Origin of the sequence: Nocardioides sp. NPDC058538 (genome assembly GCF_042719275.1) — a bacterium.
Lineage (GTDB): Bacteria > Actinomycetota > Actinomycetes > Propionibacteriales > Nocardioidaceae > Nocardioides.
This window is the reverse complement of record NZ_JBHXNY010000038.1, coordinates 1-49,891: the sequence shown is the minus strand read 5'-3', so window position 1 is coordinate 49,891 and position 49,891 is coordinate 1. Positions and strand designations below refer to the sequence as shown.

51 protein-coding genes and 3 tRNA genes are annotated in these 49,891 nt (G+C 69.5%); 21 read left to right on the top strand and 33 right to left on the bottom strand.

What is annotated here, in order from left to right; translation table 11 throughout:
* Positions 1-492 precede the first annotated feature (492 nt).
* On the bottom strand, positions 493-879 hold the full coding sequence (gene rplL / locus ACFWQC_RS24340) for a 50S ribosomal protein L7/L12 (protein WP_179660967.1): 387 nt from the start codon (positions 877-879) through the stop codon (positions 493-495).
* 92 nt (positions 880-971) lie between these two features.
* Entirely contained in the window at positions 972-1,553 is a 582-nt protein-coding gene (rplJ, locus tag ACFWQC_RS24335; protein ID WP_350663335.1) for a 50S ribosomal protein L10, read from the bottom strand.
* A gap of 242 nt (positions 1,554-1,795) precedes the next feature.
* On the opposite strand from rplJ, the gene ACFWQC_RS24330 reads away from it, so the two are divergent.
* Together ACFWQC_RS24330 and ACFWQC_RS24325 are read left to right on the top strand one after the other, a co-directional pair.
* On the top strand, positions 1,796-2,785 hold the full coding sequence (locus tag ACFWQC_RS24330; RefSeq protein ID WP_378684057.1) for an aldo/keto reductase: 990 nt from the start codon (positions 1,796-1,798) through the stop codon (positions 2,783-2,785).
* Between the two features lie 171 nt (positions 2,786-2,956).
* Positions 2,957-4,171: an MFS transporter gene (locus ACFWQC_RS24325; protein ID WP_378684054.1), complete on the top strand. Its 1,215-nt coding sequence runs from the start codon at positions 2,957-2,959 to the stop codon at positions 4,169-4,171.
* On the opposite strand, the gene ACFWQC_RS24320 is transcribed toward ACFWQC_RS24325, so the two are convergent.
* Positions 4,151-4,861: a maleylpyruvate isomerase family mycothiol-dependent enzyme gene (locus ACFWQC_RS24320; RefSeq protein WP_378684051.1), complete on the bottom strand. Its 711-nt coding sequence runs from the start codon at positions 4,859-4,861 to the stop codon at positions 4,151-4,153. The two genes, ACFWQC_RS24325 and ACFWQC_RS24320, sit on opposite strands and share 21 nt — an antisense overlap.
* A gap of 135 nt (positions 4,862-4,996) precedes the next feature.
* Positions 4,997-5,545, bottom strand: a complete 549-nt coding sequence (locus ACFWQC_RS24315) for a CGNR zinc finger domain-containing protein (RefSeq protein ID WP_378684049.1) — start codon at positions 5,543-5,545, stop codon at positions 4,997-4,999.
* 55 nt (positions 5,546-5,600) lie between these two features.
* Between ACFWQC_RS24315 and ACFWQC_RS24310 the strand changes: the two genes are divergently transcribed.
* Complete coding sequence (locus ACFWQC_RS24310) at positions 5,601-6,782, top strand: MFS transporter (RefSeq protein WP_378684046.1); 1,182 nt, start codon at positions 5,601-5,603, stop codon at positions 6,780-6,782.
* Positions 6,783-6,793: 11 nt separating this feature from the next.
* Here ACFWQC_RS24310 and ACFWQC_RS24305 read toward each other — a convergent pair whose 3' ends face one another.
* The 6 genes from ACFWQC_RS24305 to rplK all read right to left on the bottom strand — a co-directional run bounded on the left by ACFWQC_RS24305 (position 6,794) and on the right by rplK (position 12,162).
* Complete coding sequence (locus tag ACFWQC_RS24305) at positions 6,794-7,561, bottom strand: amino acid ABC transporter ATP-binding protein (RefSeq protein ID WP_378684043.1); 768 nt, start codon at positions 7,559-7,561, stop codon at positions 6,794-6,796.
* Positions 7,561-8,373, bottom strand: coding sequence for an amino acid ABC transporter permease (locus ACFWQC_RS24300; RefSeq protein ID WP_378684040.1), 813 nt, complete (start codon positions 8,371-8,373; stop codon positions 7,561-7,563). Before ACFWQC_RS24300 ends, ACFWQC_RS24305 begins: the two co-directional genes overlap by 1 nt.
* Positions 8,370-9,161, bottom strand: a complete 792-nt coding sequence (locus tag ACFWQC_RS24295; protein WP_378684037.1) for a transporter substrate-binding domain-containing protein — start codon at positions 9,159-9,161, stop codon at positions 8,370-8,372. Before ACFWQC_RS24295 ends, ACFWQC_RS24300 begins: the two co-directional genes overlap by 4 nt.
* Before the next feature lie 79 nt (positions 9,162-9,240).
* Positions 9,241-10,803: a carboxylesterase/lipase family protein gene (locus ACFWQC_RS24290; protein WP_378684034.1), complete on the bottom strand. Its 1,563-nt coding sequence runs from the start codon at positions 10,801-10,803 to the stop codon at positions 9,241-9,243.
* Between the two features lie 152 nt (positions 10,804-10,955).
* Entirely contained in the window at positions 10,956-11,672 is a 717-nt protein-coding gene (gene rplA, locus ACFWQC_RS24285) for a 50S ribosomal protein L1 (protein ID WP_357355114.1), read from the bottom strand.
* Between the two features lie 61 nt (positions 11,673-11,733).
* Positions 11,734-12,162 carry a 50S ribosomal protein L11 gene (rplK, locus tag ACFWQC_RS24280; protein ID WP_141802520.1) on the bottom strand — a complete coding sequence of 143 codons (429 nt, stop codon included), beginning with the start codon at positions 12,160-12,162 and terminating at the stop codon, positions 11,734-11,736.
* Positions 12,163-12,374: 212 nt separating this feature from the next.
* On the opposite strand from rplK, the gene ACFWQC_RS24275 reads away from it, so the two are divergent.
* From ACFWQC_RS24275 to ACFWQC_RS24265, 3 genes are all read left to right on the top strand, one after another.
* Positions 12,375-13,568, top strand: a complete 1,194-nt coding sequence (locus ACFWQC_RS24275) for a lytic murein transglycosylase (RefSeq protein WP_355019343.1) — start codon at positions 12,375-12,377, stop codon at positions 13,566-13,568.
* A gap of 115 nt (positions 13,569-13,683) precedes the next feature.
* Complete coding sequence (locus tag ACFWQC_RS24270) at positions 13,684-15,399, top strand: alpha-glucosidase (protein WP_378684029.1); 1,716 nt, start codon at positions 13,684-13,686, stop codon at positions 15,397-15,399.
* Between the two features lie 110 nt (positions 15,400-15,509).
* On the top strand, positions 15,510-16,667 hold the full coding sequence (locus ACFWQC_RS24265) for a glycosyltransferase family 4 protein (RefSeq protein WP_378684027.1): 1,158 nt from the start codon (positions 15,510-15,512) through the stop codon (positions 16,665-16,667).
* A 90-nt stretch (positions 16,668-16,757) separates the two neighbouring features.
* Here ACFWQC_RS24265 and nusG read toward each other — a convergent pair whose 3' ends face one another.
* The 3 genes from nusG to ACFWQC_RS24250 all read right to left on the bottom strand — a co-directional run bounded on the left by nusG (position 16,758) and on the right by ACFWQC_RS24250 (position 17,991).
* Positions 16,758-17,564, bottom strand: a complete 807-nt coding sequence (gene nusG / locus ACFWQC_RS24260; protein ID WP_378684024.1) for a transcription termination/antitermination protein NusG — start codon at positions 17,562-17,564, stop codon at positions 16,758-16,760.
* Between the two features lie 62 nt (positions 17,565-17,626).
* Positions 17,627-17,902: a preprotein translocase subunit SecE gene (secE, locus tag ACFWQC_RS24255; RefSeq protein WP_160025598.1), complete on the bottom strand. Its 276-nt coding sequence runs from the start codon at positions 17,900-17,902 to the stop codon at positions 17,627-17,629.
* Between the two features lie 16 nt (positions 17,903-17,918).
* Positions 17,919-17,991: transfer RNA gene (locus ACFWQC_RS24250), tRNA-Trp, on the bottom strand.
* A gap of 128 nt (positions 17,992-18,119) precedes the next feature.
* On the opposite strand from ACFWQC_RS24250, the gene ACFWQC_RS24245 reads away from it, so the two are divergent.
* The 5 genes from ACFWQC_RS24245 to rlmC all read left to right on the top strand — a co-directional run bounded on the left by ACFWQC_RS24245 (position 18,120) and on the right by rlmC (position 22,756).
* Positions 18,120-19,403, top strand: a complete 1,284-nt coding sequence (locus tag ACFWQC_RS24245; RefSeq protein WP_378684020.1) for an aminotransferase class I/II-fold pyridoxal phosphate-dependent enzyme — start codon at positions 18,120-18,122, stop codon at positions 19,401-19,403.
* Between the two features lie 91 nt (positions 19,404-19,494).
* Complete coding sequence (locus ACFWQC_RS24240) at positions 19,495-20,544, top strand: adenosine deaminase (RefSeq protein WP_378684017.1); 1,050 nt, start codon at positions 19,495-19,497, stop codon at positions 20,542-20,544.
* 15 nt (positions 20,545-20,559) lie between these two features.
* A complete protein-coding gene (locus tag ACFWQC_RS24235; RefSeq protein ID WP_378684014.1) occupies positions 20,560-21,234 on the top strand; it encodes a DUF4190 domain-containing protein in 675 nt (224 codons plus the stop codon).
* Position 21,235: 1 nt separating this feature from the next.
* Positions 21,236-21,640 carry a DUF4190 domain-containing protein gene (locus ACFWQC_RS24230; protein ID WP_378684011.1) on the top strand — a complete coding sequence of 135 codons (405 nt, stop codon included), beginning with the start codon at positions 21,236-21,238 and terminating at the stop codon, positions 21,638-21,640.
* 3 nt (positions 21,641-21,643) lie between these two features.
* Positions 21,644-22,756, top strand: coding sequence for a 23S rRNA (uracil(747)-C(5))-methyltransferase RlmC (gene rlmC, locus ACFWQC_RS24225; protein ID WP_378684008.1), 1,113 nt, complete (start codon positions 21,644-21,646; stop codon positions 22,754-22,756).
* Positions 22,757-22,802: 46 nt separating this feature from the next.
* On the opposite strand, the gene ACFWQC_RS24220 is transcribed toward rlmC, so the two are convergent.
* On the bottom strand, positions 22,803-23,168 hold the full coding sequence (locus tag ACFWQC_RS24220; protein WP_378684006.1) for a DUF6223 family protein: 366 nt from the start codon (positions 23,166-23,168) through the stop codon (positions 22,803-22,805).
* A 171-nt stretch (positions 23,169-23,339) separates the two neighbouring features.
* On the opposite strand from ACFWQC_RS24220, the gene ACFWQC_RS24215 reads away from it, so the two are divergent.
* Positions 23,340-24,449, top strand: a complete 1,110-nt coding sequence (locus ACFWQC_RS24215; RefSeq protein ID WP_378684003.1) for a sensor histidine kinase — start codon at positions 23,340-23,342, stop codon at positions 24,447-24,449.
* Positions 24,446-25,117 (top strand): response regulator, encoded by a 672-nt coding sequence (locus ACFWQC_RS24210; RefSeq protein WP_378684000.1) that lies wholly within the window; start codon positions 24,446-24,448, stop codon positions 25,115-25,117. The genes ACFWQC_RS24215 and ACFWQC_RS24210 overlap by 4 nt, the downstream gene beginning before the upstream one ends.
* Here ACFWQC_RS24210 and ACFWQC_RS24205 read toward each other — a convergent pair.
* From ACFWQC_RS24205 to ACFWQC_RS24155, 11 genes are all read right to left on the bottom strand, one after another.
* Positions 25,095-26,111 carry a UDP-N-acetylmuramate dehydrogenase gene (locus ACFWQC_RS24205; RefSeq protein WP_378683997.1) on the bottom strand — a complete coding sequence of 339 codons (1,017 nt, stop codon included), beginning with the start codon at positions 26,109-26,111 and terminating at the stop codon, positions 25,095-25,097. The genes ACFWQC_RS24210 and ACFWQC_RS24205 overlap by 23 nt on opposite strands.
* Positions 26,104-26,502, bottom strand: a complete 399-nt coding sequence (locus tag ACFWQC_RS24200; protein WP_355228146.1) for a MaoC/PaaZ C-terminal domain-containing protein — start codon at positions 26,500-26,502, stop codon at positions 26,104-26,106. Before ACFWQC_RS24200 ends, ACFWQC_RS24205 begins: the two co-directional genes overlap by 8 nt.
* The gene (locus ACFWQC_RS24195; protein ID WP_378683993.1) at positions 26,502-26,909 is read right to left on the bottom strand and encodes a MaoC family dehydratase N-terminal domain-containing protein; all 408 of its coding nucleotides are present in this window, start codon (positions 26,907-26,909) and stop codon (positions 26,502-26,504) included. Before ACFWQC_RS24195 ends, ACFWQC_RS24200 begins: the two co-directional genes overlap by 1 nt.
* Before the next feature lie 257 nt (positions 26,910-27,166).
* A complete protein-coding gene (rpmG, locus tag ACFWQC_RS24190; RefSeq protein WP_045551858.1) occupies positions 27,167-27,337 on the bottom strand; it encodes a 50S ribosomal protein L33 in 171 nt (56 codons plus the stop codon).
* Between the two features lie 46 nt (positions 27,338-27,383).
* A tRNA-Met gene (locus ACFWQC_RS24185) sits at positions 27,384-27,457 on the bottom strand.
* Positions 27,458-27,524: 67 nt separating this feature from the next.
* Positions 27,525-27,597: transfer RNA gene (locus tag ACFWQC_RS24180), tRNA-Thr, on the bottom strand.
* Between the two features lie 74 nt (positions 27,598-27,671).
* Positions 27,672-29,102 (bottom strand): amidase, encoded by a 1,431-nt coding sequence (locus ACFWQC_RS24175; protein ID WP_378683990.1) that lies wholly within the window; start codon positions 29,100-29,102, stop codon positions 27,672-27,674.
* Between the two features lie 27 nt (positions 29,103-29,129).
* Positions 29,130-29,807, bottom strand: a complete 678-nt coding sequence (locus ACFWQC_RS24170) for an LrgB family protein (RefSeq protein WP_378683987.1) — start codon at positions 29,805-29,807, stop codon at positions 29,130-29,132.
* On the bottom strand, positions 29,804-30,193 hold the full coding sequence (locus tag ACFWQC_RS24165; protein WP_378683985.1) for a CidA/LrgA family protein: 390 nt from the start codon (positions 30,191-30,193) through the stop codon (positions 29,804-29,806). The genes ACFWQC_RS24170 and ACFWQC_RS24165 overlap by 4 nt, the downstream gene beginning before the upstream one ends.
* Positions 30,190-31,128, bottom strand: coding sequence for an ROK family protein (locus ACFWQC_RS24160; protein WP_378683983.1), 939 nt, complete (start codon positions 31,126-31,128; stop codon positions 30,190-30,192). The genes ACFWQC_RS24165 and ACFWQC_RS24160 overlap by 4 nt, the downstream gene beginning before the upstream one ends.
* A 43-nt stretch (positions 31,129-31,171) precedes the next feature.
* Positions 31,172-32,203, bottom strand: a complete 1,032-nt coding sequence (locus ACFWQC_RS24155; RefSeq protein ID WP_378683980.1) for a pirin family protein — start codon at positions 32,201-32,203, stop codon at positions 31,172-31,174.
* A 71-nt stretch (positions 32,204-32,274) separates the two neighbouring features.
* Here ACFWQC_RS24155 and ACFWQC_RS24150 point away from each other — a divergent pair, with 71 nt between their 5' ends.
* Together ACFWQC_RS24150 and ACFWQC_RS24145 are read left to right on the top strand one after the other, a co-directional pair.
* Positions 32,275-33,459: a glycosyltransferase gene (locus ACFWQC_RS24150; RefSeq protein ID WP_378683978.1), complete on the top strand. Its 1,185-nt coding sequence runs from the start codon at positions 32,275-32,277 to the stop codon at positions 33,457-33,459.
* A gap of 94 nt (positions 33,460-33,553) precedes the next feature.
* Positions 33,554-33,772 carry a hypothetical protein gene (locus ACFWQC_RS24145; RefSeq protein WP_355228159.1) on the top strand — a complete coding sequence of 73 codons (219 nt, stop codon included), beginning with the start codon at positions 33,554-33,556 and terminating at the stop codon, positions 33,770-33,772.
* Here the strand turns inward: ACFWQC_RS24145 and ACFWQC_RS24140 are convergent.
* Positions 33,769-34,656, bottom strand: coding sequence for a DMT family transporter (locus ACFWQC_RS24140; RefSeq protein ID WP_378683974.1), 888 nt, complete (start codon positions 34,654-34,656; stop codon positions 33,769-33,771). The genes ACFWQC_RS24145 and ACFWQC_RS24140 overlap by 4 nt on opposite strands.
* Before the next feature lie 80 nt (positions 34,657-34,736).
* Positions 34,737-36,458: a hypothetical protein gene (locus tag ACFWQC_RS24135; RefSeq protein WP_378683971.1), complete on the bottom strand. Its 1,722-nt coding sequence runs from the start codon at positions 36,456-36,458 to the stop codon at positions 34,737-34,739.
* 270 nt (positions 36,459-36,728) lie between these two features.
* Here ACFWQC_RS24135 and ACFWQC_RS24130 point away from each other — a divergent pair, with 270 nt between their 5' ends.
* Both ACFWQC_RS24130 and ACFWQC_RS24125 read left to right on the top strand, forming a co-directional pair.
* Positions 36,729-37,265 carry a type III effector gene (locus tag ACFWQC_RS24130; protein ID WP_378683969.1) on the top strand — a complete coding sequence of 179 codons (537 nt, stop codon included), beginning with the start codon at positions 36,729-36,731 and terminating at the stop codon, positions 37,263-37,265.
* Between the two features lie 335 nt (positions 37,266-37,600).
* Entirely contained in the window at positions 37,601-38,164 is a 564-nt protein-coding gene (locus ACFWQC_RS24125; protein ID WP_378683966.1) for a type III effector, read from the top strand.
* 127 nt (positions 38,165-38,291) lie between these two features.
* Here ACFWQC_RS24125 and ACFWQC_RS24120 read toward each other — a convergent pair whose 3' ends face one another.
* Positions 38,292-39,458 carry a Fic family protein gene (locus ACFWQC_RS24120; RefSeq protein WP_378683964.1) on the bottom strand — a complete coding sequence of 389 codons (1,167 nt, stop codon included), beginning with the start codon at positions 39,456-39,458 and terminating at the stop codon, positions 38,292-38,294.
* A gap of 111 nt (positions 39,459-39,569) precedes the next feature.
* On the opposite strand from ACFWQC_RS24120, the gene ACFWQC_RS24115 reads away from it, so the two are divergent.
* Positions 39,570-40,520, top strand: coding sequence for a metallophosphoesterase (locus ACFWQC_RS24115; protein WP_378683961.1), 951 nt, complete (start codon positions 39,570-39,572; stop codon positions 40,518-40,520).
* A 95-nt stretch (positions 40,521-40,615) separates the two neighbouring features.
* The gene (locus ACFWQC_RS24110; RefSeq protein WP_378683958.1) at positions 40,616-41,866 is read left to right on the top strand and encodes a serine hydrolase domain-containing protein; all 1,251 of its coding nucleotides are present in this window, start codon (positions 40,616-40,618) and stop codon (positions 41,864-41,866) included.
* Between the two features lie 29 nt (positions 41,867-41,895).
* Here ACFWQC_RS24110 and ACFWQC_RS24105 read toward each other — a convergent pair whose 3' ends face one another.
* Positions 41,896-42,531 carry a response regulator gene (locus ACFWQC_RS24105; RefSeq protein WP_378683955.1) on the bottom strand — a complete coding sequence of 212 codons (636 nt, stop codon included), beginning with the start codon at positions 42,529-42,531 and terminating at the stop codon, positions 41,896-41,898.
* The gene (locus tag ACFWQC_RS24100) at positions 42,524-43,747 is read right to left on the bottom strand and encodes a sensor histidine kinase (RefSeq protein ID WP_378683952.1); all 1,224 of its coding nucleotides are present in this window, start codon (positions 43,745-43,747) and stop codon (positions 42,524-42,526) included. The genes ACFWQC_RS24105 and ACFWQC_RS24100 overlap by 8 nt, the downstream gene beginning before the upstream one ends.
* Before the next feature lie 175 nt (positions 43,748-43,922).
* On the opposite strand from ACFWQC_RS24100, the gene ACFWQC_RS24095 reads away from it, so the two are divergent.
* Together ACFWQC_RS24095 and ACFWQC_RS24090 are read left to right on the top strand one after the other, a co-directional pair.
* Positions 43,923-44,933, top strand: coding sequence for an SMP-30/gluconolactonase/LRE family protein (locus ACFWQC_RS24095; RefSeq protein ID WP_378683949.1), 1,011 nt, complete (start codon positions 43,923-43,925; stop codon positions 44,931-44,933).
* A complete protein-coding gene (locus tag ACFWQC_RS24090; protein WP_378683946.1) occupies positions 44,930-46,222 on the top strand; it encodes an ankyrin repeat domain-containing protein in 1,293 nt (430 codons plus the stop codon). The genes ACFWQC_RS24095 and ACFWQC_RS24090 overlap by 4 nt, the downstream gene beginning before the upstream one ends.
* A 12-nt stretch (positions 46,223-46,234) precedes the next feature.
* Here the strand turns inward: ACFWQC_RS24090 and ACFWQC_RS24085 are convergent, their stop codons facing one another.
* The 3 genes from ACFWQC_RS24085 to ACFWQC_RS24075 all read right to left on the bottom strand — a co-directional run bounded on the left by ACFWQC_RS24085 (position 46,235) and on the right by ACFWQC_RS24075 (position 49,832).
* Positions 46,235-47,506, bottom strand: coding sequence for a class I SAM-dependent methyltransferase (locus tag ACFWQC_RS24085; protein WP_378683944.1), 1,272 nt, complete (start codon positions 47,504-47,506; stop codon positions 46,235-46,237).
* Positions 47,503-49,506 carry an FAD-dependent oxidoreductase gene (locus tag ACFWQC_RS24080; protein WP_378683941.1) on the bottom strand — a complete coding sequence of 668 codons (2,004 nt, stop codon included), beginning with the start codon at positions 49,504-49,506 and terminating at the stop codon, positions 47,503-47,505. The genes ACFWQC_RS24085 and ACFWQC_RS24080 overlap by 4 nt, the downstream gene beginning before the upstream one ends.
* A gap of 83 nt (positions 49,507-49,589) precedes the next feature.
* On the bottom strand, positions 49,590-49,832 hold the full coding sequence (locus ACFWQC_RS24075; protein WP_378684061.1) for an HNH endonuclease: 243 nt from the start codon (positions 49,830-49,832) through the stop codon (positions 49,590-49,592).
* Between the last annotated feature and the right edge of the window lie 59 nt (positions 49,833-49,891).

Here is a 49,891-nt window from a genome sequence, read left to right as displayed (position 1 = left end):
ATCTCGCCCGCAGGCAGCGTCAACGAGACATCTTTCCAGATGAGCTGCTTACCAAAGCTCTTGGTCAGCCCTTCGATCTTTACGTCTACACCCATCCGGGCCGGCTCCCTTCCTGTTCGCGCGGGGATCTCCCTCAAGTCCCCACTGCCCGACTAACGGCAGAGTGTGACGGGGGTTACGCACTTTCCGCGACACGCGTCACACTTTTGTAAACCATAGTGGCCTGCGAACGATGACGGTGATCACCACCCGAGACGGACTCCCCCGGCCAAAACGTCGACGGTCGGATTGCGACCCTTCACGCCCGGCGTGTGTTCAAGATAACGAAACAAACCGCGAGTGGCTACTCAGGAGTAGCAACCCGCGGCTTGAACGATCGGAGCACTGCGCTGCGGCTTGCCCGATCTGTTGCGGAACTGTTTCCGCAATGTAGAGAAAGCCCGGGCCCGGCGGAATCCGCCGAACCCGGGCTCAAGGGCCGAAGCCCTCAGATCACTTGACGGTGACCGTGGCGCCGGCGGCCTCGAGGGCCTCCTTCGCCTTGTCAGCGGTCTCCTTGTTGGCGGCCTCGAGGACAGCCTTGGGGGCACCCTCGACGAGCTCCTTGGCCTCCTTCAGACCGAGGGAGGTCAGGGCGCGCACCTCCTTGATGACGTTGATCTTCTTGTCGCCAGCGGCCTCGAGGATGACGTCGAACTCGTCCTTGGCCTCCTCGGCGGCGGCGGCGGGGGCACCCGGGGCGCCGGCGGCGGCGACGGCAACCGGAGCAGCAGCGGTGACGCCGAAGGTCTCCTCGAACTCCTTCACGAACTCGGAGAGCTCGATGAGGGTGAGCTCCTTGAACGCGTCGAGCAGCTCGGCGGTGGTGAGCTTCGCCATGATGGCATTTCCTTTCGTGGTGGCCCTCTGCGTTTTTCTTTGAGTACCGCAGCGGGCCGGGTTACAGGTGGTGGTTAGTTACGACCGGGGCCTCAGGCCTCGGCCGGAGCCTCCTCGGCGGCGGCCGGCTCAGCGGCACCACCTGCGAGGATCGAGGGGTCCTCCGCGGCCTTGGCCTCGAGAGCGGCAGCGAGCTGCGCGGTCTTCGAGGGCAGAGCGTTGAAGGCGTAGAGCGCCTGCGACAGCGATGCGGTCATCGCGCCGGCAAGCTTGGCGAGCAGGACATCGCGCGACTCGAGGTCGGCGAGCTTGCCAACCTCAGCAGCGTCGATGGCCTTGCCGTCCAGGTATCCACCCTTGATGACAAGGTTGGGGTTGGCCTTGGCAAAGTCACGCAGACCCTTGGCCGCCTCAACGACGTCACCCTTGATGAAGGCGATCGCGGTCGGGCCGGTCAGCAGGTCGTCGAAACCCTCGATGCCGCTCTGCTTGGCGGCGATCTTGGTCAGCGTGTTCTTGACCACGCCATAGTTGGCGTTCTCACCGAGCGAGCGGCGAAGAGTCTTCAGCTCGCCGACGGTGAGACCACGGTACTCGGTGAGCAGGGCGCCGCTCGAGGCGCTGAACTTCTCAGCGATCTCCGCGACGGCAGCCTGCCTTTCAGCCCGCGCCATGGGTCTCCTTCTTCCGGGAATCGATCCCACCGGTGAGGGCCCTGCATGACAAACGCCCCGAGCGCAGGCTCAGGGCGTGACGTACGATCTCGTCTTGCTCTTCACCTACGCTGGCCGTCCGCATCCTGCGGAACCTTCGATCGAGTGCATGCGCACCTGACAACCGGCGGTCTCTGGTTTCAGACAACAATTATGCGTACGCCGCGGGACGCCGCCAAATCGGCGGGCAGTAACTTGTCAGCATGGAGAGCCACACCTTCGGAAGGATCGGTCGCTCGGCGTCGGTCATCGGTCTCGGCACCTGGCAGCTCGGCGCCGACTGGGGCGAGGTCAGCGAGTCGGACGCGCTGGCGGTGCTCGAGGCCGCGGTGGGCGACGGGGTGACCTTCCTCGACACCGCCGACGTCTACGGGGACGGCCGGAGCGAGCAGGTGATCGGGCGGTTCCTGCGGTCGCACGACGGGATCTTCGTGGCCACGAAGATGGGGCGCCGGGTGGACCAGGTGCCCGCGAACTACACGCTCGCCGCCTTCCGCGAGTGGCTGGACCGCTCGCGCACCAATCTCGGGGTCGACACGATCGACCTGGTGCAGCTGCACTGCCCGCCGACGGAGACGATCGAGTCCTCAGCCACCTATGACGCGCTGGACACCCTGGTCTCGGAAGGGACGATCGCTGCGTACGGCGTCAGCGTGGAGACCTGCGACCAGGCCCTGGCCGCGATCGCGAGGCCCAACGTGGCGTCGGTCCAGATCATCCTGAACGCGTTCCGGCTCAAGCCGCTGGATCTGGTGCTTCCGGCGGCCGCGGAGGCCGGCGTCGGGATCATCGCGCGGGTGCCGCTGGCCTCCGGACTGCTGTCCGGTCGCTACTCGGAGTCGACCACCTTCGCCGCCGACGACCACCGCACCTACAACCGCCACGGCGAGGCCTTCGACGTCGGCGAGACCTTCTCCGGCGTCGACTACGCCACCGGGGTCGAGGCCGCCCAGGAGTTCGCCGCCCTGGCTGCCGAGCACGGACCCGAGGGCGCGACGCCCGCGCAGGTCGCCCTCGCCTGGGTCGCTCAGCAGCCCGGCGTCACCACCGTCATCCCCGGCGCCCGCAACACGTCCCAGGCCCACGCCAACTCCGCCGCCGGCTCGCTGCCCGCGCTCTCCGACGAGCTGCTCTCCGGCGTACGTCAGATCTACGACACCCACTTCCGGGAGGCCATCCACTCCCGCTGGTGACGATCCCCCGCCGAGGCGTCACCCGCGTCGGCCGAGTGGGCACCTCGTTGCCGATTCGGCCGACCTAGGTGACGTCTCGAGCGACCTGAGTGACGCCTCAGTCGACGGGCGTGACGTCTCGGTCGGCGTACAAATAGTGAGCCTCGGTAACGAAGCGGGCAGAGTAAAGGGGTGACGACGGAGACGACGACGGAGTTCCGGTTCCGAGAAATCGCGCTGGTGGCGTACGCGCCCTCGATCGTCAGCTCCATGGGGCACGGTGCGGTGATGCCGGTCCTGGCGCTTCGGGCCTCCGACCTGGGGGCGGACGCGTCGACGGCCGCGTTCGTGGTCGCACTGCTCGGGATCGGGTCGCTGGCCACCTCGTTGCCCGCGGGGTCGTTGGTGGCACGGATCGGCGAGCGGCGGACGTTGATGGGCGCCGGGGCTCTCGACGCGGTCGCGATGACCGTGGCGTTCCTCAGCAGCTCGGTCGCCGTGCTCGCGATCGCCGTGTTCGTGAGCGGGATGAGCTGGACGGCATTCCTGATCGCGCGGCAGGGCTTCCTCATCGACGCGACCCCGCTCTCCCACCGGGCGCGGGCGATGTCGCTGCTGGGCGGGTCGTTCCGGATCGGGGTCTTCGTCGGACCGCTTCTCGGCGCCGGGCTCATCCACGCCTTCGGCCTCCCCGTGGTCTTCCTGTTCGCGGCCGCGATGTCGCTGTGCTCGGCGGTGATCGGCGGCTGGATGCCCGAGCTCGGCCGTACCCGCTCCCGTGAGCAGGGGCATCTGAGCGTACGCAGCGTGCTGTGGACCCACCGCCGGACCTTCGCCACGCTCGGGGTGGCGGTGGTGATCATCGGGATCTCCCGGTCCGTACGCACCGGCCTGCTCCCGCTCTGGGCCGACCACATCCACCTGGAGGCGTCGGTGGTCTCGCTGCTCTTCGCCGGGGCGGCCCTGGTCGACATCGCCCTCACCCTTCCCGGCGGCTGGCTGCTCGACCATCGCGGGCGTCAGGTCGTGGCGATCCCGGTGGTGCTCGCCGTCGGCCTCGGCTGCCTGCTGCTCCCCCTCACCCACGACGCGCTCAGCCTGGGCGCGGTGATGGCGCTGATCGCCGTCGGCAACGGCCTCGGCTCGGGGATCGTGATGACGCTCGGCGCCGATGCCGCACCGGAGGACGGACGCGCCCAGTTCCTCGGCGGCTGGCGGCTCTGCGGTGACCTCGGCGGCACCGGCGGACCGCTCCTGGTCTCCGGTCTGGCCGCGGTCTTCTCGATCGCCGCCGCCCCGGTCGCGCTCGGGCTCTTCTCGCTCGCCGGGGCGGTGTGGGTCGGCTACTGGACCGGCCATGCCGACCGTTCGCGGCTTCAGGCTCGACTAGGGGACGAGCGCGCGTGAGAGCGCTTCGGCAAGGGCGGCCTCGTCACCCGTGACGGTCAGCGCGGCGGACCGGGGCGTCGTACGACCCCAGAGGAGCAGCGCCAGGTCACGAGCGGATCCGGTGACGGACACCTTCTGCACCGCGTTCGGAGCGCCGATCGCCCACGTCTGGTCGATGTCGGTCGCGGTCAGCTCGATGCGGGTGACGATCTTTCGCGTGCGCTTCAGGGCGATCTGCCGCGGGTACATCACGGTCAGCGCCTCGTCGACCGTGTCCGCCCAGAGCTCCGAAGGCGCCTCGGGTGCGTCGAGCCCGAGCGCAGTGCGGATGTCCCAGAGGTGGACCAGGGTCTCGTGCACCTGGCGCCGGAACCAGAACGACACCGGCCCACGGCCGTCCTCGGTGAGCCCGTTGAGGATCCGGCCGGTCGCCTCCGGCCCCAGCGCCGAGAGCGTCTCGCGCAGCTCGGCCGCCTGCTCCTCGTAGGCCGCGACCAGGTCCAACGGGACCGGCAGCGGATCCTCGTCCTCGTCGCGCGCCATCGCCGCCGCCCAGTGGTGCACCCCGGCCAGGTGATCGGCCAGATCGCCGATCGACCAGTCGTCGCAGGACGGAACCGGCACGTCCGGGTCGGCCTGCTTCAGCGCGGCCACGAACTCGGCCTGCAGCACACCGAGGGTCACGAAGTAGTCGTCAGGCGTTGGCACGACGCAGACCCTACTTGCACCGCACCAGGAACGTGGCGAGCCGCTCCCCCAGCACCTCCTCGACCCACTCGAGCGCGGCAGAGCAGTCAACCCCGGGATCGGTTCGCACGCGGCAACTCTAGAGAACGTCCCGAGCTACTTCTGGCGGGCGCGATGGGCGGCCGCCTTCACTCGGCTCTGGCAGCGGGTGGAGCAGAAGCGGCGGCCAGCGTTCTTGGAGGTGTCGACGAAGACGCGGTCGCACGGGTCCGCCTGGCAGACGCCGAGGCGGCCGGCCAGGTCGGAGCCGATCGCGAGCGCGAGGCCGGCGGCGATTCCCGCGCCCCAGCCGACGACGAGGCCGGGGTCGCGTCCGTGGAAGTGCAGGGCCCAACCTCCCCCGCGGGCCCGGTCGAGCTGCGGGACCGAGCCCATCTCGCGCATGAGCGCGTTGACCGCGGTGGCGGCGGTGTCGAGGTCGCCGCCGGCCGCTGCCTCGAACACGACGCGCAGCGACTCGGCGAGCGCGACCATCCCGTCGGCGTCGGCTTCCTCGACCTGGGGCTGGTAGTCGGGGCGGGCCAGCAGGTCACTCACGACCTGCGTACGCCGGCCGGAGGGAGGCGGCTGCACCGGGTGCGTGCCCTCATGCCCGGGGGTCAGGGCGTTGACGAGCTTGCAGGCCTGCTCGGTCACCGTATGCACGTGACTGTCGAAATGTATTTGACCAGTCACGACTTCGGGTCCTACCGTCTCAGCCATGACTGTCATTCAACCATTGACCAGTCACCGATGCACACGGTGGCCGCGATCCCTCGTCGTGCTGGTCATCGCCCGGGCGGTGAACAGGCTGGGTTCCTTCGCCATCGCCTTCATGACGGTCGCCCTGGTCGAGGTGCACGGAGCCTCCCTCGCCACAGCCGGTGCGGTCGTGACGGCCTTCGGTGTCGCCACCATCCCCTCGCGGCTCCTCGGCGGCTGGATGGCCGACACGGTGGGCCGCCGGCCGACCATCGTCGCTGGCCTCGTCGCTTGCGCGGTGGCCCAGCTGGTCATCGCCGCGTCCCCTGGGATCGCCGGCGCACTGATCGGCGCGACGCTGCTCGGGCTGGCGTACGAGATCTATGAGCCCGCCTCTCAGGCGCTGATCGCGGAGTCGGTGGAGGTCGAGCGGCGGCCGCAGGCCTACGGACTCTACGGCGCTGCGATGGCGGTCGCCGGCGTGGCGGCAGGAGCACTGGCCGCCCTCGTGGGCGGCATCGACCTGCGCCTGCTCTTCGTCGCCGACGCGATCACCTGTCTGTGCGCTGCAGTTCTCGTCCTCGCCCTCGTGCGGGACACCGCTACGCCGGGTGGGGTCCGGCTGCGGTCCGGGCCGAGCCCGTGGCGTGATCGCCGGCTCATGACGATGCTTGCGCTCGGTACCGGGTTCGCCACCGCATGGATCCTGAGCACGATCGCTCTCCCCCTCACCGTCTCCGCCCGCGGGCACGACGCCGCGGCCACCGGCTGGCTGCTCGTGGTCGCCGCGCTGGTCACGATCGCCGGCCAGCGCCTTCTCCGTGGCGCCGCCGCCCGGCCCTTCACGCTCATCCGCGCAGGTCTGGTCCTGATGGCCGTCGGCTTCGCCGTGGTCGCGTACGCAGCACCGCTGCCGCTCCTCGCACTCGGCTCCGCGATCGTCGCCCTCGGCGAGGTGCTTCTGCTCGGCCCACCGATCGCGCTCGTGGCCGGCCTGGCGGCGACCGACGGCTCGCGAGCGGGCTATCTGGCGGCGTACGGGACCTGCTGGGGGATCGCACAGACGATCGGGCCGATGCTTGCGACCGGTCTGTTGTCGCACGGGGTCCCGACGGTCTGGCTCACCGGCGCGGGCCTCTGCCTCGGCCTCGCAGCCATCACCGCCAGTTGCGGCCGGATGCTCACCGAGGCAGCTCGGTGAGCATCCGCGCCTCAGAGCACCCGGGCGAGGAACGCCTGGGTGCGTTCGTGCTGGGGGTTGCCGAGGACGTCGGCGGGGAGGCCCTCCTCGACGATCACGCCGCCGTCCATGAAGACGACCTTGTCGGCGACCTCGCGGGCGAAGCTCATCTCGTGGGTCACCACCATCATGGTCATACCCTCGGCAGCCAGGTCCTTCATGACCGCCAGGACATCCCCGACAAGCTCGGGGTCCAGCGCGGAGGTCGGCTCGTCGAAGAGCATCATGTCGGGGTTCATCGACAGCGCCCGCGCGATGGCGACGCGCTGCTGCTGGCCACCGGAGAGGTGGGCCGGGTAGGCGTCGGCCTTGTCCGAGAGCCCGACCTTCTCCAGGTTGGCCCGGGCGATCTCCAGCGACTCGGTTTTACCGCGCTTGAGCACCTTCTGCTGCGAGACCGTCAGGTTGCGCAGCACGGTCATGTGCGGGAACAGGTTGAACTGCTGGAAGACCATCCCGATCCGGGCGCGCAGCCCGTCCACGTCGGCGTCCGGATCGGTGATCTCCTCGCCGTCGACCAGGATCGTGCCGCTGGTCGGCTCCTCGAGGAGGTTCACGCAGCGCAGCAGCGTCGACTTCCCGGAGCCCGAGGGCCCGATCACGCAGACGACCTCTCCCCGCGCGATGTGGAAGTCGATGCCCTTGAGCACCTCGTTGTCACCGAAGTACTTGTGCAGGTTCTGTACGTCGATCACCGCCGCGCCGCGTTCGGCAGCCGGTGTCGTCTCGGTCTGAGTCATCAGCGGGCCTTCCCGGACTTGGCTTCCATGCGACGTACGACGATCGAGAGCGGCACCGTGATCAGCAGGTAGCACAGCGCGATCGTGACCATCGGGGTCAGGTTGGCGTTGGCGTTCATGCCTTCACGGCCGAACGCCGTCAGCTCGTACTCGTCCAGAGACAGACCGAGGATGTAGACCAGTGAGGAGTCCTTGGTGAGCAGGATCAGCTCGTTGGTCAGCGGGGGCAGGATCACCCGGAACGCCTGCGGGAGAACGATGGTGACCATCGCTCGGGTGTGGGTCATGCCGAGCGTGCGTGCCGCCTCGTACTGACCCTTCGGCACCGCCTGGATGCCGGCCCGGATCGTCTCGGCCATGTAGGCGCCACCGACCAGACCGAGCGCCAGCGTGACGGTGCCGAGGTTGGAGAGATGGACCCCGAAGGCCAGCGAGAGCCCGAGTCCGAGCACCAGGAAGACGACCAGCGCCGGCAGCCCGCGGAAGAGCTCGATGATGCCGGTCGAGATCCACCGGTAGGGGCCGACGCTCGAGAGCCGCATCAGCGCCAGCACCAGGCCGAGCGCCAGTCCGAACGCGAACCCGCAGGCGGTGTAGATGATCGTGTTCTTGAGGGCGATCACGATGACGTCGGGGAACTGCGCAGCCGCGATGTCGAGGTCGAGGAACGCCCGCCTGATCTCACCCCAGTCGGCGATCAGCGCGATGACGACGACCAGCAGCACCAAGATGGCGTACTGGATGTAACGGACGAGCGCCGCACGTTTGCGCGGCGACATCCGCTTCTTGGGAACTACGGCCGCGCTACTCACTGCGCGGCAGCCTCCCCGAACCACTTGTTGTAGACCTCGTCATAGGCGGCCTTGTCGTTGATGCCCTTGTTGAGCACGTCGAGCAGCTTGTCGTTGCCGCCCTTCTTGACCGTGAAGCCGTACGCCTCACCGGTCTGGAACTCGCTGGTGATCTCCATGTCCGAGTTGGACTTCACGAAGTCGTAGAGCAGACCGTTGTCGTTGACGCCCGCGTCGGCCTTGCCGGACTTGACCGCCTGCATCATCAGCGCGGAGTCCTCGAGCGTGATGATCTTGGTGTCCTCGGGGGCGTTCTCCTTGACGTAGTCGGCGCCGGTGGTCGCCTCCTGGACCGCGATGGTCTTGCCGCCGAGGTCGTCGAGCGACGCGTAGCCCGCGCCCTTCTTGGTCATCAGGGCCTGGGTCGCCTCGAAGTAGGGCTCGGTGAAGTCCATGACGTTCTCGCGCTCCTCGGTGATCGTCATCGCGCCGGCGGCGACGTCACACTTGCCGGAGTTGAGGGCCTCACCGGAGACGATGGTCTCCCAGCCGATGTTCACGACCTCGGTCTCGAGCTTCTCGGCGTCGGCCGCGATCTTGAGCACGTCGATGTCGAAGCCGACGACCTCGCCGCCCTCGTTGAACTCGAACGGCTTGTAGGGAAGGTGCGTGCAGATGGTCAGGGTGTCGGCCTTGACCAGCTTCGCACCCGACGAGGAGGTGCCACCCTCGTCGCCGCCACCGCAGGCGGCGAGTGCCAGGCCGAGGACGGGAACGGTCAGGGCAGCAGCGAGCTTCCGCAGATTCATGCGTGGCACTCTACGTGTCTTGGGCCACCGATGGCCCGCTACCCCTTGAGGTGGCGGGCCATCGTAGTGAGATCGTGCATCAACCGAGAACGGCGGCCCAGAACTCACAGTGGCTGGTCGCGGCCGTGTCCACGGGGTGAACTCCAGCCTCACCCGGTGCCAGCTGGAGTACGTCGCCGGAGTCCCGGAAGGTCGGCCAACGAGGCGCCCCGGGTGCGACCGGGCGACCGCGATGGGCGAACGAGGTCCAGTAGGAGACCATCGTGTCCGACAGCTTCTGCTGTCCTTCGTCGAGCTCTCCCAGGAGCCCCGGGAACAGGAACGTCAGCTCGGTGGCGTGCTCCGCGCCCTCCTCGTAGCCGGGCAGGTCGATCAGCGGCGGTGCGCCCCGGTCGGCGAACTGGTAGGCGAAGACCGACACCCCGGCGGCCTCGAGCTTCGCGAACGCCTCCTGATGGGCGCAGGTGGACAGCGCACCGGCCGAGTCGGTACGGATCGCTGCCAGGGCGTGCCGCTGGTCGTCGTAGGCGCTCGCCGGGTAGTGCCCGAGTACGGCATCGGCGGCGGGGCCGTAGGTGCTGCGTACGACCTGCTCGTACTTCTCCGCCGTGATCGGCTGGGGGTACTCGAGCCCGACGTAGAGCCGCATCTCGTCGAGGGTCGAGCCGTGCATCACCGGCACCCGGTTGAACCTTCCGGAGTCGATGGCTTCGGGATAGGTCCGCGGCAGCACCCGCCGGTCGCCGACGACCGGTCCGGCGTTGAGCCCGGCCGCGCCGAAGGCCTCCATCAGCTCCTTGACGGGGGTGGCCCGCAGGCAGGCGGCCACATCAGCCGCGTCGCCGCAGCCCACCGAGGCGGCGAGCCGCTGGCCCTCGGCCTCGGAACCCGCGTCGCTGCGTGCGCCCGCCGCACAGCTCCCGCTCTGCGGGATCGCCTTGTGGAACAGTCCGGCGGCGGCCGGCGAGGCGATCTGGGCGCAGGTGTCGATCGACCCGGCCGACTCACCGAAGATCGTCACGTTGCCCCGGTTGCCACCGAAGGCGGCGATGTTGCGCTGCACCCAACGCAGGGCGGCCTGCTGGTCGAGCAACCCGTAGTTGCCGGACTCGTACGCCCCGTCCAACTCGGGATGCGCCAGCCAGCCGATCGCGCCGAGGCGGTAGTTGACCGTCACGACCACAACGTCACCCTCGACGGCGAGCTTGCTCGCGTCGTAGCCGGAGCTGGAGCCGGTGGTGTTCCCGCCGCCGTGGAACCACACCATCACCGGCAGCTTCCGCTTCGTCGGCCGGTCCGGGGCGAACACGTTGAGGAACAGACAGTCCTCGTCGTATGTCGTCGCCCCTCCGTACGCCGGGGCCTGCTGCGCACACTGGCTGCCCGGTTCGGTGGCGTCCCGCACCCCCGTCCAGGAGTCGGCCGGCGCTGGGGCGCGCCAGCGGAGCCGGCCGACCGGCGGGGCGGCGTACGGGATCCCCTGGAAGGTTCGGAAGCCGTCGTGGGCAACGCCGCCGACCGCTCCCTTGTCGGTCCGGACCACCGGTTCGGACGGTTCGGGCGGGTCGGCCGCGGCGGTGACGCCCGCCGCCGCGACCAGGGCCATGGCGAGGACCGGGACGAGAGCACGAAGTCTGAGCACCGATGTTCCTTTCGTCGACCGTCCGAACCTAGGGCCCCGACGCGGTCCACGGGCAGTGTCGGATGGACCGAAACAGGCCGTACGCAGCGCCCAAATGCGACGAGCGCCGCCGCCCGAAACCGGGCAGCGGCGCTCGTGTGGTCGGTCGAGGCTCAGGCCTCGTCCTCACCCGCCACGTTCTTGACGCGGTTGGGGTCGACCTGGACACCGGGGCCCATGGTGGTCGAGAGGGTGACCTTCTTCAGGTAGCGGCCCTTGGAGGAGGACGGCTTCAGACGAAGCACCTCCTCGAGAGCAGCGGCGTAGTTCTCAGCGAGCTGGGCCTCGGAGAAGGAGGCCTTGCCGATGATGAAGTGCAGGTTGGCGTGACGGTCGACGCGGAAGTCGATCTTGCCGCCCTTGATGTCGGACACGGCCTTGCCGGGATCCGGGGTGACGGTGCCGGTCTTCGGGTTCGGCATGAGGCCACGGGGGCCGAGCACGCGGCCGAGGCGGCCGACCTTGCCCATCATGTCGGGGGTCGCGACGACGGCGTCGAAGTCGAGCCAGCCACCGGAGACCTTCTCGATGAGGTCGTCGCCACCGACGACGTCCGCGCCGGCCTCGCGAGCGGCCTCGGCCTTGTCCGGAGCAGCGGCGAAGACGATGACGCGCATCGTCTTACCGGTGCCGTGGGGCAGGCTGACGGTGCCGCGCACCATCTGGTCGGCCTTGCGGGGGTCGACGCCGAGACGCATGACGACGTCAACGGTCTCGTCGAACTTCTTCTTGCTGGAGGACTTGGCGATCTTGATCGCGGCCAGCGGGGCGTAGAGCTCGTTCTTGTCGAACGTCTCTTCCGCCGCGCGGTAGGTCTTGCTGCGCTGCATGGTGAATTCCTTAAGGGTTAAGAGGAGATGTGGTTAGCGAGCCAGCGCGGCTCTCCCACAGTCAGTCGGTGGTGACGCCCATGGAGCGGGCGGTGCCCTCGACGATCTTCATCGCGGCGTCGATGTCCTCCGCGTTGAGGTCGGGCAGCTTGGTGGTCGCGATCTCGCGCACCTGGTCCTTGGTCAGCTTGCCGACCTTGTCCTTGTGCGGGACGGACGAGCCCTTCTTGAGGCCGGCGGCCTTCTTGATCAGCTCGGCGGCCGGCGGGGTCTTGGTGATGAAGGTGAAGCTGCGGTCCTCGTAGATGGTGATCTCGACGGGGATCACGTTGCCGCGCATGGCTTCGGTCTGGGCGTTGTACGCCTTGCAGAACTCCATGATGTTGACGCCGTGCGGACCGAGCGCGGTACCGACGGGCGGGGCCGGGGTCGCGGCACCGGCCTGCAGCTGCACCTTGACGAGCGCTGCGATCTTCTTCTTCGGAGGCATTCTTGAGATCTCTTCCTTCTCGTGGTCATGACGAAGCCGCTTGTACGTTTCGGCCTCTGCCACCTGCTGTGTTGCTCTCGCAACTGGTCAATTGTCCGTGATCCGTGCGGGTTCACGAAATCAGCGGAGGCGGCCCACTGAGTGAGACCCCCTGAGTGACGGCCACCACTCCCCTTGGCATACTCCCCCAGGGATTTACAAAGGGAGCTGAATTGTTCAACCGACGTCTGTCCATGTTCGCCGCGCTCGTGCCGCTGGCCGCGCTCTCGGCGGGGTGGACCGCCGCTGCCACCGGCACCGGGTTCGATCCGGTCGAACCCGTGACGCTGCCCGGTGGCGAGACGCTGGTGACGTCGGCGATCGACCAGCCCGCGAGCGTCACCGAGCCCGCGCCCGCTCAAGGAGCTCGCAAGGGCGCCCGAACCGGCACGATCGCCGTCGCGATGGCACAGGGAAGCGACATCCCGATGTCGGCACTGGCCGCCTACCAGCGTGCGGCCGCCGTCGTCACCACTGCCGACCGGGCCTGTGCCCTCGACTGGACGCTGCTCGCCGCCGTCGGGATGGTCGAGTCCGACCACGGGCGTCTGAAGAGCAGTCGGCTCGACGACTCGGGCAAGGCCACGCCTCCGATCTACGGTCCCGCACTGACCGCTCCCGCCGGCGACCCCGCACCCGACACCGACGCCGGTGCCGTCGACAAGCTCACCAGTGGCGACCGGGCTGTCGGGCCGATGCAGTTCATCCCCTCCACCTGGCCGTTGGTCGCCGTCGACGGAGACGGCGACGGCGTACGCGACCCGCAGGACATCGACGACGCCGCCCTCGCCGCCGCCGTCTACCTCTGCTCCGGTGACGAGGACGTCTCCACCGATGCGGGGAAGCAGGCCTCGCTCACTCGCTACAACCGCAGCGAGGCGTACGTCTCCACCGTCCTGAAGATCGCCAAGGGCTACGCCGACAGCCCCTACGGCGGTGACGACATCGAGCTCGCCGCCGCGCCCGCGCACGCCGAGCCGAAACCAGGCCGCCCGGGGCAGAGTGCGGCGAAGAAGGCCGACCAGAAGCCCGGGAAGAAGAAGCCCCCCGCCGTCACCCCGAAGCCGAGCTCGGGCGCCCGGCCCTCGAACAAGCCGAGCCCGACCCCCTCGACGGCCCCGAGCCCCAGCCCCACCCCGACCGATGACGGCAGCTGGGCCTCGATCTCCGAGCGCCGCGGCATCTGTGCCGCCGAGCTGTCCTCCCGCTTCCCCGACCTCGCCGACGGTTGGGACACCAACCGAGCCGTCGACTCCTGCAGCATCCGGCTGCTCGGCAAGACCGTCACCCAGGCCAACGCCGCCGTCCCCGGAGTCGTCACCGACATCACCGGGTACGTCGAGTGGCTGATCAAGACGCTGCCGTAAGGCTTCCTTTCCGACCTCGAATGCGCACTTGGCATTCGGATAGGCTCGAAGCAGGGCCACAGTCGTCCAGGTCATTCTCGACACTGGCATGGTGGCAAACCCGAGGCGGTGGCACATGGCCGCACTCGGCGCGTCTCGGTCGGCCTCGGGCAACGAAGCGTGGTGGAAGTCGGCGGTGGTCTACCAGATCTACGTCCGCAGCTTCGCCGATTCCGACGACGACGGCATCGGTGACCTTCCGGGCATCCTGGAACACCTGGACTACCTCCAGGAGCTGGGGATCGATGTCATCTGGCTGTCCCCGGTCTACCGCTCGCCTCAGGAGGACAACGGCTACGACGTCAGCGACTACCAGGACGTCGACCCGCTCTTCGGCACCCTGGAGGACCTCGACCGGCTGCTCGCCGCGGTCCATCTGCGGGGCATGAGGCTGATCATGGACCTCGTCGTCAACCACACCTCGGACCAGCACCCCTGGTTCCTCGCCTCGCGCGGCTCGCGTGAGACGGCCACCTCCGAGTGGTACTTCTGGCGGGATGCCCGGCCGGGGACGGTGCCCGGTGAGCCCGGGTCGGAACCGAACAACTGGGGTGCATCCTTCGGCGGGTCCGCATGGGAGTGGGTGCCGGAGCGAGGCCAGTACTACCTGCACCTGTTCGCTCGGTCCCAGCCGGACCTGAACTGGGACAACCCGGACACCCGCGAGGCGGTCTTCACCATGATGAACTGGTGGCTCGACCGCGGCATCGATGGCTTCCGGATGGACGTCATCAACTTCATCTCCAAGGATCCACGGCTCCCCGACGCGCCGCTCAACCGCGACGGCTACGGCGACGGGATGCCGTACTTCAGCCATGGTCCGCGGATCCGCGACTATCTGTCCGAGATGAAGCGCCGGGTCTTCGACTCACGGCCGAGCAGCTACCTCACCGTGGGTGAGATGCCAGGGGTCACACCCGAGCAGGCCCGGGAGTTCACCGACCAGGTGCACGGCCAACTCGCCATGGTGTTCCAGTACGAGCACGTCACCCTCGACGCGGACGGCGACAAGTGGACCCAACGACGAATGAGCGTGAAAGACCTGCGGGACACGCTCGCGAAGTGGCAGACCGCCCTCGGCGACACCGGCTGGAACAGCCTCTACTGGAACAACCACGACCAGCCCAGGGTCGTCTCCCGCTACGGCAACGACACGATGTACTGGCGCGAGTCGGCCACCGCCCTGGCCACGGTGCTGCATCTGCACCGGGGCACGCCGTACGTCTTCCAGGGCGAGGAGATCGGGATGACCAACACCCGGTTCACCGGCATCGACGACTTCCGGGACGTCGAGTCGCTCGACTACTACGCGAGAGCGGTCGGTACGCACCGCGTGGACGCCGCCGTCGCGCTGGACACCCTGCGACGCCGGAGCCGGGACAACGCGCGTACGCCGATGCAGTGGAGCGCCGCGTCGGGCGCCGGCTTCACGACCGGGAGCCCCTGGATCGGGGTCAATCCCAACCACAGCTGGTTGAACGTCGACGCACAGCGTGGCGCGCCGGGCTCGGTCTATGAGTACTACCGCGCCCTGATCGCACTGCGGCACCGCTTGCCGGTCGTGGTGGACGGGCACTTCGCCGCCATCGACACCGGCCGTGACCAGATCTACGCCTTCCGGCGCCAGCTGGGTGACGTGACCCTCACCGTCCATGCGAATCTGTCCGACCTGCCGGTCTCCGTCGACCGCGACGACCCGGTGGCTCGTGAGCTGGTGCTGGCCAACTACCCCCGGAGCAGGATCGATCCCGATCGGCTGGAGCCCTGGGAAGTCCGCGTCTACGTGAGGTGAGGACCCGGCGGTTAGGCTGGGGCCAAGACTGCAGGACACCTGCCGCTCGACGCGGACATCGCAAGGGCACACGGCAGCGGTGTCGGCAGCAACCCGCAGACAGTGGGCAGATGCCTTCGTATCTCGACAATCGTCCGAAGACAGTCGGAAACATCTACTTCGTCTGGAACCCGCACCAGCCGCTGCCGGCAGGAACCGGGGGCACCGAGAACTACACGATCGGCCATGTCCGCGAGCTCAATCGCCGCGGCATCAATGCCCACGTCGTCACCATCGGTGTCGGGATGACGGACGGACGCGACGAGTTCGCGGACATCCCCTTCCTCTCGATGGCGAGCGTCGCGGACGTCGGCGAGCTGGACGGGGTCGTGATCTTCGTCGCCGAGTTCCCCGTCGTGGTGACCAGGCGACCGGCGTACCAGATGCTGCATGTGCCACCACCGGGAGACGCCGTCGACCGGACCCGCATCGCGGCCACCATGCAGGACCGGTCGCTGATCGCGACCAGCCGGTTCTCCGCGCAGTTGTGGGCCGAGTTCCTCGACGTCGACATCGACACCATCAGCATCGTCTACCCCTACGCCGAGGCGTGCTTCAGCACCGAGGTCCGCCCGCCGGCAGACGAGGCCGGGATTCGCATCCTCTACGCGGGCCGGCTGAGCCCGGAGAAGGGGATCTACACGTTGCTGGCGATGCTCGACCTGGACCCGGTCGGCCAGGAGCGGGCCTTCACCTGCACGGCCACGACCGCCGGCTCCGACAAGCCGCAGGGCCGCAACATCGAGCGGGTCCTCGAAGCGCATCCCAGCGTTCGGCTCGTGCCCCGGCGGACCACCTCGCGCGCGATGGCCACGTTGATGGCCCAGCACGACATCATCGTCATGCCCTCCAACAGCCAGTACTGGCACGAGACCTTCGGCATCGTCTCGATCGAGGCCCAGCACTCCGGCTGTCGCGTCGTCGCCTCCGACGACGGCGGTCTCCCCGAGACCGACTGTGGCTCGATCACGCTGGTCACCCCCGACGACCCCGCTGCGCTGGCGCGAGGCGTCCGCGCCGCCGCCGCCCAGGGCGAGGTCAACGAGCTCGTCAGGATCAACGCTGCCGCCCGGTTCACCATCGACAACTCGGTCGACGGCCTCATCGACGTGCTGCTGCTGCCGTCACCTCTCACGCCTGCCGCCGTCGTACGGGACCTGGAGACTCTCGTCCTGATGCCGGCCGCCGACGATCCGCAGGAGCTCTCGGCCTTGCAGACGCCTGCCTGACCTTCGCTCAGCTGCAAAACGCATCAGGCTCCTTGCTCGCGGGTGCGGGCAAGGAGCCTGATTGCTACGGGAAAGTGGGTCTCGACCCGCTCAGACCTTTTCGATCTGGTTGAACGAGAGCTCGACCGGAGTCTCGCGGCCGAAGATCTCGACGAGCGCCTTGACGCGCTGGGACTCGGCGTTGAGCTCGGTGATGGTCGCGTGAAGGGTGGCGAAGGGGCCGTCGACGACGGTGACCGAGTCGCCCTCGGCGAAGTCGACGACCTCGACGGGCTTCTTGGCGGTGCCGGTGGAGCCGGAGGTGGCGGTCGCAGCGTCACCGGCGGCGGCAGCCTCGGCCTCGGCCTGGGCGACGACGGCGGGGGCGAGCATGTTCTCGACCTCGGTCATCGACAGCGGCACCGGCTGGTGGCTGTGGCCGACGAAGCCGGTGACCGACGGGGTGTGGCGTACGGCGGCCCAGGACTCGTCGGTGAGGTCCATCCGGACCAGCACGTAACCCGGGAGAACCGTGCGCTTGACCATCTTGCGCTGGCCGTTCTTGATCTCCGGGACCTCTTCGGTGGGGACCACGATCTCGTGGATGTAGTCCTCCATGTTGAGGGAGACGATGCGGTTCTCCAGGTTGGACTTCACCCGGTTTTCCATGCCGGAGTAGGTGTGGATCACGAACCAGTCGCCCGGCTTCGCCCACAGCTCACGGCGGAACGCCTCAAGCGGGTCGTCCTCAGCAGCCTCGGGGGCCTCGCCCTCGACGATCTCGTCAAAGGAGTCCTCGGACTCGACGGCGTCAGCGGACTCGTCGGCCTCGTCGAGCTCAGCCTCTGCAGGCACGTCGGAGGCGGCCTCGGCCGTCTCGAGGACCTCGGTCTCCTCGGTGTAGTCCTGCTCAGACACGTCCTGCTCCAAACCGTTGATTGTGTGTATCGGGTGTGTTCCGCGGGCCGGGGCCCACGCGATCACGCGTCGCGGCCGCCGAACACCCAGAACATCAACTTGCCGAACCCGAGGTCAAGGCCCGCGACGATCGCCATCATGACCAGGACGAAGACCAGAACCACGATGAAGTACGTCGTGAGCTGCTGCTGCGTCGGCCAGACGACCTTGCGGAGCTCGGCCACGACCTGACGGTAGAACGTCGGGAGACTGGTGCGCTTCTCCGTCTTCTTGTCGTTCGGAGTCGGGACTGCCTTGCTGTCCGTCACGCCGCCACCTTCTCTCGAAAACGTTTCCATCGCTGGTCCGGCTTTGCAGGGCACGAGGGACTTGAACCCCCAACCTTCGGTTTTGGAGACCGATGCTCTGCCAGTTGAGCTAGTGCCCTACGGAGGTCTGCATCAGACGCGCGGTTGAGGGCGCAACTGACCATGTGGGAAGACCACCAACGGTGAGTCTACGCACGCGGCTCAGCACGTTCCAAACCGGGACCCCTTGACCCATAGGATTGCTGGCATGACCTCAGATCCCCGTCCCCTCGCCGAGCTCTCGCGCGAGGAACTCGAAGCGTTCGCAACGGAGCAGCGCACGGCGTACGACAACTTGGTGGCCAAGGGCCTGAAGCTGGACCTGACCCGGGGCAAGCCCTCCGCGGACCAGCTCAGCCTCTCCGACGGCCTGCTCCATCTCCCCAAGACGACGACCGCCCCGGACGGCACCGACACGCGCAACTACGGCGGCCTGGCGGGCGGCATCGAGATCCGCGAGATCTACGCCGAGCTGCTCGGCCTGGACACCGACCAGCTCATCGCCGGCGGCAACTCGAGCCTCACGATGATGCGCGACACGCTGATGTACCTGTGGCTTCACGGTGCCGTCGACAGCGAGCGGCCGTGGGGGCGCGAGGAGACGGTGAGGTTCGTCTGCCCGGTGCCGGGCTACGACCGTCACTTCACGCTCCTGGAGTGGTTCGGCATCGAGATGCTGACCGTGCCGATGCACGCCGACGGGCCCGATGCCGACGCCGTCGCCGCCCTGGTCAAGGACGACCCCACGATCAAGGGCATGTGGCTGGTCCCGACCTACGCCAACCCGACCGGTGACACCACCTCGCAGGAGATCGCCGAGCGGCTCACCTCGATGCCGACCGCGGCTCCCGACTTCAAGATCTTCTGGGACAACGCCTACGCGCTGCACCACCTGACCCCGGCCGAGACCAAGACCGCCGACGTCGTCTCGCTGGCCAACGCGGCCGGCAACCCCCACCGTCCGCTGGTCTTCGCCTCCACCTCCAAGGTCACCTACGCCGGTGCCGGCGTCGGCTTCTTCGGCGGCTCGAAGGAGAACATCGCCTGGTGGCTGGACCACCTCAGCCACGGCGCGATCGGCCCCGACAAGGTCAACCACCTGCGGCATGCGGAGTTCTTCGGCTCGGCGGCCGGCGTACGCGAGCACATGGCCAAGCACCGCGAGCTGCTCGCGCCGCGGTTCGCGGCCGTCGAGGACGCGCTCACCGCTGAGCTCGGTGCGCTCGGCGTGGCGACCTGGACCAAGCCCGCCGGTGGCTACTTCGTCAGCCTCGACGTGCTTCCGGGCACCGCGACCCGGGTGATCGAGCTGGCCAAGGGTGCCGGCGTCGCGCTGACCCCGGCCGGATCGGCGTTCCCCGGAAAGTTCGACCCGGAGGACACCAACATCCGGCTGGCACCGTCCTTCCCTCCGTTGGAGCAGGTCAGCGGGGCCATGGAGGTCGTCACGGCGTGCGTGAAGCTGGCAGCTGCGGAGAAGCTGCTCGCGTGAGAGAGCGTCAGCGAACGAACCAAAAGATCACGCGACCGCGTCCGTACCCTGGCGCTTGCACTACGGAGGTGGTCGCGTGAATGTTGAGCATATGAGTGTGGACCGACGCGACCTACGTACGCTGCCGAAGGCGCATCTGCACCTGCACTTCACCGGCGCGATGCGCCACCAGACCCTGCTCGAGCTGGCCGAGCGCGACGGGATCCGACTGCCCGACCAGCTGCTCTCGGACTGGCCGCCGACGCTGAGCGCGGCCGACGAGAAGGGCTGGTTCAGGTTCCAGCGTCTCTATGACGTGGCGCGCTCGGTGCTGCGCACCGAGGCCGACATCCGGCGGCTGGTCATGGAGGTCGCCGAGGACGACGTACGCGACGGCGGCAGGTGGCTCGAGATCCAGGTCGACCCGTCGGGCTATGCGGCGAAGTTCGGCGGGATCACGGCCTTCACAGATCTGGTTCTGGATGCCGTCCGCGACGCGGAGCGGGCGACCGGGCTCGGGATCGCGGTGATCATCGCCTCCAACCGCACCCGGCACCCGATGGACGCGCGCACGCTGGCGCGCCTGGCCGCGCAGTACGTCGACCACGGCGTGGTCGGCTTCGGGCTCTCCAACGACGAGCGGCGCGGACGGACCGAGGAGTTCGACCACGCCTTCCAGATCGCCGAGCGGGCCGGTCTGCGGCTGATGCCGCACGGCGGCGAGCTGCGCGGTCCCGAGCACATCCGCACCGTGCTGCGGTCGCTGCACGCGACCCGGCTGGGTCACGGCGTACGCGCTGCCGAGGATCCGGCACTGCTCGACGAGATCGTGCGCGCGGGTGTCGCGCTGGAGGTCTGCCCGACCTCCAACGTGTCGCTCGGTGTCTACTCCGACCTGACGTCGGTGCCGCTGCCGCAGCTGCTCGACGCGGGTGCGACCGTGGCACTGGGGGCCGATGACCCACTGCTGTTCGGGTCCCGGCTGGCGGCGCAGTACGCCACCATGCGGGCCGCTCACGAGCTCACCGACAAGACGCTCGCCGACCTGGCACGGATGTCGATCACCGCCTCGACCGCGCCCGAGTCGACCAAGAAAGGTCTGCTCGTCGAGATCGACGACTGGCTCAACACGCCCTCGCGATCCACGGATCCGGCAAGTTAAGACAGAATGTCGGCCATGACGAACCCGTCCGACGATCAGCCCGATCCCAACCAGCCGGCCGACGCCTCCACCCCGCCTCCGCCGACCCCGTCCGAGCCGGCCGAATCCGACGCGACCCAGGTGGCGACTCCGCCTGCGTCGACGCCGCCTGCACCGACCCAGCCGATGTACGGCCAGACCTACGGTGAGCAGCCCTCGAACCCCTACGGCGGCGCGACCTTCGACCAGAAGCCGCCGGTCCCGCCGGCTCCGACCCCTGGCTACGGGACGCCTCCGCCGGCCTACGGCGGTCAGCCGAACTACGGTGGTCAGCCGGGCTACGGCCAGGCGCCCTACGGTGCTCCGGCTGCGTACGCCGGTCCGGTAGGCACCCCGGACTCGGGGGCGACCACGGCGATGGTCCTCGGCATCGTCGGGCTCGTGGGGTCGTTCCTCTGTGGTATTCCCATCGTCCTCTCGCCGTTCGCCCTGTTCATGGGTCTCTCCGCCAAGAAGCGGATCGACGCGTCGGCCGGTGCTCTGACCGGCCGCGGCAACGCGCAGGCGGGTTTCATCCTCGGCATCATCGGCACCGTCCTGCTGGTCCTGAGCATCCTTCTGATCGTCGTCGTCGTCATCATCGGGGTCAGCGGCGGGTTCGACGACCCGGGCTACGACAGCGGCTACGAGACGTACGACAGCGAGTTCTGAGATGACGGACACGCCACCGCCGGGATACCAGCCCGCACCGGCGCCCTACGGCTTCCCGCAGCCCCCTCCGCATCCCGAGGCCAACACGGCGATGGTCCTCGGGATCGTCGGGCTGTGCCTGTCGGTCATGTGCGGCGGGATCGGCGTCTTCGTCGCACCCTTCGGATGGGTCAAGGGCAAGCGGGTGATGGCCGAGATCGACGCCAACCCGGCTGCCTACAGCGGGCGCGGCAACGCTCAGGCCGGTTTCATCACCGGCCTCATCGGGACGATCTTCGGGGCGCTCTACATGCTCTTCTGGATCGCCTACATCATCTTCATCATCGTGATGATCGTCGTCGCGTCCAACGAGACCGACAGCACGACGTTCGACAACATCAATGCGATGCTCAGCAGCCGAATCTGACGGATGGACTGCGGCTACTTCACCTCCGGCGCCTGCCGCTCCTGCCGCTGGCTGGAGATGGCGTACGCCGACCAGCTCGCCCAGAAGCAGCAGCGGGTCGCAGCGACTCTCGGTGACCTACGTTGGGAGGAACCGGTCTCCAGCCCGGAGGCCGGTTTCCGCAACAAGGCGAAGATGGTCGTCGCCGGCTCGGTGGAGGCGCCGACGCTGGGCATCCTGTCGCACGACGGTCTCGGGGTGGACCTGCTCGCCTGCGGGCTGCACACCCCCGGACTGCAGGCCGCGCTGCCGGTGCTGTCCCGGTTCGTCACGACCGCGAGGCTGACCCCCTACTCGGTGCCGGAGCGGCGCGGCGAGCTCAAGCACGTGATCGTCACCGAGGCGCCGGGCGGGGAGCTGATGGTCCGCTGGGTGCTGCGGTCCACCGAGGCGCTGGCCCGGCTGCGCAAGCACCTTCCGGCGCTGCTGGACTCGCTGCCGGTCGCGGTGGCGTCGGTGAACATCCAGCCGGAGCACAAGGCCGTCATCGAGGGGCCTGAGGAGATCTTCCTGACCGCGCGCGAGGCGCTCACGATGGAGGTCAACGGGATCGGCCTGCGGCTGCGCCCTCACTCGTTCTTCCAGACCAACACCGATGTCGCCGCCTCTCTCTACCGCCATGCCCGCGACCTGGTCTCCGCGGCGGCGCCGACCTCTGTCTGGGACCTCTACTGCGGAGTCGGCGGTTTCGGGCTGCACGTCGCCGCTCCCGGACGGGAGGTGCTCGGTGTGGAGTCCAGCGAGCAGGCCATCGAAGCCGCCGCCTCGACCGCCGCGGAACTGGGACTGCCGGGCACCAGCTGGGTGGCCGGGGATGCGGCGGCGTACGCCCTCTCGGCCGACTCCGCGCCCGACCTGGTCATCGTCAACCCTCCGCGGCGCGGGGTCGGCTCATCGCTCGCCGGGTGGCTGGAGGAGTCGGGGGTCGAGCACGTCGTGTACTCCTCCTGCAACGTCGACACCCTCGCCCGCGACCTGCGCGACATGCCCTCGCTCCGCCCCGTCTCAGCACGGCTGCTCGACATGTTCCCCAACACCGATCACCACGAGGTCCTTCTCCTCCTCGAGCGAACCTGACGCCGAGTCGGCTCGTTCTGACGAGCCGACTCGACAGTGAATCACGTCAGTTCGCGCCGACTCGGCGCGATCTGGTCAGGGTCAGCGCGCCGAGGACGAGGCCGGCTAGGCCGAGGACGATCGCCATCCCGCCGCCGACCACTCCGTTGCCGGTGCCGGGTCCGCCGTCGGCGACCAGCAGGTTGACCACGCCGACGACCAGGGCGATCGCACCGCAGCCGAGCGCGACGACGGCGCCGTTGCGGCCCCGGTTGCCGACGCCGCGTACGGCACGGGCCAGCGCCGCTGCGCCGGCCACCGCTCCGGCCAGGCCGACGAATACGGCGAGCGTCGCCCACAGCCGGGCGGTGGTCAGGGTGTAGGCGCCGACGTCGGGGTCGGCGGCGTTGATGAGCACGTCGTTCAGAGACATGGAGGGCTCCTTCGTCGAGTTCGATCCGATGACTCGATCGTCCCGTCGACGCGCGCCGGAGTCGTCCTGCCTGCGTGGACTCTTCGGGGCCGTCGCTACTGCGTACGTGGTAGCCGGATCTCCTGCGTCGGAGGGACTCAAGGGCGGCGGGCGCGGGCATATCCTGCTCGCATGGCCAGGCAGCGGATCACGGTCGGAGACTGGGTCATCGCCGCTGGTGTGGCCGTGGCCCAGCTCGCTGCTGCGCTGAGCGGCGATCAACCCGGCTCCGGCTACGAGCTTCTCGGCTACGCCGCCCTGGTCGCGAGCGGTCTGGTCCTGGTCCTCCGGCGCCGGGCACCGATCGCCGTGCTGGTCGCCAGCGGCGCGTGCGGGCTGGCCTTCCAGGCGCTCGGGTTCGACGTCGCGGTGATCGCGTTCCTGGTCGCGGTCTACGCAGCCGTGCGGGAGGGGCACCGGCTGGTCACGGTGCTGGCCGCGGTGGTGATGCAGAGCGGGCTGTTCCTGGTGGCGTACGCCTCCGTGGGTGACCTCGGCGCCGCCTCCGAGCAGGCGCGTGGCGCCCTGGAGATCGCCTGGCTGATCGCGGCGGGCGCCGCCGGCGAGGCACTCCGGCAGGCCGAGCGGCGTGCCGACGAGGCCGAGCGCACCCGGGAGGCCGCGGCCCGGCGCCGGGCCGACGACGAGCGCCTGCACATCGCTCGCGAGCTGCACGACTCCCTCACCCACCAGATCTCGGTCATCAAGGTCCAGTCCGAGGCCGCCGTCCATGTCGCCCAGCGGCGTGGCGAGGAGGTCCCCGAGTCGCTGCTGGCGATCCGGGAGGCCGGACGCGAGGCCGCCCGTGAGCTGCGGGCCACCCTGAGGGCGCTGCGTGACGACGATCCGAACCCGCCGCGGGGCCTCGAGGACGTACGCGACCTGGTGGGATCGGTCGGATCCACCGGGCTGGACGTCACGCTGACCGTCGACGGACAGCCTGGCGCGGTGCCGGTCGCGGTGGGCCGGACGGCCTACCGGATCGTCCAGGAGGCGTTGACCAACGTGACCCGCCACGCCGCGGCCACCACAGCGTCGGTCCACATCGACCACCGACCCGACTCCCTCGGGATCCGGGTCGAGGACAACGGCACCGGCGCCCCGGCCACGACCGTGCCCGGCATCGGGCTGCTCGGGATGCGGGAGCGGGTCTCCGCCCTCGGAGGTCAGCTGCGGGCGCAGCCCCGCGAGGAGGGCGGTTTCATGGTCGAGGCTCGGCTGCCGGTGGAGCGTACGTCGTGATCCGGGTGCTCCTGGTCGACGACCAGCCGCTCATCCGCAGCGGTTTCCGCGCCCTTCTCGACATCGAGGGCGACATCGAGGTGGTCGCCGAGGCCGCCGACGGCGTCGAGGCGGTGGCGCTCGCCCGCGAGCACCTGCCTGACGTGGCGATGGTCGACATCCAGATGCCCGTGGCCGACGGGCTCGAGGCCACCCGGCGGATCGCCGCCGATCCGGCGCTCGCTGACGTGCACGTCGTGATCCTGACCAACTACGGCATGGACGAGTACGTCCTCGAAGCGCTGCGCGCCGGCGCCGCCGGGTTCCTCGTCAAGGACGTCCAGCCGGAGGACTTCGTGCACGCGGTGCGGGTCGCGGCGCGAGGCGATGCCCTGCTCGCGCCGTCGGTGACCCGCGCGCTGATCGATCACTACGTCAGCCAGCCCTCCCCTGCCGACGCTCCCCTCGGGCTCGCCGAGCTCACCAACCGGGAGCGCGAGGCGGTCGCGCTGGTCGCCCGGGGCATGACCAACGACCAGGTCGCCGAGGCCATGGTGATCAGCGTGCTGACCGCCAAGACCCACATCAACCGGGCGATGACCAAGCTGCACGCGCGCGACCGCGCCCAGCTCGTCGTGTTCGCCTACGAGTCCGGGCTGGTCGCTCCTAGAGCTCCACGCCGAGCATGACGGGCTCGTTGACGAGCACGATCCCGTACGCCGCCTCGACCCCGTCGCGTACCTCTCTCGCCAGGGCGAGCAGGTCCTCGGTGGTGCCCTCGCCGCGGTTGGTGAGGGCGAGGGTGTGCTTCGTGGAGAGCGACACGCATCGGTTGCCGTGGCCCTTCTTGAAGCCGGCGTGGTCGATGAGCCAGGCGGCGGAGGTCTTCACCGTGCCGTCGGGCTGGGCGTAGGCCGGAGCGCCCTCGGGCACGTCCTCGGGGGCGACCACGGGGTTGGTGAAGAACGAGCCCGCCGACCAGGTGTCGTGGTCGGCCTCGTCGATGACCATGCCCTTGCTGCGACGCAGGGACAGCACGGCCTCGCGGATCTGCTTGGACGGCACCCGGGTGCCCTGCTCGACGCCAAGGGTGCCGGCGAGCTGGGCGTACGCGATCGGGGAGCCGGTCTCGCCGTCGGTGCCGAGCCGGAAGGTGACCTCGAGGACCACGTAGCGCCCGGGTCGCGCCTTGAACCGCGACCACCGATAGCCGAACCCGCACTCCCCGGCGGTGAAGCTCCGCACCTCGCGGAGCTCGCGGTCGAACACCTTGACCGAGGTGATGGTCTGGGAGACGTCCTGGCCGTACGCACCGACGTTCTGGATCGGGGTCGCGCCCACGCTGCCGGGGATGCCGGAGAGCGCCTCGACGCCGCTCCAGCCCTTGTCGACGGCGGTCGTCACGAAGTCGTCCCAGGTCTCGCCGGCAGCCACCGTGACGCGTACGCCACCCTCGACCGACTCCGCCGCGACACCCGTGGTCGCCAGCTTGATGACGGTGCCCGGGAAGCCGGCGTCGGCGACCACGAGGTTGCTGCCACCGCCGAGCACGAGCACGTCCTTCCCGGCCGCGTCGGCCGCGGTCACCGCCTCGGTGATCTCCGCCTCGGTGGTCGCGGTGACGAACTCCGCCGCCGGGCCGCCGAGATGGAACGTGGTGTGTCGGGAGAGAAGCTCAGACACGTACGGAGACCTTCGGCATGCCGAGGACTTTCTGGTCGCCGGAGAGGACGGTCAGGGCGATCGTCGCCAGCCCGTCCTCGACCGACTTCACGGTGCCGCTGATCGTCACCGAGGTGCCCTCGTCGTCATCGGGCACGACGACCGGGTTGGTGAACTTGGCGCCGAAGTCGACGACCTCGGCCCCGTCGGTCCACTCCGATACCGCTCGGGCGACCAGCGCCATCGTGAACATGCCGTGGGCGATCACACCGGGGAGGCCGACGGCAGTGGCGATCCGGTCGGACCAGTGGATCGGGTTGAAGTCGCCGCTCGCGCCGGCGTAGCGCACCAGCGACGCCCGGGTGACGGGGTAGGTCTTCGGAGCCAGCTCGGCGCCTGCTTCGAGTGCCATCACGCGACCTCCGCCGCTCGGTGCACCAGGGTGGCCGAGGTGGTGCACACGACCGCACCGGAGTCGTCGGTGATCTCCGAGATCGTGCCGATGATGTCGTTGCCGCCGATCTGGCGCAGCGAGGCGACGCTCAGGGTCGCGACCAGCACGTCCCCCGGCGCGATCGGCCGGGCGTAGGAGAACTTCTGCTCGCCGTGCACGATCCGCGACAGCTCCACCTGGACGTCGTCCAGGAAGGCGTTCATCGCGTCGAAGGCGAGCACGATCGGGAACGTCGCCGGAACTGGATCCCCGCTTTCCCAGCCCATCCCGGTGGCGGCAGCGAACTCCCGTACCTTCTCTTCGGTGACCCGATAGGGCCTGGTCGGAGGAAACGCGCGCCCTACGAGCGACCCATCAACTGCCATGTGCACAACTCTAGTGGCCCGCCGAGAAGTCACCCACGTCGGCCGAGGCGTCACGTAGGTCGGTCGAGACGTCACATAGGTCGGTCGAGTTGGCAGGCTGGTGCCAACTCGGCCGACGGGACTGACGTCTCGGCCGACCGGAGTGACGTCTCGGCAAATGACGAACGCCCCGCTTCCCGGAACTCGGGGCGGGGCGTTCGGAGCGCCGATCAGCGTCGCGCTCTGTTTTTAAGTGAGCACAGCCTAGAAGACAGACTTCAGCGGGTCTCGCGGTGCACGGTGTGCTTGCGGTCACGCGGGCAGTACTTCTTGAGCTCGATACGGTCGGGGTCGTTCCGACGGTTCTTCTTCGAGATGTAGTTCCGCTCCTTGCACTCGGTGCAAGCGAGGGTGATCTTCGGGCGAACGTCGCTGCTCTTGCTGGCCACAGGAGTTTCCTTACGGTGCTGATCGAGGTGATGCGGTCTTTGGCGGTAGCGGGGGCGGGGATCGAACCCGCGACCTCACGATTATGAGTCGTGCGCTCTAACCGCCTGAGCTACCCCGCCTCAACAGGAATCAGGCCCGCAGTATTCCTACTGCGGGACCTCAACCCAAGAATCCTAACGGACTCAGAGCCCCTTTACGGAATCGAACCGTAGACCTTCTCCTTACCATGGAGACGCTCTGCCGACTGAGCTAAAGGGGCGTTGCGTGAGAGAACATTACGGCAGGGGCGGCGTGCTCAACAAATCGACACGGCCCTTCCCTCCACCGACCGCATCACCGCAGGTCAGCGGGGTCCTCGGCACCTCGATCGGGTTCCCAGATGCGCGCGAAACCTATCGCCTCCTCGAGCTCATATGACAGCTCGAGGAGCATTCGCTCACGCCCCGGCGCCGCCCCGAACATCATCCCCTGGGGAAGCCCGGCGAGGGTCTGTTGAACCGGCAGCGACACCGCCGGCCCGCCGGTGACGTTCTGCCACGGCGTGAACGCGACCCAGTCCATCAGCCCCTTCATGACCAGCTCGTAGACCTGGCCCGGCGCCAGCCGCCCGATCTCCGGGGTCTCGTGCGCGACCGTGGGCGTCAGGACGACGTCGTACGCGGCGTGGAACCCCTCCGCGATCGCCTGCGCCTTGCGCAGCCGGACGATGGCGGCCGGGACGTACTTGGCGTTCTTGAGCGTGTGCTGGGCGAGGCCGACCGTGAGGTTGTCGAGCCGGCTGCGGTCCCAGGTCTTGCCGCGGAGCGGGCCGGCGTTGACCAGGGCGACCGCGAGCGTCCCCCAGTAGAGGACGAAGTCGTCGGCGAAGGTCTCGGGCACCGGCGGCGGCACCGTCTCGACGGCGTGGCCGAGCTCCTCCAGCACCGCCGCGGTCTTCAGCGTCAGCTCGGCGACCTCGGGACTGGCGTCGCGCCCGAGCGCACCGGTGAAGATGGCACAGCGCAGCCGCTTCGAGCCGGGGCCGGTGACGTCCCCGATCGGCGGCAGCGAGGTGTGGTGCGCCTTCTCGGCCTCCCGGAAGAAGGCGGCGGTGTCGCGCACCGAGCGGGTCAGCACGCCGTCGGTGACGATCTTGAGCGGCAGCAGACCGTAGAGCGGGTCCTGGGGCAGCCGGTCGCGGGTCGGCTTGAGCCCGACCAACCCGCACGCAGCCGCCGGGATCCGGATCGAGCCGCCGCCGTCGTTACCGTGGGCGATCGGTACGGCACCAGCGGCCACCAGCGCCCCCGAGCCGGCCGACGAAGCGCCCGCGACGCGGCCGGTGTCCCACGGGTTGCGCACCGCGCCGAGACGCGCGTGCTCGGCCGTGCCCGAGAACCCGAACTCCGAGAGCTGGGTCTTCCCCAGCGACAGCAACCCGAGCTTGAAGAGCAGCTTGGTCATCTCACCGTTGCGTGAGGCCGGCGGCATGACGTACGAATCCGTGCCGTTCCTGGTGGGCACGCCGGCGACGTCGGTGTTGTCCTTGATCAGCGTGGGGACGCCGGCGAAGAAGCCGGCCCGGGGAGCACGCGCCTGGATCCGGGCCCGGTCGAAGGTGCGGTAGGCCATCGCTCCGAGCGCGGCATCGACCGCCTCGATCCGGGCGATGGACGCCTCGACCGCCTCGAGAGTGCTGAAGTCACCGCGCCGCAGAGCCTCGGCGACCCCGACCGCGTCGAGAGCGCCGAGTACGTCATCGGTGAAGGCGTGCACACGGGCCATGAGACCAACGGTAGGCCGCAGGGACCCTCAGAGGAGGAAGTACGCCACCAGCGGAAGCAGGAGACATGTCACAACCGCGGTGAGTCCCATCGCCAGTCCGGAGAAGGCGCCCTCGACCCGGCTCTCCTCGAGCATCCGGGCGGTGCCGATGCCGTGGGAGACCGCGCCGACGGCGACGCCGCGAGCGCGCGGGTCGCGGATCCGGAGCAGGGTCAGCACCCGAGGCGCGACCATCGCGGCGACGATCCCGATCACGATCGCGAAGGCCGCCGACAGCTCCGGATAGCCGCCCAGGCGTTCGGTCAGCTCGATCGTCACCGGTGTCGTCACGGCCTTCGGAGCCATCGTCCGCTCCAGTACGTCGCCGCCGCCGAGCCAGCGCACCAGCAGGATGCCGCTGACCATCGACACGACCGCGCCGGCTGTCAGTGCGACCAGGACCGGCACCACCATCCCCTTCAGCCGCGCGACCTGGTGGTAGAGCGGGATCGCCAGCGCGACCGTCGCCGGGCCGAGCAGGAAGCTGATCAGCGTCGTGGCGTCTGCGTATTCGTCATAGGTCGTGCCGCTCACCGCTAGCAGCGTGCCGACGATCACGATCGCGACCGCCACCGGCTGGGCCAGCGGAGAATGGGTCCGCGCGCGCAGCCACCGCCCGAACTCGTACGCAGCCACCGTCACGAACAGCCACAGGATGACGCTCATTCGATCTCCTCCCCCGGCGCGCCTTCGGTGCCGGTGACCTCGGGCACGCGGCGCAGGAACAGGGTGAGCACCCAGCCGACGACGGCCAGCCCGAGGAACCAGGAGCCGAGCAGTGCGACGACGATCGGCAACGCCGCGTCGCGGATGACCGCGAGGTAGGCGATCACGCCGACTCCGGCCGGGATGAAGAAGAGCTGCAGGTGGGAGAGGAAGTATTCGCCGACCTGGATCACCGGGTCGTCCGCGCCGTCACGGCGCCGCAGGACCAGGACGACGAAGAGCAGCAGCATCCCCACCACAGGACCCGGCAGCGGGATCCCGGTCAGCTCGACGATCGCGGTTCCGGCCAGCTGGCACCCGAGCAGCCAGAGCAGGCCGACGATCACTGCGGGTCGGAGAGGGACTCGATCGCCATCGCGGCGCAGCCCACCAGGCCCGAGGAGTCGCCGTGGAGCTGAGCCATGAAGGTGAGCTCGCGGGTGGCGATCGGGTTGGAGCGGGCGTAGACGCTCTCCCGCACCCCGGCGGTGTAGAGGTCGAAGGCACCGGCCATGTCGCCGCCGATGACGACGACCTCCGGGTTGAGCAGGTTGACGGCCGTGGCCACGACCTCGCCGAGCTGTCGTCCGCCCTCGCGCAGCAGCCCGCGCGCGACGGCGTCGCCGGCGAGCGCGGCGGCCACCAGGTCGCGTACGTGGCCCGCGGGGACCCCGGAGTCCGTCAGCCGCTGGGCGAGCGCCCAGCCGGACGCGACGGTCTCCAGGCAGCCGGTCGAGCCACAGCGGCAGGGCCGGTCTCCGGCCGCATCGATGCGGGTGTGGCCGATCTCGCCGGCTGCCCCGAGCGCGCCGGTGACGACCTTGCCGTCGACGATGATGCCCATGCCGAGACCGGTCGAGGCCTTGACGACCAGGGCGTTGCGTACGGGATGGTCGGAGTTGAAGAGTTCCGACCGCGCCAGCGCGTGGGCGTCGTGGGCGAGGATGAGTGGCGCGTCGGTCAGCGCGGTGAAGTAGGGGGCCAGCTGGACGCCGTCCCAGCCGCCCATCGCCGGGGTGTCGATGCTCATCCCGAGATCGGGGTTGACCACGCCGGGCAGGCTCATCCCGATCGCCAGCACCGGCAGGTCGATCGAGGTCACCATCTTGGTCAGCCGCTCGACGACCTCGGGCATCAGCACCTCGGCGGAGATGCCGACCTCGTGGTCACGGGTGTCTCCGGCCAGCTCGCGCCCGGCGAGGTCGAAGACCGCCGCCTGGCTACGGCTGCGGCCCACCGCCACGGCCAGCACGACCCCTGGGTCTGAGGATTCGTCACTCACGACTGCAGTCTAAGCACGAACCGAGCACGAGCACTGACGCGACCTAAGACCGTGAGCGGAGCCGGGCGTTGGGCAGCGGGGGTGCCGGGATCGGCCGCTGGTGGTTGTCCTCGACCACACCGAAACGGCCTGCGGCCACGTCCTGGGAGTCCTCGACCACCTCGCCACCGCCGCGGGTGACCTGGCCCTGCCACTCCTCGCGGAAACCGACGACCTCCTCGTGGGTGCGCCCGACGAAGTTCCACCACATGATGATCGACTCCCCGAACGGCGTACCGCCGAGGAGGAGCAGCCGGGTCCACGCCTCACCGGCCTGCAGGATCAGCGTGGTGGCGCCCGGAGGGGCGTAGGCGAGGGAGTCCTTCTCCACCTCGGCCGAAGCCGGGCCGGACGCGCCCAGGCCGGTCATCGACACCTCGCCGGTGTCCACGAGTACGCCGTGCTCGAACCGCTCGTCGACCGGGATCTCGAGCCGGGTGCCGGGCTCGAGCAGGATCTCGGCGCCGAGGATCTCGGAGTGGGTCCGCACCGGCGAGGTGACGCCGAGAAGCGACCCCATGAAGACCCGCACGGTCGCCCCATCACCTTCGATCGGCGTGGGCGCATGGTTCTGGAACCCCGGCTCGACGTCGCGGTACTCGTCCGGCAGCGCAACCCACAGCTGCGCTCCGTGCAGGACGGTGGTCTCGGCGGTGGAGTTCTCCGAGTGGGAGATCCCTCGCCCGGCGGTCATCAGGTTGACCTCGCCCGGGCGCACCATCGCGACCGTGCCGACCGAGTCGCGGTGCTCGATCTCCCCGGTGAACAGCCAGGAGACCGTCGCCAGCCCGGTGTGCGGGTGCGGCGGCACCTCCATCCCGCCGGAGACGACGACGTCGTCGGGACCGTAGTGGTCCAGGAAGCACCACGCGCCGATCAGCGAGCGCGAGCGGGCGGGCAGGGTGCGGCGTACGTTCATCGCTCGTGGACCACCCAGCGGGACGTCGCGCGGAGTGATGATCTGGATCTCGACGCCTTCGTCCCCGTTTCCACCGACACACTCGACGGGGATGGGGTGCGCGTCCAGGTTGGTCATATCTTCAACGATATCTCGTACGTTGCCTCGCCATGCCGACGTCACATCGAGGTCGCCGAAGGGCTACCTCGATGCCACACGATGTGGCCGTGCTCATCGCTCAGCTCGCGAACTTCGTCGGCCCCACCTCCGGCGGCATGAAGACGGCTCTGGAGGCCCTCGCCCGTGGCTATCTCGAGGCGGGCCACGACCGGCTTCTGGTCGTCCCCGGTCCGTACGACTCGGTCACCTCGACCGACCTCGGCGAGGTGGTGCAGCTGAGAGCGCCTCGCGTGGGCGGCGGCTACCGGCTGATCATCGAGCCGTGGCGGGTGACCGACGTGCTGACCCGCTTCAACCCGACGAGCCTCGAGGTCAGCGACAAGTTCACGATGCTGCCCGTCTCCCGCTGGGCCCGGCGCCAGGGCATCGGGACGGTGCTCTTCTCCCACGAGCGGCTCGACGAGTACATGCCCACCTACACCGGCATGGACACCACCTCGAAGGTCTCCACCGCGCTGCTCAACCGGATGCTGGTGCGCTCCTTCGACCAGGTGCTGGTGACCTCCGACTACGCCCGGCACGAGTTCGAGCCGCTGGCCGCGACCGTCGGCTGCCCGATCGCGCAGGTGCCGCTGGGCGTCGACCTCGACAACTTCTCGCCCTCCCTCGGGCACCGCGACGACACCCTGAGGCTCATCCACGTCGGCCGCCTCTCCCGCGAGAAGTCTCCCGACCTCGCCGTCGCCACGGCCGTCGAGCTGCATCGGCGAGGGTTCGACGTACGCATGGACGTCTACGGCGACGGGCCGCACCGTGCCGAGATCGAGGCCCTCGCCGCCGGAGCGCCGGTCGTCTTCCACGGGCACGTCTCCGACCGCCACCGGATCGCCCGGGCGCTGGCCGAGGCCGACGTGGCCCTCTCCGTCTGCCCGCGCGAGACCTTCGGACTGGCCGTCCTGGAAGCCCTTGCCAGCGGTACGCCGGTGGTCACCGCAGACCGCGGCGGCGCCCGGGAGCTCATCGACCCCCGGTGCGGAGCCTGGGCGTCCGCCCATCCGGCGGCGCTTGCCGACGCGGTCATCGACGTCGCTTCGCGGCCGGTCGGAGCCACGCGCAACGCGGCACGCGAGCGGGCCGAGCAGTTCCCCTGGTCGCGCACGATCGAGGACATGCTGGAGCTTCACGAGAGCCTCACGCAGGAGACCGCGCCGACATATCTCCTCGCGCGCCCACGGCAGCGACAGGCGGCGCGGCGATCCCGGCGCTATGCGTGAACGGAGTGAAGTATTCAGGGTGTCGGAGCGCACTTTCTGTTGGGACGCCGTTACCCTGCTGTGACCATTCCATGCCATGACACGTGAGGCGCACATGAGCGAGCTGACGACGAAACAGCGCACGCACTTCGCCGACTCCTTCGGCCCGGTGTGTCGCGCGTACGGAGAAGATCCGCTGACCTCCTACGACTATCGAGACGTCACCTGTGGTGAGTGTCGGCACGCCGCGCCCTACATCAGCGCGTTGCCCGAGCACCTCAAGCCCAGGTCGACCAGGCGGCGCTCGTGGCCGCGATCGATGCAGGACCGCTAAGACACCCGGATCTCGGTTCGCTCGTGCTGCGCCGGCGTCCACCTCACCGCCGAGCGTGACCGGGCGAGCCCGACGATCCCGGTGACCAGCAGCGCCCCGGCGCTCACCGCGACCCACAGCGTCGGGGCCGAGGCGCCGAAGGCGACCACCGCGGCGACGTACGAGACGGTGGGGTTGGTGATCGTCATCGCCGCCATCGCCCAGGGCAGCGGGCCGGCGGCGAGGGCCGCCTGGGTGAGCACGATCCCGAGGCCGCAGGTGCACAGCAGCCCGTAGAACGCCGGCAGCGTGAACAGCCCGAGGAAGCCGTCGGTGGCGGCCCGGTCGGCGGTGATCTTCAGCAGCACCGAGGTGGTGGCGAACGAGCAGCCGGCCGCGACCGCCGTGGTCGCCGCCGCGACCGGCGGCGGGAACCGGTGCGCCACCAGCAGGAGTACGCAGATCACGACCGCCACACACCCGGCGAAGAGCGCGACGCGGCCGACGTCGGCATAGGTGCCGCCGCGATGGTCGTCGGTGACCAGCAGGATCACGCCGCCACAGATCGCGGCCCCACTGACCCAGTCGGCGACCGTCGGCCAGTGGCGGGCGGTGATCGAGGCGAAGACGAGCACGAAGAGCAGCTGCGTGGGCATCACCGACTGCACCACCGAGACCGACCCCAGGTGGAGCGCGACCGCCTGCACCCCGAACCCGATCGCGTTGATCACCGCGCCGGTGACCCACAGCGGGTTGCGCACAAGCGCCAGCATCAGCTGCTCGACGCCGGCCATTCCGCCGCTGCGGCCGGGCGCGAGCGCGCTGGCGCGCTGCTGAACCGCGGCGGAGAGGGAGAACAGGACGCATGCGCCGATGGCCAGGCTCACGGCCGCGGCATGATCCATGCCTCGACGCTAGGCATCGAGAGAAAAGCCCACCCGCCGCTCGCGCGAGCATCGTGCGATCAGCGGATGAACCCTGAGGGTCAGAGTTTCACCTTCGCGCCCAGGATCTCGCCGTACTCGACCCCGAGGACCGAAGCATCGCCGTCGTTCGGCACCAGCACCGCGACCGTCACCGCGGTCCGGATGGACAGGTTCTTGCCGGCCCGGCTGCGGAACTGGTCGAAGGGCGGGTTCCACTCCCACTCGGTGCCCTGGCCGCCGACGATGCTGTCGACGGTGAACTCCAGCATCGCGAACACGCCCTCGCGCGTCTGCACCATCCGCGGTCCGGTCTCGTCGAATGCCTCCACGGTCGTCTTGACCGTGTCCACACCCATCTCCGCGACGTACGCGTCCATCTCGCGTCGCGGTGCCCGGAGCTTCTTGAGCCCGGCGAGACCCTCGACCCTCTTGGGCTTGCCGAGGTACGCGTCGATCTCGTCGGCGACGTCCTGGACCCGCTTCGCATCGGCGGCGGAGACCGGAGCGGCGCCCTCGACCTCGGTGGGGATGGCACTCGCCTTGACGTTGACCTCGCCACGGTGCTTCCAGGGCGACAGGGCGTCCTGCTGCTCGTAGACCGCCAGCGGAGACCTCCGGTCGCCGCCGTTGATCTCCACGATGGCCCACATCGGATACTCGCCGAGCTGCGCCGACCAGACCCGGCCCGCATCCACGTTGAACGTGCGCGAGCGCTGCTTGTAGCCGGTGGCCTTGGCAGCGACCGTCGCGGCCTGGAACACCGCGAGCATGGGACCAGTGGCGGCCTGGTCCCATGCCTCGACCTTCCATCTCCCGCGCCCGTTGGCTCTGATGGCCTCGTTGCTGCGCGCGTTCCAGTCCCGCATCACCACACCGACGTCGTCGCTCCGCAGCGAGACCTTGCTGGCCTCGTCGAGCTCGACGGACGCGGGCATCGAGCATCCAGTCAGCGAGAACGCCACGACGCCGATCCCGGCCGCTACGCCCAAACGGCGGTAGAGCCCGCCGGCCGGCGGACGCGGCATGGCCGGGCGAGCCGGCGCCGGCCCCGTCAGGACCGGACGGGCCGGCTGGGTCGGGTAGCTCGGCTGGACGAGGTGGGGCGGCTGGACGTACGAAACCGGTGGCCGGGGCGGCTGCCACTGGTCCCGGCGTTCACGCTTCCCGGTCACCAGCAGGACGACCGCGCCGATCAGCAGCAGGGCACCGAAGCCCGCAATGCCCAGCGCGACCAGGAAGATCCCATCGAGCCGATAGCCGAAGGCGACCTTGATCGGCGCCCCGTCCACGCTCGCGGCCAGGAACGAGACCGGCTCCCCGGTGAGCGTCACGTTCAGCTCCTGGGTCCCCGAGCCCGAGACCGTCTCGTCCCACCACGGTGCCTCGGAGGCATCCGGCACGTTCTCCCCCGTGCCGGCCGCACCGCTCACCCTGGTCAGCGGAGTCTTGGCGATCTCGACGGCCTTGGTGCCCTTGACGACGTCGAGCACATCAACCGGGTTGCCGACACCGACGTACGCCTCTCCCATCGCCTCCACGCGCACGGTGACCGGGAGCCGGTCGAAGGCGAACGCCTCCGGCGTGGAGTACGCCGCGCCCTGCGCGATCGGGGTCTCCTTGCCCATCACGACGTCGTCGGGTCCGGCCGCGATGGCCAGGCCCGCTCCGACGAGAAGGAGTGGTGCGCCGAGCAGGCCGATGAGCACTGACAGGAGGACCCTGCCGCCCTTCCTCGGCCGACGGGAATCAGCGATCACGGGTGCGTACGTTGCCGAGCTCATCGATGCCTTATGGGTGGGGGTCCCGAGAAGAGGACGCGGCAATCTAGCGCGCTCGACGAATTCCAGGAATCCATTAACCCGACCGGGCATGGTATTACCCGGCGGTATGGAACGTTTACGTCCACTTGGTAATCACGAAGCCGTGTCGGACGAAACATCGCACGGTGAGCATCCCTAGCGTCATGAACCGCACGCGGACGTGTCGAAACGAGTGTTATCAGCTCGGCGGCCGCGCTGCGATCGATTCGAATTGACGATGAAAGGTATGAAATGAGCAAGAAGACAGGGCTGCTCCGCCGCGCCGCGGCCGTCGCCGCCTTCTCGGGTGTCGCCGTCGCACTGACCACCGGCACCGCCGTCGCCGCTCCGGCGCCGGCCACCGCCAGCGTCTCCTCCTCCGACCTCTCGCCCTCCTCGCAGAAGGCCTGGGAGGACTTCATCCTCGGTGGTTCCTACATCACCGGCGGTGCTTCCCAGATGGTCAGCGGTGCTTGGGTCGGCGCCCCGGGCCTGATCCTCGCCGGCGCCACCGGCTCGCCCCTGACCCCGGAGCAGCTCGCGGCCTGGGAGAACTGGGACGAGGGTGGCCACAAGATCGGTGAGGGCGCCGCCATGATGGTCGCCGGCGCCTACGTCGGTGCCCCCGGCATCATCCTCGACCAGATCGCGGGCGGGGCGACCCCGAGCGACCTGTCGCCGAGCGAGCTCGAGCAGGTCACGTTCCTCATCCCGCAGGACAGCCCGGCGCTCGACGGTGTCTCCACCGACCAGATCCCGAACCCGATGGCTCCTCTCGGGTCCTTCTGAGCGTCGACATGACGACCGCCGACCGACCGTAGCTCCCACCACGATCCGATCGGCGCCGTCCCCAGATGGCCCCGGCCGTGCCTTCGCGCACGACCGGGCCATCTGCGCATTTACGCACGTCCAGACAAGAACGTTGCAGGTTGTCGAAAATTACTTCATTACATTTCATTCGTCACTATTTGACATAGAAACACCCGTGTCGAGTTGCCATGGAAACCGTTGATCCTCTTAGCATCGCTTCCCGGATGCGAACGTATCGATGACATCAGTTATCGATCCGGGGGTCGCGTCCGTGCGTGATGTTTCAATTCGAATTGATCGATGAAAGGTACGAAATGAACAAGATGACAGGGCTGCTCCGCCGCACCGCGGCCGTCGCCGCCTTCTCGGGTGTCGCCATCGCACTGACCACCGGCACCGCCACGGCGGACCAGGGCACCCACCACAACCGCACCGAGGCCGAGTGCATCGCCGAGAACTCCTCCGGCGCCTCGGACCTCTCGCCCTCGAGCCAGAAGGCCTGGGCCAGCTTCATCTGTGGCGCCGGCCAGGCCACCGGCGGCGCCGCTCGCATGGTCAGCGGCGCCTGGGTCGGCGCCCCGGGCCTCATCCTGATGGGTGCCACCGGCGACGAGCTGAGCCCGGCGCAGAAGAAGGCCTGGGTGAACTGGGACGGCGGCGCGCACCAGGTCGGTAACGGTGCCGCCCTGGTCGTCTCCGGCGCCTACGTCGGCGCGCCCGGCATCGTGATGGACAAGATCATGGGCGGTGCGCTGCCCTCCGAGCTGTCCGACCGCGAGATGGACCAGGTCTCCTTCCTGCTCCCGATGGACAACGCGGCCCTCGACGGCCTCCCGGTCGGCCAGGTCCCGAACCCGCTGGCGCTCGGCACCTTCTGAGAAACATGACCATCGCCGAGTGATCAACCCCCTACCGACTGCTCGGCTACGTCACACAGGTGGCCCTGGGCGTGCATACGTGCACAGCCGGGGCCACCTGCACGTTTTCCGTCGTGTTCAGGAATGTTCAGTCGTACGCCAGTGGCTCCTCGATCACGTCCATCACCGCTCTGGCGATCCAGTAGTGCCGGCCGCCGCGGCCCGACCGGCCGGCGCCCTCGATCCACCCACGCCGCTCGGCGTCCTGGATCAGGTTGCGGGCACCCTGGTTGGTCAGGCCCGTCGCGTCCTGGACGCGCTTGACGGTCAGGTAGGGGTTGGCGAACAGCAGCGTGACCAGCCCGGACAGGTTGGCACGGGAGGTGGCGGCCTCGTCGAGATAGCTCTCCCGGAGCGCGACCAGGCGCTCGGATCTGGTTGTGGCGTCCTCGGCCGAACGTCGCACCGCGGTGAGGAAGAACTGCAGCCACTCCTGCATCTCACCGCGCTCCCGGACGCTCTGCAGCCGCTGGTAGTAGGTCTGGCGGTTGGCCTCGATGTAGCCCGAGAGATAGAGCAGCGGGGTGGTCATCCGCCCCTCCTCCATCAGCATCAGGTTGATCAGCAGCCGCCCGATGCGCCCGTTGCCGTCGAGGAACGGGTGGATCGTCTCGAACTGGTAGTGCATCAGCGCGCACCGCACCAGCGTCGGACTGAGATCGGGGACGTTGACGTACGCCTCCCAGTCGGCGATCAGCTCGGGCAGGTCGGGCGGGAGGGGTGGGACGTACGCGGCGGTGGTGGGGTTGTCGGTCGGCGACCCGACCCAGACAGGGCTCCGCCGGAACTCGCCGGGGTGGCGCTCGTGACCCCGGACACCGGTGAGGAGGGTCTTGTGGAGCTCGAGGACGAGCCGCTGGCTGAGCGGCCAGCTCCTGATGAGCTCGAATCCCTGACGGGTCGCGGCGAGGTAGGCCTTGACCTCGGCGACGTCCTCGCTCCTGGTCGCCTGACCGCTGACCTCGTCCTGGAGGACCTCCTCCAGAGAGGTCTGGGTGCCCTCGATCCGGGAGGAGGCGACCGCCTCCTGGGTCAGGTAGGGCCCGATCAGCAGCTCGGGATCCTGGATCAGCGCGCTCACTCCCTGGAGGCGCCCCAGCGCGGCGTCGGCATCCGAGAGCGCCTTCACGGTGAGCGGCTGTAACGGCAGGTCACGCGGGATGTGGGCGGGTTTGTAGTACCAGTAGGCCCACTTGTTCCCCGGCTCGCGGGTCGCCCTGCCGAACTGCGGAGCGTCGTACCTCTCCGGATCCATGACCGGTCAACTTACCACTCAGACGTGGCTTGAGTTGGAAGTTGACAGGAACTTCCAAGTCCCGCTTGAGAGTTCCTTGCCAACCTCCAAGTCGGTCCTACGCTGGGCATCGTGCAGTTCGGCCAGTATCCCTCTCCTCGTCATACGATCGCCCACCTCTCCGACCCCCACCTCTATGCCGGGGACCGGCGGATCTTCGGCAAGGTCGACCCGACGCCCGGGTTCGAGCGGGCGCTGGATCGGCTGCGGGGGATGACGATCCCACCGCAGGCGATCGTCTTCACCGGCGACCTCGCCGACCTGGGTGAGCGCGACGCCTACGTACGCCTCCGGAAGCAGGTCGAGCCGGTCGCCGCGGACCTCGGCGCCGAGATCATCTGGGTGATGGGCAACCACGACGAGCGGGAGGTCTACTCCGAGGTGCTCTTCGGCGAGGCCTCCGACGCACCGCAGGACCGTGTCTACGACATCGACGGCCTACGGATCATCGCCCTGGACACCACCGTGCCCGGCTGGCACCACGGCGACATCACCGAGCCGCAGCTCGACTGGCTGGCCGATGTGCTCGCCGAGCCGGCGCCACACGGCACCCTGCTCACGATGCATCACCCGCCGGTCCCGCTCCCCCTCAACGAGGCCAGCGTGATCATCGAGCTCGACGGCCAGGACCGGCTTGCTCAGGTGCTGGCGGGGACCGACGTACGCGCTGTTCTCGCAGGTCACCTGCACTACTCGACCTTCACCACCTTCGCCGGCTTCCCGGTCTCGGTCGCCTCCGCGAGCTGCTACACCGCCGCGCCGGCGACCCTCGACCGCTACTCCGCCTCCGTCGACGGCCACCAGGCGATCTCGCTGGTCCACCTCTACGACGAGGGCGTCGGCGACGTCCCCGGCGCGCCGGTCGTCCACACCACCGTGCCGATCGGCGAGGCCCCCGAGGTCGCCGGCTTCCCCGCATCCGTCCTCGAGAAGCTCGGCCCGATGACCCCGGCCGAGCGCCGCGACCTCTTCTCCCGCAAGGGCAAGGCCGCTCGCGCCCTGCGGCGTCAGCTTCGGGACTGACCAAGAACGCCTCGATCTCCGACTCGAGGCTGATGTGGGCGTACGCCCGGGCCCGGAACGATGGCTGCGAAACGTCAACGACGACAGGAGCAGCCATGTCTCGGACCCTCGTCCGCACGGGCACCGCAGCGATCGCCGCGGTGCTTCTTCCTCTGACGGCCGTACCGGCCGCGTACGCCCAGCCCGATCCCGAGCCCGCGGCGGCGGTCGCGCCGGACCCGACCGCACTGACCCGGGAGGCGACCGCGATCGCCGAGAAGGCCGCCGGCGAGCGGCAGGGTCTCCGGGCCCGGTCGGCGACTCCCACGGCCGCCGACCTCGACCGTGCCGTCGACGCGTTCATCGCCGATGGCGCCGTGGGCGTGACCGCCCGGGTGGAGACGCCCGGCCAGGAATGGTCGGGGGCGGGTGGCGTACGCGAGGTCGGGAAGAAGAAGCCGGTCAGGCCCGGCGACAGGTTCCACGTGGCCAGCAACACCAAGACGCTGATCGCGACCCTGGTGATGCAGGAGGTCGAGCGCGGCGGCTGGACCCTGGACACGCCCGCGAACGACCTGCTCCCGGGCACCTTCCCCGACGGCGTCACGATCAAGCACCTGCTCAACCACACCTCCGGCGCCCCGCGCGGGCCCGAGGAGATCCTCTTCGATCGCGTCGAGGACCCGAGCTCGTGGGACCAGCTGATCGACGCGCTCGGGCAGTACTACTCCGAGGCCGAGCACCTCGCCTTCATGCGCGGCGCCGGCTGGCTCTTCGAGCCCGGCACCGACTTCTCCTACTCCAACTACGGCTATGTCGCGCTCGGGGTCATGCTCGAGAAGGAGACCGGGGAGCGGATCGAGGATCTCGTACGCGACCGGGTGCTCGAACCCGCAGGCATGCGTCAGAGCGCCTACCCGACCGATGCCCGCAACCGCGGCCCGTTCCTCGAGGACGCCGGTCACTACGAGGGCAGCTGGCGGCCGATGACCGACCTGCACCCGAGCATCTTCCACGCCGCCGGGGCCGCGACGAGCACCACCGAGGACCTCGCCGACCTCAACGAGTCGCTCCTCACCGGGAAGCTGCTCAGCCCGGCCTCGGTCGAGAAGATGCTGCCGCCGATCGCGGGCAGCACCGACCCTGACTACGGGTTCGGGATCTACCGGGTCGCCGACCCGTGCAACCCCGGCGAGTACCTCTACGGCCATGACGGCGCCCACATGGGTGCCCAGTCGATCAGCTGGGGCTCACCGGACGGCACCCGCCAGATCACGCTCGGCTGGACCGGTCGCAACTGGGACAGCACCGACCCGATCTACGACCTCGGTCTCCTGCTCGAGCCGATGCTGCTGGCGACCTGCTGAGACGCTGGGCGCCGGCGTCAGGGCCAGGGTCAGGGTCGCAGGATGCGGCGCTCGATGGCCGTGGCGACGGCGCCGGCGCGGGTGTCGACGCCGAGCTTGGTGTAGATGTGGGAGAGATGCGACTTGACCGTCGCCTCGCTGACCAGCAGCTCGCGGGCCATCTCCTTGTTGCCCAGGCCTTTGGCGAGCAGCCGCAGGATCTCGACCTCGCGCGGGCTCACCTTCGGCGCCGGCGAGGCGGCGCGCTGCAGCAGCCGGGTCGCGACCGACGGGGCCAGCACGGTCTCTCCTCGTGCGGTGCCGCGGATGGCGCGGAACAGCTCGTCGGGCGGCGCGTCCTTCAGCAGGTAGCCCGCCGCGCCGGCGTCGACGGCCTCGAGAACGTCGGCCTCGGTGTCGTAGGTCGTCAGCACCAGTACGTGCGGCGGCGACGGCAGCTCGCGGACCAGCCTGGTGGTCTCCGCCCCGCTCGGTCCGTCACCGAGGCTGAGATCCATCAGCACCACGTCCGGCCGGGTCTCGCCGACGACCGCGACGGCCCGGGCCGAGTCGGCGGCCTCGCCGACGACGTCCAGGTCGTCCTGGGCGTCCACCAGGGCGCGTACGCCTGCCCGGACCACCGGATGGTCGTCCACCAGCACCACCCGGATGCGTTGCTCAGCCACGACGTTCCTCCCCCTGACTCTGTCCGGCAGCGAACGAGGCCGCGACCACCGTGCCCTCGCCCGGAGCGCTCTCGATGACCAAGTCTCCACCCAGCAGGCGGGCGCGAGCCCGCATTCCGGCCAGGCCGTGTCCGCGCAGCCCGTCGGGCTCCTCCTTCAGCCGGGTTGCGTCGAACCCGGCTCCGTCGTCGCGTACGTCCAGGGCGACCCCGCCCTCGTGGAAGGTGAGGGAGACGACCGCCGTGGTCGCGCCGGCGTGCTCGGCGACGTTGGCGAGCGCACCCCGCAGGGTGCGTACGACTGCCGTCGCCACCCGCCCGCCGACCTCGTGCGGGTCGCCGTGGACGTGGACCGGGACGCTGAGGCCGGTGGTGGCGGCGACGTCGTCGGCGACCTGGCGTACGGCGGTGGCCAGCGCCGATCCGCCGGTCAGCTCGGTGGGGGCGAGGTCGCGTACGACCCGGCGCGCCTCGTCGAGCGAGGAGCGGGCCATGGTGGCCGCCTGGTCGACGTGGCTGCGGGCGTCGGCCGGCCGCGACTCCCACTCCTGGTCGGCTGCCTGGAGCAGCAGGTTGATGCTGGTCAGACCCTGGGCGACGCTGTCATGGATCTCCCGGCTCAGCCGCGCGCGCTCGGCCACGACACCGGCTCGGCGCTCGGCGTCGGCGACCTCGTCCTGGGCCGCCTCGAGCTCGTTGAGGAGTGCACGACGAGTCATCGCGTCGCGCTCGAGCGCGCGGTAGGTGGTCACCGCGAGCACGGCGACACAGACCGGACCGAGCAGCACGGTCGGGTCGGCCAGGCCGGTCATCCGGCTCCAGGCGACCGCGACCACCGCGACGAGGAACACCGTGGCGGCCACCGCCCAGCGGAACGGCAGCACCCGCAGCGCCAGGAAGACCAGGGGCACGGCCGCCCACGAGAACGACGGCGCGATCAGCGCCAGCACCGTCCAGCAGGCGATCACTGCGCCCAGCCAGACGACCGCGGCCGTGCCGGCGAGACGGCGGCCCGCGGCGTACGCGATCAGGAGGACGGCGGCGCCGGGCAGGACCACCTCCGCCTGGTCGCCGAGGCCGTGTCCCTGCAGGTAGCGCGCTACCGAGGCGATGACGAGCACCACCAGCGAGATGTGGAGCCAGCGGTCGAGCAAAGTCTGGCCGGCCAGGATCCCACCGGCGCTGGGTCCTGGAGCTGGCGCGGTATCGGTCGACATGGTCGTTCCAGGCTAGGCCGGTCGCGGGGCTCCGGCATCATCCGATCGGCTATCCGGGGTGTCGCCGAACGGCTATCCAGACGTCGCCGGTCACCCGATGTCTCGACCCCTCCCTGACGGCGATGGTTGATGCATCAGCTCGACCAACAGCACCGAACACCGGAGGAGCACCACCATGCGTACGTCCCGAATCGCCGCCCTCGCCGGCCTGGCCGGCATCGCCGCCTCGGCCACCCTGTCCTTCACCGCCCTCGGCATGGGCACCCCAGCCAACGCCGCCCAGGCCGACGCCACACAGGGCAACGGCCGCCCGGCGAGCTACCTGCTCGAGGGCGACCCGTCCGCCCAGGGCGGCTCGAAGTTCGAGGGCATCGGCGTGGACCAGGAGTCCGGGAAGTTCTACGTCAGCGAGGTCACCGGCGGCGAGATCCAGCGTGGCTCGGCCGACCGTGCCCAGGCCGAGGAGTGGCTGGCCGGTGACGGCACCGACGGCCGCTACACCGCTCGCGGCATCACCGTCGACGGCGAGGGCCGCGTCTACATCGCCGGCGGGCCGAACGGCACCGGCAACGACCGCCCCGACCTGTGGGTCTACAGCCCCGAGGGTGAGCTGCTCGCCGCCCTCCGTGTCCCCGACAACAACGCGTTCCTCAACGATGTCGCGATCGGGCCGGACGGGGCTGCGTACTTCACCAACTCCAACGACCCGACGATCATCCGCGTCGCCGAGGGCGCGGACGGCTGGCAGGCCACCGAGTGGGCCGACGGCAGCTCGCTGATCACCCCGGTCGAGGGCTTCAACCTCGGTGGCATCGTGCTGAGCCAGGACCGCTCCGCGTTCGTGGTCGCCCAGGGCACCACCGGGCAGCTGTGGCGCTTCTCCGTCGCCACCGGCGAGGTCAGCGAGATCGACACCGACGGCGCGAACCTGCGCAACGCCGACGGTCTGATCCGGCAGGGGCGCGACCTCGCGGTGATCCGCAACTTCGACAAGGAGATCGTGCATCTCGAGCTGAACCCCTCCGCCACCTCCGCGGAGCACGTCTCCTCCCGTGCCACCGACCCGAACCGCGTCTTCACCACCGGCAAGCTGCTCGGCGGCAGGCTGCTGCTGGTCGACAGCCACTTCGACGAGCAGACCGCGCAGGGGCCGTACGAGATCGTCACCGCCCGGATGCCGCGATGACGCTGTCCACATCTGCGCGGCCACACCTGCGGTGGTCGACCGCCGCCGCGGCGATGGCCGTGCTTCTGGCAGGCTGCGCCGCGGCGCCGTCGGAGACCGCTGAACCGTCTCCATCGAGCTCCGCGTCGGCGTCCGCCCCGACGAAGGCGGCGAAGAGCACCCCCGGCCCCGAGGAGCGACAGCGGATGAACGAGCAGCTGATCAAGGCCGCGTGGGACAACGACGTCACCCGTGCCCGCGAGCTGATCCAGGCCGGGGCCGACGTCGACTACGAGGACGAGACCCAGCAGAGCGCCTACCTCATCGCCGCGAGCGAGGGCTACGTCGACCTGCTCGACCTGACCCTCCGCAACGGCGCCGAGGTCGACGCCAAGGACTCCTACGACGGCACCGCGCTGATCCGCGCCGCCGAGCGCGGCCACGCCGACATCGTGGGGCGTCTGGTGCAGGCCGGGATCGACCTTGATCACGTCAACAACCTGGGCTGGACCGCCCTGCACGAGGCGGTCGTCCTGGGTGACGACGGCCCGGACGCGGCCGACACCGTACGGGTGCTCGTCGCGGCCGGGGTGGACATCTCGATCGAGGCCGGCCGGGACGGGAAGACCGCCCTGGAGCACGCCGAGGAGCGCGGTTTCGACGCGATCGTGTCGACGCTGCGTACGGCTTCGGCCGGGGTCGCCGACGGTGACCAGCAGCTCTTGCGGGCGGCGGTCTCGGGCGACGCGGACTCGGCCGCGGCGGCCCTACGTGGCGGCGCCGATCTGGAGACCAGGGACGGCAACCGGCGTACGCCGCTGCTGCTCGCGGTCACCGACGACCACCTCGAGACGGCCCGTCTGCTGGTGCACCTGGGTGCCGACCCGGACGCCCTCGACGGCCAGCACGACACTCCCTGGCTGGTCACCGGTGTCACCGGGAGCGTCTCGATGGCCGAGCTGCTGCTCAGCGTCGACCCGGACCTGACCGTACGCAACCGCTACGGCGGCCTCTCGATCATCCCCGCCAGCGAGCGCGGCCACGCGGACTACGTGGAGCGGGTCGCCCGCACCGAGATCGACATCGACCACGTCAACGACCTCGGCTGGACCGCCCTCCTCGAGGCCGTCATCCTCGGCGAGGGCTCCGACCGCTGGCAGCGCGTCGTCCGCAGCCTGCTCAAGAACGGCGCCGATCCGGGCATCGCCGACCGCGACGGCGTCACCCCGCTCGAGCACGCCCGCAACCGAGGCTTCACCGAGATCGCCCACATCATCGAACGGCACAGCATCGAGCAGCGCGGCGGCTGATCAGTCGCCGCCTCAGAGACCGAGGCCCTGACCGGCTCCCCCGCCGGTCGGGGCCTCGTCCCGGGTGAACGTGAGCTGCTGGACGTCGATGTAATCAGCGGCGAACCCGGCCCGGGAGTACTCCAGGTAGAAGTGCCACATCCGCAGGAACGTCTCGTCGAACCCGAGCGCCCGGACCTCCTCGGCGCGATCGAGCAGCGCGAGATCCCACCGCCGCAGGGTCTCCGCATAGTGGGCACCGAACGAGAGCCGGCTCCGCAGCCGGAGCCGGGTTTGTGCCTCGGTGACGCCGGTGATCGCCTCGGTCGAGGGGAGCAGCCCGCCGGGGAAGATGTACTTGGTGATCCAGGTCTCGGTTTTCCGGGTGGCGAGCATTCGGTCGTGCGGCATGGTGATCGCCTGGATCACCGCGGCGCCGCCCGGGGCCAGAACCTCGTCGATCTTTGCGACGTAGGCCGGCCAGAACCGTTCACCGACGGCCTCGATCATCTCGACCGAGACCACCGCGTCGTACGTCCCGTCCACGGCCCGGTAGTCGCGCAGCTTCACGTCCACCCGATGGTCCAGACCGGCCGCGCCGATCCGGCGCCGGGCCAGCGCGGCCTGCTCGACCGAGAGGGTCACCGAGGTGACCTGAGCGCCCCGGGCGGCGGCCCGCAGGGCCAGCTCTCCCCAGCCGGTCCCGATCTCGAGCAGACGGGTGCCGGGTCCGACTCTCGCCTCGTCGAGGATCCGGTCGATCTTGCGGTGCTGGGCGAGCGCCAGGTCCTCCGTCGAGGGCAGGGTCGAGAAGAGGCCCGCCGAGTAGCTCATCGTCGGGTCCAGGAAGAGCGCGAAGAACTCGTTCGACAGGTCGTAGTGGTGGCCGATGTGCTCGCGCGCGTTCTCCGGTGTGTTCAGGTCCTTCGCGCCGCGACGCCGCTCGTAGATCCCGCGCATCCGCTGCGCCCACCCGGGCAGGAGACCGTCGAGGTCCCGGCACAGCACGGTCAGGGTCTCCCCCAGCTCCGGGGCGTCCCAGGCTCCTGTCATGTACGCCTCGCCGAAGCCGATCAGCCCGTGCCGGCTGAGCCTGGCGTAGAACTCCTCGGGCCGGTGCAGCACGATGTCGGCCGGTCTGCCGTCCTCGCTCACACTGATCCCGAGCCGCTTCGTTGCGGCCCGGAAGACGGTCGCGGCGGCAGCCGCCGTGCCCCGGGTCACCAGCCCACTGGGTGCTTCCTCCAGCATGGGCCAGCGCTCTCCCACCGAGGTCTGCGCGGTGGGGGCTTCGATGGTCTTCATCGGACTCCTTCTTGGTGATGCAGCGGCCTTCTCTGGACCGGTAGGCGCCGTAGCCACAGCGCTACGCCGTGGAGGCGGATCAGGACCGCGCCGAGAAACGCGGCGGGAGCAGAACGGAGCGTGTCCCCGAACCGTCCTTCGACCCGGGAGCCGCGGACGGAGGCGTCGAAGACGGTCCCGTCCTCGGTGGTGAGTCGGACGGCGACCCGGAGTCGCCCGTCGGGTGGCGGCACGGTCAGCTCGTAGTGGCCGTCGACGCCGTGGAACGGCGAGACGTACATCGCCTTCGGGACCTGTGCCCGATGCCGTTCGTCGGGGTGGACGAGGTAGGCGTGCCGGTCGCCGTAGGTGTTGTGCACCTCGACGACGGTGGCCAGTGGCTTCCCGGAGGCTGCCGTGCACCAGTAGGCGCTGATCGGGTTGAAGCTGAACCCGAAGGCCCTCGGCTGGGCCGCCATCAGCACCCGCGCATCGCCCACGTCGATGTCGTGGAGCTTCAGGAACGCGGCGAGGTTCTCCCGGATCGAGAGCTCGGGGTCGCCAAGATGATCGCGTGCCTCGAAGCGGCCGAGGGGCCCGCGATCGGGCAGCCGTTCCAGGTCGACCACCTGCCAGTGGGAGCGGTGCACGAACCGGTTCCGCAGCGGCCCGCGCCGGGTGTGGCTGATCGTGGTGCGATACACCCCGGTCGCGTCGTCGGGCCGCTCCGCGGGGGCCGTCCAGGAGAGCCCCAGCCGCTCGGCCGCCCGGGCACCGGATCGGGCGCCGTCCTCGTGGAACCCCCAGCCCCGCCAGGCGCCGGCGAAGGCCAGCGCGTCGGAGTCCAGCTCGTCGGCGCGCCGCTGGGCGGCCACCGACTCCGGCGTGTAGAGCGGGTGCTCGTACTCCATGGTGGCGATGACCTTCTCGGGGTCGATCAGGTCGGCACCACCGAGCGTGACCAGGTGACGTACGCCGCCGGGAGCCGGCAGCCGCATCAACCTCGTCAGGTCGTAGGTGACCGTGACCTGGCCGCGGCCCGGTCGCTCCAGGTGGTTCCACGAGGACCGGATGTGCTCGCTGGCCGGCAGCAGGCTGGTGTCGGTGTGCAGCTGAGCCTGGTTGGCGGAGTACGGGAACGCACCCAGGATCTCCCGCTGGGCCGCCGTGGGCTCGCCGAGCATCGCCAGCGATTGTCCCGGATGGGTCGCCAGCACGGCCGCGTCGAAGAGCTCGGTGCGGCCGTTGCCGTCGGTGATCTCGATCCCCCTGCCGGTCTCGACCACATTCACGACCTTCGTCGAGGTCAGCACCCGGCCGCCGCGGTCACGGATCGCGGTGGCGACCCTCTCGACGTACGCCACCGACCCGCCGGTGACCGTGCGCCAGCGCGGCGAGCCGAAGACCTGCAGCATCCCGTGGTGGCTGAGGAACTCGAAGAGGTAGCGAGCCGGGTAGCTCAGCGCGGTGGCCGGGTCGCAGGACCACACCGCGGCGACCAGCGGTGCCATGAAATGGCGACGGAAGTGCGGGGTGAATCCGTGCTCGTCCAGGAACGCCTCGAGGGTGCGATCGTCGGGCTCGTCGCTTGCGAGCAGCGCCCTGGCGGCCCGGTGGAACCGCGGGATCTCGGCGAGCATCTTCAGGTGCGCCGGACGGAACGCGCGGCGGTCGGGTAGGACCCCGCGCAGCCCGCGCGCGCCGGCGTACTCCACGTCGGCGCTCTGCGAACGCACCGACATCGACATCTCGGAGACCTGCGTCGGCACGTCGAGCTCGGCGAAGAGCCGGAGCAAGGTCGGATACGTACGCCGGTTGTGCACGATGAACCCGGTGTCGATCGCCAGCTCGCTCCCGTCCGGCGCGGTGACGCGGTGGGTGTCGGCATGGCCGCCCAGCCTGTCGTCGGCCTCGAAGAGGGTCACCACGCTGTGGCCGGAGGCGACGTAGGCCGCGGTCAGGCCGGCCACCCCGCTGCCCACCACCGCGACCCGACGGCGATCGTGGTCGGGACTGCTCATCAGGCTCCTCGGTGTCGAAGTGGGCGGTCGGCGCAGAGGCGCCGCCACCCGGTCTTCGGCCACCGGGGCGAATCGGATTGGCTTCAGGCCATCTTTTCCGTGCCGTCACCGAGACCGGCTCGGTGGGTAGCTGGTGCGAGTCCTCGGCCTATCTGCGTCTGGTGAAGCGGATGTCGCCGCTGGGTCGGCGTTCGTGGAGGGTACGCGGTGTCGTGGGCGCGGTGGTGGTGATGGGAGCAGAGCAGGGCGGCGTTGTCGAGGTCGGTTCCGCCTCCCTGGGCCCAGGCAAGCCAGTGGTGCGCCTCGGCCCAGGTGGCTGTTGCGATTTGAAAATCGCCGGGTGGGTTCCGTGACGGTTGGCCTGTGCCGCGAAATACTTCGGTAT

What these genes read in the sequence shown, in the direction of transcription:
- ACFWQC_RS24130 (WP_378683969.1), top strand. Translation starts at nt 36,729, where the DNA reads ATGAGCAAGAAGACAGGGCTGCTCCGCCGCGCCGCGGCCGTCGCCGCC.
- rlmC (WP_378684008.1), top strand. Translation starts at nt 21,644, where the DNA reads ATGGACTGCGGCTACTTCACCTCCGGCGCCTGCCGCTCCTGCCGCTGG.
- ACFWQC_RS24215 (WP_378684003.1), top strand. Translation starts at nt 23,340, where the DNA reads ATGGCCAGGCAGCGGATCACGGTCGGAGACTGGGTCATCGCCGCTGGT.
- secE (WP_160025598.1), bottom strand. Translation starts at nt 17,902, where the DNA reads ATGGAAACGTTTTCGAGAGAAGGTGGCGGCGTGACGGACAGCAAGGCA.
- rplK (WP_141802520.1), bottom strand. Translation starts at nt 12,162, where the DNA reads ATGCCTCCGAAGAAGAAGATCGCAGCGCTCGTCAAGGTGCAGCTGCAG.
- ACFWQC_RS24145 (WP_355228159.1), top strand. Translation starts at nt 33,554, where the DNA reads ATGAGCGAGCTGACGACGAAACAGCGCACGCACTTCGCCGACTCCTTC.
- ACFWQC_RS24155 (WP_378683980.1), bottom strand. Translation starts at nt 32,203, where the DNA reads ATGACCAACCTGGACGCGCACCCCATCCCCGTCGAGTGTGTCGGTGGA.
- ACFWQC_RS24125 (WP_378683966.1), top strand. Translation starts at nt 37,601, where the DNA reads ATGAACAAGATGACAGGGCTGCTCCGCCGCACCGCGGCCGTCGCCGCC.
- ACFWQC_RS24245 (WP_378684020.1), top strand. Translation starts at nt 18,120, where the DNA reads ATGACCTCAGATCCCCGTCCCCTCGCCGAGCTCTCGCGCGAGGAACTC.
- ACFWQC_RS24080 (WP_378683941.1), bottom strand. Translation starts at nt 49,506, where the DNA reads ATGAGCAGTCCCGACCACGATCGCCGTCGGGTCGCGGTGGTGGGCAGC.
- ACFWQC_RS24095 (WP_378683949.1), top strand. Translation starts at nt 43,923, where the DNA reads ATGCGTACGTCCCGAATCGCCGCCCTCGCCGGCCTGGCCGGCATCGCC.
- ACFWQC_RS24235 (WP_378684014.1), top strand. Translation starts at nt 20,560, where the DNA reads ATGACGAACCCGTCCGACGATCAGCCCGATCCCAACCAGCCGGCCGAC.
- ACFWQC_RS24305 (WP_378684043.1), bottom strand. Translation starts at nt 7,561, where the DNA reads ATGACTCAGACCGAGACGACACCGGCTGCCGAACGCGGCGCGGCGGTG.
- ACFWQC_RS24230 (WP_378684011.1), top strand. Translation starts at nt 21,236, where the DNA reads ATGACGGACACGCCACCGCCGGGATACCAGCCCGCACCGGCGCCCTAC.
- ACFWQC_RS24195 (WP_378683993.1), bottom strand. Translation starts at nt 26,909, where the DNA reads ATGGCAGTTGATGGGTCGCTCGTAGGGCGCGCGTTTCCTCCGACCAGG.
- ACFWQC_RS24170 (WP_378683987.1), bottom strand. Translation starts at nt 29,807, where the DNA reads ATGAGCGTCATCCTGTGGCTGTTCGTGACGGTGGCTGCGTACGAGTTC.
- ACFWQC_RS24150 (WP_378683978.1), top strand. Translation starts at nt 32,275, where the DNA reads ATGCCACACGATGTGGCCGTGCTCATCGCTCAGCTCGCGAACTTCGTC.
- ACFWQC_RS24270 (WP_378684029.1), top strand. Translation starts at nt 13,684, where the DNA reads ATGGCCGCACTCGGCGCGTCTCGGTCGGCCTCGGGCAACGAAGCGTGG.
- ACFWQC_RS24220 (WP_378684006.1), bottom strand. Translation starts at nt 23,168, where the DNA reads ATGTCTCTGAACGACGTGCTCATCAACGCCGCCGACCCCGACGTCGGC.
- ACFWQC_RS24135 (WP_378683971.1), bottom strand. Translation starts at nt 36,458, where the DNA reads ATGAGCTCGGCAACGTACGCACCCGTGATCGCTGATTCCCGTCGGCCG.
- ACFWQC_RS24310 (WP_378684046.1), top strand. Translation starts at nt 5,601, where the DNA reads ATGACTGTCATTCAACCATTGACCAGTCACCGATGCACACGGTGGCCG.
- rplA (WP_357355114.1), bottom strand. Translation starts at nt 11,672, where the DNA reads ATGCAGCGCAGCAAGACCTACCGCGCGGCGGAAGAGACGTTCGACAAG.
- ACFWQC_RS24100 (WP_378683952.1), bottom strand. Translation starts at nt 43,747, where the DNA reads ATGTCGACCGATACCGCGCCAGCTCCAGGACCCAGCGCCGGTGGGATC.
- ACFWQC_RS24265 (WP_378684027.1), top strand. Translation starts at nt 15,510, where the DNA reads ATGCCTTCGTATCTCGACAATCGTCCGAAGACAGTCGGAAACATCTAC.
- ACFWQC_RS24330 (WP_378684057.1), top strand. Translation starts at nt 1,796, where the DNA reads ATGGAGAGCCACACCTTCGGAAGGATCGGTCGCTCGGCGTCGGTCATC.
- ACFWQC_RS24090 (WP_378683946.1), top strand. Translation starts at nt 44,930, where the DNA reads ATGACGCTGTCCACATCTGCGCGGCCACACCTGCGGTGGTCGACCGCC.
- ACFWQC_RS24175 (WP_378683990.1), bottom strand. Translation starts at nt 29,102, where the DNA reads ATGGCCCGTGTGCACGCCTTCACCGATGACGTACTCGGCGCTCTCGAC.
- rplL (WP_179660967.1), bottom strand. Translation starts at nt 879, where the DNA reads ATGGCGAAGCTCACCACCGCCGAGCTGCTCGACGCGTTCAAGGAGCTC.
- ACFWQC_RS24120 (WP_378683964.1), bottom strand. Translation starts at nt 39,458, where the DNA reads ATGGATCCGGAGAGGTACGACGCTCCGCAGTTCGGCAGGGCGACCCGC.
- ACFWQC_RS24140 (WP_378683974.1), bottom strand. Translation starts at nt 34,656, where the DNA reads ATGGATCATGCCGCGGCCGTGAGCCTGGCCATCGGCGCATGCGTCCTG.
- ACFWQC_RS24110 (WP_378683958.1), top strand. Translation starts at nt 40,616, where the DNA reads ATGTCTCGGACCCTCGTCCGCACGGGCACCGCAGCGATCGCCGCGGTG.
- ACFWQC_RS24085 (WP_378683944.1), bottom strand. Translation starts at nt 47,506, where the DNA reads ATGAAGACCATCGAAGCCCCCACCGCGCAGACCTCGGTGGGAGAGCGC.
- ACFWQC_RS24200 (WP_355228146.1), bottom strand. Translation starts at nt 26,502, where the DNA reads ATGGCACTCGAAGCAGGCGCCGAGCTGGCTCCGAAGACCTACCCCGTC.
- rplJ (WP_350663335.1), bottom strand. Translation starts at nt 1,553, where the DNA reads ATGGCGCGGGCTGAAAGGCAGGCTGCCGTCGCGGAGATCGCTGAGAAG.
- ACFWQC_RS24240 (WP_378684017.1), top strand. Translation starts at nt 19,495, where the DNA reads ATGAGTGTGGACCGACGCGACCTACGTACGCTGCCGAAGGCGCATCTG.
- ACFWQC_RS24295 (WP_378684037.1), bottom strand. Translation starts at nt 9,161, where the DNA reads ATGAATCTGCGGAAGCTCGCTGCTGCCCTGACCGTTCCCGTCCTCGGC.